This window comes from Parabacteroides sp. APC149_11_2_Y6, from assembly GCF_054506995.1.
Genome location: NZ_CP173709.1, coordinates 3,861,710 through 3,919,380 on the forward strand (window position 1 = coordinate 3,861,710; position 57,671 = coordinate 3,919,380).

The 57,671-nt window shown below is 41.6% G+C and carries 41 protein-coding genes and 1 pseudogene (2 of these 42 running past the window's edge); 29 read left to right on the forward strand and 13 right to left on the reverse strand.

From position 1 onward, the window contains the following. From ACGE0T_RS16080 to ACGE0T_RS16090, 3 genes are all read right to left on the reverse strand, one after another. Window positions 1-960, reverse strand: partial view of an ABC transporter permease gene (locus ACGE0T_RS16080; protein ID WP_459187617.1) — the 5' portion only. Its footprint begins 285 nt before the window's first position; 960 of the gene's 1,245 nt are visible here — the first part of the coding sequence; the start codon lies at window positions 958-960; the stop codon falls past the left edge of the window. Next, entirely contained in the window at window positions 957-2,159 is a 1,203-nt protein-coding gene (locus ACGE0T_RS16085) for a pyridoxal phosphate-dependent aminotransferase (protein WP_459187618.1), read from the reverse strand. Before ACGE0T_RS16085 ends, ACGE0T_RS16080 begins: the two co-directional genes overlap by 4 nt. Before the next feature lie 136 nt (window positions 2,160-2,295). Next, entirely contained in the window at window positions 2,296-3,195 is a 900-nt protein-coding gene (locus ACGE0T_RS16090) for a YitT family protein (protein WP_459187619.1), read from the reverse strand. A 556-nt stretch (window positions 3,196-3,751) separates the two neighbouring features. On the opposite strand from ACGE0T_RS16090, the gene ACGE0T_RS16095 reads away from it, so the two are divergent. The 4 genes from ACGE0T_RS16095 to ACGE0T_RS16110 all read left to right on the forward strand — a co-directional run bounded on the left by ACGE0T_RS16095 (window position 3,752) and on the right by ACGE0T_RS16110 (window position 10,856). Further along, window positions 3,752-4,738, forward strand: coding sequence for a FecR family protein (locus tag ACGE0T_RS16095; protein WP_459187620.1), 987 nt, complete (start codon window positions 3,752-3,754; stop codon window positions 4,736-4,738). A gap of 113 nt (window positions 4,739-4,851) precedes the next feature. Continuing rightward, window positions 4,852-8,319 carry a TonB-dependent receptor gene (locus ACGE0T_RS16100; RefSeq protein ID WP_459187621.1) on the forward strand — a complete coding sequence of 1,156 codons (3,468 nt, stop codon included), beginning with the start codon at window positions 4,852-4,854 and terminating at the stop codon, window positions 8,317-8,319. Window positions 8,320-8,325: 6 nt separating this feature from the next. Further along, on the forward strand, window positions 8,326-10,164 hold the full coding sequence (locus ACGE0T_RS16105; RefSeq protein ID WP_459187622.1) for a RagB/SusD family nutrient uptake outer membrane protein: 1,839 nt from the start codon (window positions 8,326-8,328) through the stop codon (window positions 10,162-10,164). 17 nt (window positions 10,165-10,181) lie between these two features. After that, window positions 10,182-10,856, forward strand: coding sequence for a DUF3823 domain-containing protein (locus ACGE0T_RS16110; protein ID WP_459187623.1), 675 nt, complete (start codon window positions 10,182-10,184; stop codon window positions 10,854-10,856). A 123-nt stretch (window positions 10,857-10,979) separates the two neighbouring features. Here ACGE0T_RS16110 and ACGE0T_RS16115 read toward each other — a convergent pair whose 3' ends face one another. The 6 genes and pseudogenes from ACGE0T_RS16115 to ACGE0T_RS16140 form a co-directional block, all read right to left on the reverse strand. Beyond that, a complete protein-coding gene (locus tag ACGE0T_RS16115; RefSeq protein ID WP_459187624.1) occupies window positions 10,980-12,152 on the reverse strand; it encodes an MFS transporter in 1,173 nt (390 codons plus the stop codon). Between the two features lie 826 nt (window positions 12,153-12,978). Further along, window positions 12,979-13,650: a basic secretory protein-like protein gene (locus tag ACGE0T_RS16120; RefSeq protein ID WP_459190493.1), complete on the reverse strand. Its 672-nt coding sequence runs from the start codon at window positions 13,648-13,650 to the stop codon at window positions 12,979-12,981. Between the two features lie 45 nt (window positions 13,651-13,695). After that, window positions 13,696-16,011, reverse strand: a pseudogene (locus tag ACGE0T_RS16125) (GH92 family glycosyl hydrolase); the annotation flags it as partial. A 13-nt stretch (window positions 16,012-16,024) separates the two neighbouring features. Beyond that, on the reverse strand, window positions 16,025-17,395 hold the full coding sequence (locus ACGE0T_RS16130) for a RagB/SusD family nutrient uptake outer membrane protein (protein WP_459187625.1): 1,371 nt from the start codon (window positions 17,393-17,395) through the stop codon (window positions 16,025-16,027). Between the two features lie 27 nt (window positions 17,396-17,422). Next, the gene (locus ACGE0T_RS16135) at window positions 17,423-20,689 is read right to left on the reverse strand and encodes a TonB-dependent receptor (protein WP_459187626.1); all 3,267 of its coding nucleotides are present in this window, start codon (window positions 20,687-20,689) and stop codon (window positions 17,423-17,425) included. A 92-nt stretch (window positions 20,690-20,781) separates the two neighbouring features. Further along, window positions 20,782-21,723, reverse strand: coding sequence for a FecR family protein (locus ACGE0T_RS16140; RefSeq protein ID WP_459187627.1), 942 nt, complete (start codon window positions 21,721-21,723; stop codon window positions 20,782-20,784). 140 nt (window positions 21,724-21,863) lie between these two features. Between ACGE0T_RS16140 and ACGE0T_RS16145 the strand changes: the two genes are divergently transcribed. Both ACGE0T_RS16145 and ACGE0T_RS16150 read left to right on the forward strand, forming a co-directional pair. Then, window positions 21,864-22,439, forward strand: a complete 576-nt coding sequence (locus ACGE0T_RS16145; RefSeq protein WP_459187628.1) for an RNA polymerase sigma-70 factor — start codon at window positions 21,864-21,866, stop codon at window positions 22,437-22,439. 183 nt (window positions 22,440-22,622) lie between these two features. Further along, window positions 22,623-24,929: a GH92 family glycosyl hydrolase gene (locus ACGE0T_RS16150; RefSeq protein ID WP_459190494.1), complete on the forward strand. Its 2,307-nt coding sequence runs from the start codon at window positions 22,623-22,625 to the stop codon at window positions 24,927-24,929. Between the two features lie 139 nt (window positions 24,930-25,068). On the opposite strand, the gene ACGE0T_RS16155 is transcribed toward ACGE0T_RS16150, so the two are convergent. Next, window positions 25,069-26,952, reverse strand: a complete 1,884-nt coding sequence (locus ACGE0T_RS16155) for an ABC-F family ATP-binding cassette domain-containing protein (protein ID WP_459187629.1) — start codon at window positions 26,950-26,952, stop codon at window positions 25,069-25,071. A 421-nt stretch (window positions 26,953-27,373) separates the two neighbouring features. On the opposite strand from ACGE0T_RS16155, the gene ACGE0T_RS16160 reads away from it, so the two are divergent. The 12 genes from ACGE0T_RS16160 to ACGE0T_RS16215 all read left to right on the forward strand — a co-directional run bounded on the left by ACGE0T_RS16160 (window position 27,374) and on the right by ACGE0T_RS16215 (window position 42,842). Next, entirely contained in the window at window positions 27,374-30,217 is a 2,844-nt protein-coding gene (locus tag ACGE0T_RS16160) for a SusC/RagA family TonB-linked outer membrane protein (protein ID WP_459187630.1), read from the forward strand. 33 nt (window positions 30,218-30,250) lie between these two features. Then, window positions 30,251-31,270, forward strand: coding sequence for a glycoside hydrolase family 18 (locus ACGE0T_RS16165; RefSeq protein WP_459187631.1), 1,020 nt, complete (start codon window positions 30,251-30,253; stop codon window positions 31,268-31,270). Window positions 31,271-31,276: 6 nt separating this feature from the next. Continuing rightward, window positions 31,277-32,449, forward strand: a complete 1,173-nt coding sequence (locus tag ACGE0T_RS16170; RefSeq protein ID WP_459187632.1) for a BT_3987 domain-containing protein — start codon at window positions 31,277-31,279, stop codon at window positions 32,447-32,449. A gap of 19 nt (window positions 32,450-32,468) precedes the next feature. Continuing rightward, window positions 32,469-33,887, forward strand: coding sequence for a BT_3987 domain-containing protein (locus tag ACGE0T_RS16175; RefSeq protein ID WP_459187633.1), 1,419 nt, complete (start codon window positions 32,469-32,471; stop codon window positions 33,885-33,887). 233 nt (window positions 33,888-34,120) lie between these two features. Further along, window positions 34,121-35,551 (forward strand): sodium:proton antiporter NhaD, encoded by a 1,431-nt coding sequence (nhaD, locus tag ACGE0T_RS16180; RefSeq protein ID WP_459187634.1) that lies wholly within the window; start codon window positions 34,121-34,123, stop codon window positions 35,549-35,551. Between the two features lie 85 nt (window positions 35,552-35,636). Continuing rightward, window positions 35,637-36,299 (forward strand): MgtC/SapB family protein, encoded by a 663-nt coding sequence (locus ACGE0T_RS16185; protein WP_459190495.1) that lies wholly within the window; start codon window positions 35,637-35,639, stop codon window positions 36,297-36,299. Between the two features lie 65 nt (window positions 36,300-36,364). Further along, the gene (locus tag ACGE0T_RS16190) at window positions 36,365-37,000 is read left to right on the forward strand and encodes a hypothetical protein (RefSeq protein WP_459187635.1); all 636 of its coding nucleotides are present in this window, start codon (window positions 36,365-36,367) and stop codon (window positions 36,998-37,000) included. A 9-nt stretch (window positions 37,001-37,009) separates the two neighbouring features. Beyond that, window positions 37,010-37,360 carry a DUF3795 domain-containing protein gene (locus ACGE0T_RS16195; protein ID WP_459187636.1) on the forward strand — a complete coding sequence of 117 codons (351 nt, stop codon included), beginning with the start codon at window positions 37,010-37,012 and terminating at the stop codon, window positions 37,358-37,360. A gap of 20 nt (window positions 37,361-37,380) precedes the next feature. After that, the gene (locus ACGE0T_RS16200) at window positions 37,381-37,965 is read left to right on the forward strand and encodes a uracil-DNA glycosylase family protein (protein ID WP_459187637.1); all 585 of its coding nucleotides are present in this window, start codon (window positions 37,381-37,383) and stop codon (window positions 37,963-37,965) included. A gap of 70 nt (window positions 37,966-38,035) precedes the next feature. Next, on the forward strand, window positions 38,036-40,270 hold the full coding sequence (locus tag ACGE0T_RS16205; protein WP_459187638.1) for a S9 family peptidase: 2,235 nt from the start codon (window positions 38,036-38,038) through the stop codon (window positions 40,268-40,270). Window positions 40,271-40,298: 28 nt separating this feature from the next. Next, window positions 40,299-42,161, forward strand: a complete 1,863-nt coding sequence (locus tag ACGE0T_RS16210; RefSeq protein ID WP_459187639.1) for a mechanosensitive ion channel family protein — start codon at window positions 40,299-40,301, stop codon at window positions 42,159-42,161. Window positions 42,162-42,272: 111 nt separating this feature from the next. Then, on the forward strand, window positions 42,273-42,842 hold the full coding sequence (locus tag ACGE0T_RS16215) for a copper resistance protein NlpE N-terminal domain-containing protein (protein WP_459187640.1): 570 nt from the start codon (window positions 42,273-42,275) through the stop codon (window positions 42,840-42,842). Window positions 42,843-42,936: 94 nt separating this feature from the next. Here ACGE0T_RS16215 and ACGE0T_RS16220 read toward each other — a convergent pair whose 3' ends face one another. Then, window positions 42,937-44,121, reverse strand: a complete 1,185-nt coding sequence (locus ACGE0T_RS16220) for a C1 family peptidase (protein ID WP_459187641.1) — start codon at window positions 44,119-44,121, stop codon at window positions 42,937-42,939. A 132-nt stretch (window positions 44,122-44,253) separates the two neighbouring features. On the opposite strand from ACGE0T_RS16220, the gene proC reads away from it, so the two are divergent. Together proC and ACGE0T_RS16230 are read left to right on the forward strand one after the other, a co-directional pair. Further along, window positions 44,254-45,060 (forward strand): pyrroline-5-carboxylate reductase, encoded by an 807-nt coding sequence (gene proC / locus ACGE0T_RS16225; RefSeq protein ID WP_459187642.1) that lies wholly within the window; start codon window positions 44,254-44,256, stop codon window positions 45,058-45,060. Window positions 45,061-45,150: 90 nt separating this feature from the next. Then, entirely contained in the window at window positions 45,151-46,164 is a 1,014-nt protein-coding gene (locus ACGE0T_RS16230) for an AI-2E family transporter (protein ID WP_459187643.1), read from the forward strand. Window positions 46,165-46,245: 81 nt separating this feature from the next. On the opposite strand, the gene ACGE0T_RS16235 is transcribed toward ACGE0T_RS16230, so the two are convergent. Together ACGE0T_RS16235 and mscL are read right to left on the reverse strand one after the other, a co-directional pair. After that, window positions 46,246-46,572, reverse strand: a complete 327-nt coding sequence (locus ACGE0T_RS16235) for a hypothetical protein (RefSeq protein ID WP_459187644.1) — start codon at window positions 46,570-46,572, stop codon at window positions 46,246-46,248. A gap of 102 nt (window positions 46,573-46,674) precedes the next feature. Then, a complete protein-coding gene (gene mscL, locus ACGE0T_RS16240) occupies window positions 46,675-47,097 on the reverse strand; it encodes a large-conductance mechanosensitive channel protein MscL (RefSeq protein ID WP_459187645.1) in 423 nt (140 codons plus the stop codon). 196 nt (window positions 47,098-47,293) lie between these two features. Here mscL and ACGE0T_RS16245 point away from each other — a divergent pair, with 196 nt between their 5' ends. The 9 genes from ACGE0T_RS16245 to ACGE0T_RS16285 form a co-directional block, all read left to right on the forward strand. Continuing rightward, the gene (locus tag ACGE0T_RS16245) at window positions 47,294-47,848 is read left to right on the forward strand and encodes a helix-turn-helix domain-containing protein (protein ID WP_459187646.1); all 555 of its coding nucleotides are present in this window, start codon (window positions 47,294-47,296) and stop codon (window positions 47,846-47,848) included. Window positions 47,849-47,858: 10 nt separating this feature from the next. Continuing rightward, the gene (locus tag ACGE0T_RS16250; RefSeq protein WP_459187647.1) at window positions 47,859-49,514 is read left to right on the forward strand and encodes an AMP-binding protein; all 1,656 of its coding nucleotides are present in this window, start codon (window positions 47,859-47,861) and stop codon (window positions 49,512-49,514) included. Window positions 49,515-49,840: 326 nt separating this feature from the next. Next, window positions 49,841-50,926: a glutamate 5-kinase gene (gene proB / locus ACGE0T_RS16255; RefSeq protein ID WP_459187648.1), complete on the forward strand. Its 1,086-nt coding sequence runs from the start codon at window positions 49,841-49,843 to the stop codon at window positions 50,924-50,926. 21 nt (window positions 50,927-50,947) lie between these two features. Then, window positions 50,948-51,367, forward strand: coding sequence for a hypothetical protein (locus ACGE0T_RS16260; RefSeq protein ID WP_459187649.1), 420 nt, complete (start codon window positions 50,948-50,950; stop codon window positions 51,365-51,367). 98 nt (window positions 51,368-51,465) lie between these two features. Further along, the gene (locus tag ACGE0T_RS16265; protein WP_459187650.1) at window positions 51,466-52,713 is read left to right on the forward strand and encodes a glutamate-5-semialdehyde dehydrogenase; all 1,248 of its coding nucleotides are present in this window, start codon (window positions 51,466-51,468) and stop codon (window positions 52,711-52,713) included. Window positions 52,714-52,769: 56 nt separating this feature from the next. After that, a complete protein-coding gene (locus ACGE0T_RS16270) occupies window positions 52,770-54,599 on the forward strand; it encodes a hypothetical protein (protein ID WP_459187651.1) in 1,830 nt (609 codons plus the stop codon). Window positions 54,600-54,717: 118 nt separating this feature from the next. Beyond that, window positions 54,718-55,671: an N-acetylornithine carbamoyltransferase gene (locus ACGE0T_RS16275; protein WP_459187652.1), complete on the forward strand. Its 954-nt coding sequence runs from the start codon at window positions 54,718-54,720 to the stop codon at window positions 55,669-55,671. 187 nt (window positions 55,672-55,858) lie between these two features. Then, complete coding sequence (locus tag ACGE0T_RS16280; RefSeq protein ID WP_459187653.1) at window positions 55,859-57,136, forward strand: NAD(P)/FAD-dependent oxidoreductase; 1,278 nt, start codon at window positions 55,859-55,861, stop codon at window positions 57,134-57,136. Window positions 57,137-57,261: 125 nt separating this feature from the next. Continuing rightward, window positions 57,262-57,671, forward strand: the start of a protein-coding gene (locus ACGE0T_RS16285; RefSeq protein WP_459187654.1) for a toxin-antitoxin system YwqK family antitoxin. Its footprint extends 1,477 nt past the window's final position; the window shows 410 of its 1,887 coding nt (coding positions 1-410); its start codon is at window positions 57,262-57,264; its stop codon lies off the right edge, out of view.

Consider the following 57,671-nt stretch of genomic DNA (forward strand, 5'->3'; position numbering starts at 1 on the left):
ATTGTTCTGCCCCAATGCTTTTAATATGCCGATCATATTGGTACGTTCCAGAATAATAATAAGCAAACCTGAAATCATAGTAAAACCGGCTACAGCCAAAATCAATACCAGAATAACAACGACATTTATGTCCTGCACTTCCAGCCAGTCGAATATCATCGGGTTCATTTCTTTAATGGAACGGGTATAATAAGTGTTTCCCTGCCGGTCTTTCTTTTCCGCCATATCGAAATAGAGGTCTTCTGCCGTCTGGTCGAGATGATTGTAATTATCGACCAACAGTTCCAGACCACTTACTTCGTCCTGCGCCCATCCGTTCAGACGACGGATTTGCCGGATATCGGTTATTACAAAAATCTTATCGTAGTCGAGAAAACCGGTTTCGTAAATACCAGAAATATGGAATTTACGGGCACGGACATCTTCCTGTACGAAATAGGTCAGGAAAGAATCCCCCACTTTCAGCCCCAGCAGGTCTGCAAGGTAACGGGAAATCACAACATCTGTCGATACCTTATCTGGACTCAATGACAGTACTTCTCCTTCTTTCAGGTTATTGCGGAAGAATGTCCAGTCATAATCCGTATCCACTCCTTTCAACACGATTCCCTGGAAATCCGTATCTGTTTTCAGAATGCCCGGTTTAGTGGCAAAAGCCTCCACATGGCGAATACCCGGAAATGATTTTAAATGTTGCAGGAGCGAATCGCTCACAGCTATCGGAGTCGATTCGTAAGAGGTATTGCTATCGAAATTCGTAATCTGGATATGGGAACCGAAACCGATGACTTTATTGCGTATTTCTTTCTTGAAACCAATGACTATCGCAACGGAAAGTATCATTACAGTCAGTCCCAACGCAATGCCGATAATGGCAATACGGACTACGGGAGGGGTAGCCTGATTGTTTCCCTCCTTACTAAAATGGATTCTTTTTGCAATGAATAATTCGAGGTTCATTCCATTACTCTTCCCGGATAAGCTTCCAAGGCTTTTTGAAGAACAATGAGCGCTTTTGCCAGGTCTTCTTTCTTTAACACATATGCGATACGGACTTCATTCCTGCCAAGTCCCGGAGTCGTATAGAAGCCGGAAGCCGGCGCCATCATAACGGTTTGTCCTTCATACTCGAACTCGCCCAGACACCATGCACAGAATTTATCGGCATCATCCACCGGCAGTTTTGCCACGGTATAGAAAGCACCCATAGGAATCGGAGAATAGCAACCGGGAATACGGTTCAAGCCGTCAATCAGGAATTTACGGCGTTCCACATATTCGTTATAGACATCCAGCATATACTCTTCCGGCGTATCCAATGAGGCTTCTGCCACAATCTGGCCGATCAATGGCGGACTCAGACGAGCCTGGCACCATTTCATTACGTTTTCCTTTACCAACTTATTTTTGGTAATCAGTGCGCCGATGCGGATACCGCATTCGCTGTAACGCTTGGAAACGGAATCGACCAATACCACATTGTTCTCGATACCTTTCAAATGGAATGCCGAAATATAAGGAGCACCGGTATAGCAGAACTCACGGTATACTTCGTCCGAAAACAGGAATAAATCGTATTTCTTTACCATATCACGAATCTGGTCCATCTCTTTTTGGGTATAGAGGTAACCTGTCGGATTATTCGGGTTACAAATCAGAATCGCTTTGGTACGTGGGGTAATCAGTTCTTCAAACTTTTCTACGGAAGGAAGGGCAAACCCTTCGTCAATGGTAGAAGCTACTGTTTTGATAACAGCACCGCATGAGATAGCAAAAGCCATATAGTTGGCATAAGCAGGTTCCGGCACAATTATCTCGTCACCCGGATCCAGACAAGCCATAAAAGAGAAAAATACGGCTTCCGAACCTCCTGTAGTAATAATAATATCGTCTACATCTACATTGATGTTGAATTTGGCATAATATTTCACCAATTTTTCCCTGAAACTACGGATACCTTCACTGGGAGAATATTCCAACACCTTACGGTCCACATGACGCATCGCTTCCATCGCGACTTCGGGTGTAGGTAAATCGGGCTGACCGATATTAAGATGATACACCTTGAGACCTTTGGCCTTAGCCTGGTTGGCTAACGGAACGAGCTTTCTGATAGGAGAAGCCGGCATGCTGACTCCCCGTTGTGAAATATTAGGCATTACTATTACTGTTAGTTTTTAATGCCGCAAAGATAGGAATTAATTGAGAATTGGAAATTGAAAATTGAAAATTAAATCCCCTTAAGAGTCACAGAGTGAAACTAATTTTCAATTTTCAATTCGCTTTTTAAACAAATCAGATACCCGGACGCGGAGCATCCTTACTGGCATGCATGGTTGAAATAAATGCCTGCGGGTCTATATCTTTCACTTCGTCTTTCAAACGGGGAAGGTCTTTACGTTCTGCAATTGTAAATATGATTTCTCTTTCTTTTCCTTCATACATGCCACGGCCATGCAGGAATGTTCCCCGCATCCCCATTTTACCGACTATTAAATCTTTGATTTCCTGAGTTTTCCTGGAGACTATAAATACGGCACGGTTGGGGTTTTCAGTCTGGAACATCTCGACAATCTTTCCATATACGAAAATCGCGAACCATGAATACAAAGGAACAGCCCAATCACGGAATACAATCAGACCCAGCATAACAACAGCGGAATCGAGCACTATAATCATATTACTGACTTTCAGGTTCGAGTTGTTTGCAATGACACGTGCCAATACGTCTGTTCCCGCACTGGTACTTTGAGCACGGAACACACAGGTCACCCCAATACCCAATATGGCACCTCCGTAAAAACAGGCAATAAAACTATCATTCTCTACCAGAGGCTGGCTTCCGCATAAATAGGATAAACTATCTGTAAAGATTGAAATCAACAGAAAAGTGACAATCGTTTTCGGACCGGACGATAAACCTATTTTCTTCATGGCAAGGATCATCAGCGGTATATTAAAGCAAAGCGCAGTAACCCCCATAGGCAATCCTTCCGGCATAAATGAAAATAAGCCTTTCGTCACATAATGTATCACAATAGAGATACCATATACTCCTCCGGGAACAATCTTATAAGGAGCAAGGAAAAGCACATAACTCAATGCTTGCAAAAATGCGCCGATGACTATTAAGGTATAATCTACGGCATTTCTTTTCAAGGTAGCATTAGATACCAGATTAAGCTGTTGTTTCATATTTGTGTTATTCATTATTTGTAAAATCGCCGCAAATATACAACATTATTTATCATTTATACCTTTGTTTTAAGGGTAAACAGGAGTTTTCGAGTCTTATATAAAAGATATTAAAATCTTACGCTTATCTTTGCACCATACATTGATTTGCAAAGCGTTGTTCCAATGTACATCATTTTAGTAAAAGCATAAGCGTTTAAGATATTATCCGACTTTGGAATCTGGACAATTTCACTACGACCGGATAAAGCAGCAAACGTTCATGCTCTTTTCTTGTTATATTCAGAATTATCATCTGTATATCAAGATAAAGGGCGTGGGCTGTTGTATATATGGTCGTAAGGCTGTCCAGAGCCTCAAAGTCAATATATCAACAGTTTCCACGCTTCTTTAGTTTATGATATCCGGTTTGGAAGCAGCCGGATAATATACAGGATGATTATGTTACTGATTTCTACTCCAAAAACAAGTTTTTTCAAAAAAAATACAAAAAAAACCACTTTTCATTTAAGGGGTACCTGTCCTTTTTGAGTCTCACTCTCTAGAAAATAAAAATATGGACAAACGTATACCCTGGGATATTATTATAAAAAAGTTCAAAGACGAGATCTCTTCGGATGAGCAGACCTTGTTAAACTTATGGCTTGCCGAAGAAAAGAACCGGAGTGTTTACAATGAACTGGAAACGCTCTGGATGTCTATTATACAAGATGGACTCAACTATAAATCGGATGCTGATGCCCTATGGGTAAAGATGGAGCGAAGAATGAAGAAGAGCCAGCCCAGGACAATCCAGTTCTCTTTAACGAATTTCCGCTGGCTATCCGGAGTGGCTTCCATATTACTTATTATCCTGCTGTCCACTACAGGTTATATGGCGAGCGAATATTTCCAAGCCAATACAATAGCCCAAACTTATAGTTCTCTAGGGGGCAAATCCAAAGTCATACTGCCCGATGGTACTTATGTCTGGCTGAATGCCGAATCCTCTTTAGAATATACGGCTACAGCATGGAGCAAAATCCGGAATGTCAAACTAAACGGAGAGGCTTATTTTGAAGTTAAAAAAGACCCGAAGCGCCCTTTTATCGTAAAAAGCGGAGGATTGGATGTCAAAGTCCATGGTACAGCCTTTAATGTTGAAGCCAGAAACAATAAACCGGATGTCAGCGTAAGCCTGCTATCCGGTTCCGTTTCCGTTAAAAGCGCCACCATGACAAAAGAAATAATACCCGGTGAAAAGGCTGTTTATTCCAAAAAAGACGGGAATATCAAAATCAGGAAAAGCGATGTGGCATTCGCCGCCATGTGGGCGAATGAAACCATTCATTTCGAACGAAAATCAATCAAAGAACTAACAAAGTTTTTATCAAAATGGTATGGTGTAAAGATCATATTGGACCCATCAATACCAGAGAATCAGGCATATACTTTTTCAGTTAAAAACGAACCGCTGGAAGAAATACTCCGTCTGATGGCACGAGCCAATCCGATACGATACAGTTTTGATGAAAAAAACATAGTTCGAATAAAACGAAAGTAAAATCATTTAAATCTAAGTTGCCTATGAGAATGTAAATATGAAAAAACACCTATTTAGTTTTTAGTTTCATTTAATTAATCATCTATTCAAAAACAAATCTTAAAACAGGAGTTATGAAGAAACGAATGTTCTATTATGTCAGTGGAAAGATATGGAGAATTCCACTGTTTATTAGCATTTTTTGCTTGTTAACCAGCGTCTATGGTTCGACCTATGCAAAAGGTCAGGCCCGTTCTATTTCTATTCAATTAGAAAATGTATTGTTGAGCGATGCACTCAACCAGATAGAGAAAGCGAGTGGATACTCTTTCTTCTATGATGAAAACAAAGTTGATTTATCCCACCGGGTGAGCTTAAATGCAAAAAATAAAACAGTCAGCGAAGTTTTGAATAACATTTTAAAATCCACGGGACTCACTTACGAAGTTTCCAACAACCAGATTATTCTGTTACCGGCAGAAAAAAAAGTATCTAAACTGGGTACTACTACGGGCCCCTCTGCAACAGCAGAAACACAACAGCAGAAAATAATAAAAGGCGTTGTTGTCGATAACTTAGGCGAACCGGTTATCGGAGCTAATGTTATTGAAAAAGGAACCACAAACGGAACCGTAACCGATGCAAACGGAGAATTCTCATTGGAAGTTCCGGCAAACGCTACTTTAGAAATTTCTTTTATCGGTTATATCACCCAGCAAGTAGCTGCTAAGGGAAGCCAGATAAAAGTCGCATTAAAAGAAGACTCACAAGCACTGGAAGAAGTGGTTGTAACAGGTTTCGGTTTGTCACAGAAAAAAGCGACTTTAACAGGTGCTATTACTGCCGTTGGAAGTGAGGATATCAGCCGTTCCGTCGCTTCTACCGCATCAGGTGCCTTGGTTGGTAAAATTGCAGGTTTGAACACACGCCAGACAGACGGACGCCCGGGTGCATCAACCAGCATGCAAATCCGTAACATGGGTACTCCGTTATACGTAATCGACGGTATCCAGTCTGACGAAGGCCAGTTCAACAACATTGACTTCAATGATATTGATAATATCACCATCCTGAAAGATGCCTCTGCCTCTATTTATGGTGTACGTGCTGCAAATGGTGTAGTTGTTGTAACAACCAAAAAAGGTAGAAAAAACACAAAGAATACAGTGTCTATCAATGGTTATTACGGTTGGCAAAGCATGTCCAGATTCCCGAAACCGGCAGATGCAACCACTTATATCACCAACTATATCCAGTCAGAAACCGTACAAGGCAAAACGGATTATACTTACAGTAAAACGGATTTGGAAAAATGGACTCAGGGTACTGAAAAAGGCTATGTGCCTTTCGACTGGTATGACTACATCTGGGAAACTGCTCCCCAATACTATGTTAATGCCAATATATCCGGTGGTTCAGACAAAATCAACTACTATGTATCTGTCGGCCACCTGAACCAGGATGCAATGATTGTAAACTATGGCGGATTCGAACGTACAAACGTACAGATGAACATCGATGCCCAAATCAACAGCCGTTTAAAAGTTGGAGCTACGATGAACGGCCGTATTGAAAAACGTGTAAACCCGGGTGTTCCCGGTGTGGATGACTATTGGTTGCCGCGCTTCGGTACTTACCGTAACTTGCCGACAAAACGTCCGTTTGCGAACGATAATCCGAAGTACCCGACACAAACTTCATCCAGTACAGAAACAAACTTCGCATGGCTGACATACGATTTGTCCGGTAAATTTGAAGAAACATGGCGCGTAGCACAGTTACAGGCAACAGCCGAATATGACATTATCGATGGTTTGAAAGCAAAGGCTTTGGTTGGTTATTATTTAGCTTATCAAAATAAAAACAATCAGGAATACACCTACAAACTATACAGTTATGATGAAGAAACCGACACTTACCCAGTCATGTTTGAAAATACAAACCCGTGGCGCGAACGTCAGGTCGGTCATACTGAAACCGTAAACTCCAGTGTTCAGTTATCATACAACAAAAAGTTCGGAGAACATACAGTAGGAGCCGTAGTCGGACTGGAAGCAATAAAGACAGACAAGCCCTATTCATGGTTACACTCCATACCTACAGCCAACTCATTGCATCTGATTGATTATGAAACAATGGATACTTACAATGACGACGGCGTACGTACGGAAGCCCGTTTAGGTTGGTTAGGCCGTTTCAACTATGACTATGCAAACAAATACCTGTTTGAATTTTCCGCCCGTTATGACGGTTCCTGGAAATTCCAGCCGGATCACCGTTGGGGTTTCTTCCCTTCCGGTTCTATCGGATGGAGAATCTCAGAAGAAGCATTCTGGAAAGAAAGTAAATTGAATAACATATTCAGTGACTTCAAGATTCGCGGTTCTTACGGTTTAGTTGGAGATGACGATTTGGGAACCTATGAAGATAACGGAACAAAAAATTACTATAATCCTTATGACTTCTTGCCAGGTTATAACTACAAAGACGGCGGTTCTGTGATCGATGGAAAATACACAATCGGTTCCCGTCCACGCGGACTACCCGTAACAACTCTATCATGGATTAAAGCAAAAATTCTGGATATAGGTTTCGATGTTGCTTTCTTAGACAACCGACTGACCGGTCAGTTCGACTATTTCCGTCGTAAACGCGATGGCCTGCCCGACAGACGTTATGACGTATTATTACCTTCCGAAGTGGGTTTCAACCTGCCTTGGGAAAATCTGAAGTCAGATGTCCATACCGGTGTCGATGCTGCTGTTCGCTGGCACGATCAAATTGAAGAGTTCACATATTCTATCGGAGCAAACATGACGTATGCCCGTTTCTACGACTGGGATCAATACAAACCACGTTTCAGTAACTCATGGGATGAATACCGTAACTCTATCAACCAACGTTTCGGTTATATCAACTGGGGACTGGAAGCTATCGGACAGTTCCAGAGTTGGGAGGAAATCGCTACATATCCTATCGATAACGACCGTCAGGGAAACAAGACACTTCGCCCCGGAGACATCATTTATAAAGACGTAAACGGTGACGGTGTAATCAATGGCATGGACGAACGTCCTATCGGTTACCGCCAGGATGCAACTCCTATCCTGAACTTCGGTTTCAACTTCGCTTTCGGTTGGAAAGGATTCGATTTATCATTTGACCTGACCGGCGGTGCTCTATCTTCATGGTATCAGGAATGGGAACAGCGTAATCCGTTCCATGACGGAGGTAACAACCCTCAATATTATATGGAAGATACATGGCGTCTGTCTGATATATGGGATGCAAACAGTGAACTGATTCCGGGTAAATATCCGATGTTATTGATCGGTAACAGCTCGCACAGTAACTATTGGAACAGTACATTCTGGAAGAAAAACGTAAGATACCTGAAATTACGTAACCTGGAAATCGGTTACACGATTCCTAAACATATCTTGCAAAAAGCTCTAATTTCAGATTTAAGAGTTTATGTAGCAGGCACAAACCTGTTCACATTGACAAATGCGAATGGTATCGACCCTGAAACAACAGAAGGAAACGGATTGGCATATCCTACCACACGTGTTGTTAATATTGGTCTAAATCTTAAATTTTAAACAGTTATGAAGAAAATATATTTTTTAGCTGCAGCAGCAGCATTCATGTTGTCCATGACTGCTTGCAACGGTTTTTTGGACCGGGAACCGGACAAAATTATGACTGACGATCAGATATTCAACGACCCGATCATGATCAAGTCTGTTTTGGCAAATTACTACGGTCGCGTAACATGGGGACAACATGTAGCAGATTGGGATGCTTATGCCGTAATAGACGAAGCCGCCATCTCAAGCGGTGGACCGGACCAGCGTTCTACTTTTGAAGACGATCGCTGGCGTGTATACGACTATACTTTTATTCGCGACGTCAATCAATTTTTGGACGGAGTACGTAATACCACAGCACTAACAGCAGAGGAAAAAGCTCCATTGGAAGGTGAAGCCCGCTTCCTTCGTGCATGGTGTTATTTTAATATGTGCCGCGGATTGGGTGGTATGCCTATCGTAGGAGATGAAATCTTCGATTATACTCCGGGCATGGATCTGGGAACATTACAGAAACCGAGAGCGACCGAAGCCGAGCTATACGATTATATCATCAGCGAATGTCAGGAAGTTGCTAAAATGTTACCGACTGGAAAACAGGTAAACGGAGCCCGGGCTAATGTATGGGCTGCTAAAATGCTGGCTGCACGTGCTGCCGTATATGCCGGTTCCATAGCAAAATACAACAATCTGATGACTAACCCCCTTAAAACAGAAGGTGGTGCTGTCGGCATTCCTGCAGACAAAGCCGAAGGATACTATAGAATCGCATTAGCTGCAGCAGACTCTGTAATACAGCACAGTCCTTATATCTTACAGGATAAACGGGAAGACGATAAAGGGCTAAACTTCTATGAAGCTGTTTGTGTAAAAGAAAACAATACCGAAGTTATCTGGGCACGCGATTACAAATACCCGGGACAAACCCACGGTTTCACAACAAACAATGCCCCCAAGTCTCATGCAGAAGATATCGATAACAGCCGTATTGCCGTTGTTTTGAACTTGGTTGAAGATTATGAAGAAATCAACACTTCCACTCCGGGACTAGGAAGCAAAATACAGACAACGAACCCCGATGGCACTTACAAGTTCTATGAAACAGCAGATGCTCCTTTCAAAGATCGTGACCCTCGTCTGTGGGGTACTGTTATTTATCCGGGTGCAAAACTGAAAGGTTCGGAAGTTATCCTGCAAACAGGACAATTAAAACAAAAAGCTGACGGTAAATGGGAAACTATTACCGGCGATTTAGATTCAAAAGACGCACAAGGTAATATTATTACCGCATACAATGGTCCTAAAGAATCCAATGAAGAGTTTATCAATAAAACCGGTTTTTATGTTCGCAAATTCATTGATGAAACTCCTTCTGCCGGTACCAGAGGCCGTGGTTCCGAAATGTGGATGCCTCGTTTCCGTATTGCCGAAGCTTATATGATTGCTGCCGAAGCTTCTTTCGAACTAAACAACGGACAAGCTGCCAATTATATCAACGAAATAAGAAGAAGAGCTGGTGTTAAGGATTTACAAACTGTTACATTCGAGAATATCGTTCATGAATACAGAGTTGAATTTGCGTTCGAAGATCACCGCTATTGGGATATGAAACGCTGGCGTCTTGCCGATAAAGTTTGGAACGGAAATAATAATGACCCACAGGCACGCCACCGCCGCTTATGGCCTTATTTGACAATAACAGATAATAACGATACGAATCTGAAATGGGTATTTATCGAAGATTTCTTATTCATGTCGCCTAATGCCCGTTATTTCAAACCGCAGAATTATTATAACTTCCTTGATTTAGGTTGGATTAACAACAACCCGAAACTGGAAAAGAACCCGTATCAATAATTTAAAACATTAAGAAGATGAAGATTATATCTAATATTTTTTCGTTGGTCTTATTGCTGATTTTATTCACCGGTTGCGGAAAAGATAATTATGATGCACCACAATCGATGTTGACCGGTAAAATCACATATAATGGGGAAGCCCTGAATTTACGCGGAACAGGAGAAGCTGTCCAGATTCAGCTTTACCAGGATGGATATGCCAAACACGACCCTATTTCTGTATATGTAGGACAAGATGGTGCATTCTCCGCCGAACTGTTTGACGGTATCTATAAAATGGTAACCCGCGACGGTAACGGTCCATGGGTGAATTCCCGTGATACAACTACCGTAACATTAAGCGGTAGTACCGAAGTGGAACTCAAAGTGACTCCGTTCTTTACCATTTCCAATGCGAACTTATCCGTATCCGGTTCGGTAATGAATGCGTCATTTACAATCAATCAGATTGTTCCTACCGCTTCCATCAACAAAGTGATGCTGATATTAAGCAAAACACAGTTTGCGGATGACGTAAACAATGTTTTCCGCAAGGATTTCGACAATATTGCACCGGGAGCTATAAACCTGAATGCCGATGTAAGCGATAATAAAGATGTTGCCAATGCGAAAGCGCTGTTTGCCCGCGTCGGAGTATTGGCTAATGGTGCAGACCAAGCTATTTATTCTCCCGTTATACGGTTAAAATAGGTTTTAAGTCTTTAATGGAGAGATGTTAAAAACATCTTGAAACTTTATCTTAGGCACGGATACTATGGTACCCGTGCCTAAATCATATTATCAAGTAGGACAAATATACTTCTAATTATCCCATCAAATCAATCTTTCCTTCTCATAAGAAGGTTTTACCATACGGAAATAAACGAATATGGAAAACAGGCAACAAGCGGCACCTGCCAAATATGCCATGGATAAATTGAAACGTGAAGCTATAAAACCGGCGGAAAGCATGCCTATACCGACACCGAAATCAAATGAGGTAAGATAAGTGGATGTAGCCGTACCCCGCATATTATGCGGAGCCACATTGACAAACAGACATTGATAGGCCGGAACCCCTACTCCAAACCCGATGCCTATAAACAGGGCGCAGGCAAAAAAGACAAAAACGGAATGGAAGGTTGCAAAAACAACAAATGTTACCAACAGACAAATCAAAGAACTTACAGCTACCAGATGTATCTTTCCGTGGTCTACCATACGCCCGGATATCAGACGCGCCGTTCCCACTCCTACCGCCATGAAGATAAAGAAGTATCCCGGGTCAGGGACATCAATTTCTTTCCCGTATAAAACGACAAATGAAATAATCATGCCATAAGGAATAGCAACCAGTATATAGGATAAAGCTGCAGGCAACGCTTTTACCAAAATAAAACGGTCTAAAGAAAAACGGGGCACAGGTACTTTCTCCCGCTTCGGATAACGAATCAGGCAAACCGAACCCACGCCTGCCCATGCCGCTATCAGCGCTATCAATACCAATATATGGAATCCAAACTCTTCATAAAGCCCTACTGCCACCAGAGGAGCCAACGACATGGCAAGATTGATTGTCAATCCATAAAAGCCCATCCCCTCTCCTCTCCGCCTGGAAGGTATTACATCTATGGTTATCGTATTGCCGGCAACAGAAGTAAGCCCCATAAACCCTCCTTGCAGAAAGCGCACAGCCATAATCGTCAGCATGGTCACGGCAAACAAATAACCGAGAAACATCGTTGCAAAAGCAATAAACGCAAACAAATAAAGCGGCTTGCGGGAGAAACAATCTACCAAATATCCGGAGAACGGGCGGACACACAACAGGCCTATCGTATAACTGGATAGTGCGATTCCCACATTCGAGGTAGTAATGCCTAATTCTTCCACTAAGTAAAGCGGCAAAACCGGCATCAACATATAAAAAGAAAAATTCATCAGGAAATAGGAAATGCAACATTGTACGAAATTCCTATTCCATAAAATCGGTTTCTGAGTTTCCATCACATTCGTATAAAAGTGGAGATGCAGCGTCAAAGTTAAACATTATGTCAAAAAAGTGTACTTCAAATAAAGACTAACATTTTGACAAAATGACAAAATACCCTATCTATGCTTTACTTATATGAGGTAATCTCCGGGACAGATTGAGAATATGGCACTCTCGCGAAGTTTAGCCTTACCGGTCTGTTGGTATAAAAGGATTTATGATTACGAAATGGCAGGGCACAGAATTGTTATTTTGACGCAAATAACGCGGAAAACACTGATTAATACAGACATTATATTTCTCAATCCGCGACATTCACACCAAATCATATTGTTGCATTTTATGGAATAAGGTAAGCTATTTAACATTTTCGTCAGGTTCGGTTCCGTAACCATTCCAGAGCTGCTGCCATGCTCGATAACATCTAAAAACGAAACATATATGCTTTGATTTCAAAACATATATGTTTTAAAGTTAAAATACAAGTGTTTTGCCGCGCAGATTATTGTTTTTTTATGCGCGGATAGTTGAAATTAGTACCGCTACTAATTGAAAATACCCTTGGAGGAAATGTAAAAAGGTACCGAATCGGATAGAATTTCGTCCTTTTTATTCTGAAAAAGAGCCAGATGCTTCCTAAAACAGCTTTTATAATCATTGCTCAAGTCAGCATAAAAGGGATTATACTATAATAGTGTTATTATTTGGAGTAAAATACCAACATTCTGAAATAATCAAAAAAAATAAATTCATTAGGCATTAATATATGAAGACCACAAAAAAGAGGTGTTGCAGGACAAAGCCGCCTGCAACACCCCTCTCTCTATTCAATTGGGAATCTTAAATATCCCCCATCGCTTTCTGATATTCTTTCCACAAATCTTCCACATGCTGGTCTTTTCCCAAAGCATATTGGATACCACCCTCAAACGACCAGGGTATTACTTCCAATGTGCTGCGGTTGAGCTTGCGCAGGAAATCCTTATCCTTATTATGTGTCAACCAGGCAAAGAAGAAACCGGTTGTACGGTATCCGTCGTTGTAGTTGCCACCTTTAGGGCGGTCTTCGTCCTTAAAGCAACCGTTCAGACAGCGGACAGCATCTGCCACACCTTCGATCATAGCCCAGAAAGTCTTGTTTGTACCATATGTTCCGATACCCTGGGGTTCCAGCTGGAAACCGTGAGTCAGTTCGTGGTATAATACACCGCGGGTTTCATAATCCACCTTTGCCGTATCACGCTGGCCGAAACTCTTTTCAATCCAACTCGTGCTATATACAATACTGATTGAAGGAGGTGCACCGTCTTTGGCTGAAACACCTTTATAGTCTTTCAATGTATAATGTATTTCACGAATGCCGGGAATACTGTCTTCCGGTGAAAAATAAAGCGTTTCCAATACCTTGCGGGCATGTTTCTGGATATAAGCTTCCGGATTAGGAATAATCTGTGCATAAATCCCGGAACCGCGTGTATCCGGTGATACATTCTTGAAAATCACTTTCCCCACATCATAAGAGTTCCAAGGTTCGGATGCATCAGCAACCGCCTTTCCATCCGTCAAAGAATACGGACGGTTTTCTCCGGTAAATACCCGTTTCTTATTCGGGGAAGAAGCCATATCGAATTCGAGAACGCCCCCGTCCATGATATCTTTCTGAGTGATATATCCTTTTGTATAAGGTTTACCGTTCAGCCGGACAGCTTTTACGTAACGGTTCTTATCGCTGACCTTGTCTGCCTTTACCTCGAAAGTCTTACCGTTTTCCAAACGCACTTTGATATACGGTAGATACGGAGCCCCTAATACATACTGGTCTGTTCCTGGACAAACCGGATAGAAACCCATTGCAGAGAAGATATACCATGCCGACATCTGTCCACAGTCGTCGTTACCGCACAGACCGTCGATGTTGTTCCGGTACATCTTATTCATAATCTCACGCTGCCAATACTGGGTTTTCCACGGTTGTGAAGTCCAGTTGTAAAGGAATGGAATATGATGGCTCGGTTCGTTTCCATGTACATATCCACCCAGCAAACCTTCTTCCGTCACATCTTCCGTATGCGCAAAGAACTCGGCAGGCAAGTGCATGGTAAACAAAGAGTCCAGACGGGAAACGAACTGTTTGTCGCCACCCATAAGACGTATCATTCCATTTACATCCTGAGGAACATAGAACGAATAGTTCAAGGCATTTCCTTCAATAAAACCCTGACCGTGTGTATCCAGCAGGCTGAAGTTTTTCTTCCAGCTTCCGTCGGAATGGCGGGGACGGGCATATTTGGTTTCCGGATCGAATATCTTCGCATAGTTTTCCGTACGTTTCAAATAACGGTCGGCAAGTTGCATTTTACCAGACAGCTTGGCTGCCTGATAAATCGCCCAGTCGTCATAACCATATTCCAGGCTCAATGAAGCCGCGCTACCGGAACGTTCCAGCGGAACATAGCCTAACTTAATCCAATCGGCCGTGCCGTCATAATAAGGAACGTTCGAGCTGCTTTCCATCGCTTTCAATGCAGCTTCCCTGTCGATCGGAAGTCCTTTAGCTATTGCATCCGACAATACGGAAACAGCATGGTAACCAATCATACACCAGTTTTCATTCCCCATATGGCTCCAGATAGGCAGTGCATGATGCACGCTCTGTTCGCAATGTTTCATCATCGACTTAACCATATCGGTATTCACACCCCGGTTGATAATATTAAACAACGGATGCAAAGCACGGTAGGTATCCCACAAAGAGAATACAGTATAATTGGTAAATCCGTCAGCCTGGTGGATGTTCAGGTCCACGCCACGGTATTGACCGTCTACATCACCGTATACAGACGGATTAATCATGGTATGGTACAAGGAGGTATAAAGCATCGTAATCTGGTCGTCGCTACCTTTGGCATCCAAAACAGATAAGGCCTCATTCCAGTTGTCCGCAGCCAACGCGGCCAGTTGTTCAAACGACTTGCCGGTAGTTTCGGCACGCAGGTTCTTCAATGCACCATCCGTGCTGACACCGGATATAGCCACCTTTACTTCCAGGTCGGAAGAAGCGGAGGGATCAAAATCAAAATAAGCAACAATTTTACGACCGCCTATGTCCGGAAAATTTTCCTTCATATTAAACTTACCATATCCGCCACGGTAATTAACCTTTGCCTTCTCGTCGCAACCGTAATTTACAATCGGTTTGGAGAATGACATGGCAAAATAAGTATAGTTTGTACGAGCCCAGCCATTTGTGATACGGTAACCTGTTACCAAAGTATCGTTTTCCACCCGGATATTTGTCCAGAGCACCTTACCGTCATAATTATAAATACCATGAATCATATCCAGAATAACCCGTTGATTGGCTCCCTGGGGATAGGTATATTTATGAATACCTGCACGCTTTGTTGCAGTCAGTTGTGCTTTGACACCATAGTCTGCCAGCATTACTTCATAGTAGCCCGGACGGGAAACTTCGGTATCATGTGAAAAACGGGAACGGTAACCGCTATCGGGATTTACAGCTGTACCCGGATTCAATTTGAGGGCGCCGGTTGTAGGCATCAGCAGAATATCGCCCAGATCGGAATGCCCGGTACCGCTGAAATGGGTATGGCTGAAACCGACAATCGAGCTGTCTTTATGTTGATACCCGGCACAATATTCATATGCCCTCGGTTGATAGACACCTCCCACGTTATGTGGGATGGTGTCTGTATCCGGACTTACTTGTACTGCCCCAAAGGGAACACATGCTCCGGGAAAAGTATGCCCCATGCCGTTCGTACCGATAATGGTATTTACTTTGTCGACAAACTGTCCATGAGCGGGAACCGCTGCAAACAGGGCACAATACAGGAAAATTTTCTTTATCATATGAGTCTAAAAATTAATAACCAGGGTTCTGTTGTCCGGCTATTACCGGATTACCTTGCATTTCTGCCAGAGGTATCGGCATAATCCAACGATGGTTTCCGACTTCCAGTGTCTTTTTAATGGACACCTTGGTTATTGGTTGCTGGTAACGTCTCATATCGAAGAAACGGTGTCCTTCGAAACACAACTCTCTACGACGTTCCAGTAATAATTGCTTGGTAAATTCATCTTTAGTCGTATACTCCGTGTCCACCCATCCTTCGATACGTTGTGCACGCAGCGTATTCAATAAATCACTCGCATCTTTCAGGTTTGTCTGAGCTTTCGCCTCAGCCATAATCAACAGCATTTCAGAAGAACGAAGCATTTTTCCATCTGCCAGCCCTACATTAGCCGTTGTACCTTTATACTTATTCACCCGTTTTACAGGAACACCATCACGGTCTACACCATCGCCGATAAAAGTATTTAAACGGATATCCTTTGCATCGAAACTGTTAATCAGGGCTTCAGACGGTTCAAAAGCGCTACTATTATCCGCACTCCAGTAAATAGTACCGATTGTTTCATCCCCCACCAGTCTTTTTAGTTTCCAGATAACGTCATCATTACTTTTATCGCTCCAAATTTCGGTATATTTATCCATTCCTGCAAGAGGCTTTTCTTTCAAGGCTTCAGATGCATAGTTATAAGCCTTCGTATAATCTTTCATATACAGATAGATACGTGCCAACAGTGCTTTAACGGCAGTCTGGGAAACATATACGGGATCTTCCGGAGTAGTTTGCTGCAACAACGGCAATGCTTCTTCCAGGTCTTTAATCATATAACCGAAACATTCCTTTACCGTATTACGCCCCGGAGTTTCCAGAACAACCGGTTTGAATGTATAAGGAATACCATAAGAATCACCTTTCTCTATATCAGAGAAAAACAACAGGAGTTCCAGATTATTATATGCACGCAGGAACTTGGCCGTACCGATACTGTTATTCAGGCTTGCTTTATCAGCATCCGTAGTAGCCTGCAGGTTTTCAGCGCCTTCGAGGATACGGTTCACCAGGTTGATTACCACGTATTCTTTAGACCAAAGGTCATTATGGTCACCTGTAGAAGCGGTATAAGTCCACTGGAACGTATCGTCGCTGGCTCCACCGTTCTGGCCGCCTTTCAATACATCATCAGATAAAATAGACGACATACGAATCATCTGTGTCACGGATATTTTAGCATATGCACCGTTTACGACCTGTTCCAAAGAAGAGATGGAACTGAACACTGCATCATCGTCCACCTGGTCAGTCGGATTTAAATCTGTATAGTTACAAGATGTCGACATTGCAGCTATACCAGCTATTATAAAGCTTTTATATATTGATTTCATTTTTATTCTCATTAATGATATTAGCGATTAAAAATTAACATTAATACCGAATGTTACAGCAACAGGTGTCGGATAAGACATGTAGTCGGTGTCGCCACTTACTTCCGGGTCCATACCTGTATATTTTGTAACTGTAAACAAGTTTTCTCCCTGGCAGAAGATGTTTGCAGAACTAAATATTTTCATCTTATCCAGTAATTTACGAGACGGAGTATAAGAAACACGCAAAGTCTTCAAACGCAGATATGACGCATTTTCAAGGAACTGTGATGCCCACGGGCTCGGATTGTTCTGAGCGTCGAAACGGGGAACATTGGTGATATCGCCCTCCTGTCTCCACATTGTCAACATATAAGCCGGTTTGTTTCCGTTGAAATTATGGTTATCCACATACCAACGGGTAGCATTCATGATGTAATAATTCAATGCATACGTAAAGTTTGCAGCCAAAGCAATGCCTTTATAATTGAAGTTTGTTTCGAAACCACCGAAGATTGGCACTTCAGAAGATTTGAACTTGTCTACAAAAGGAGCTTCCGAAATATTTTCAGTCTTGCCGCCTTTCTGGTCATAGAACCAAACTTCACCGGTTGCCGGGTTTACACCAGCCCATTCAACCATGTACCAAGTACCCAATGATTTGCCTACTTCATACAAATAGTCGCCATTGATAAATTTGTTATCGGCATTTGCCCAGGTACCCAGGTCGGTAATCTGGTTTTTGTTGAATGTGATATTCGCGCCAATATTCCATTCGAAATCTTTTGTACGGACAGGAGTACCGTTGATAGCCAATTCGACACCGGTATTGCGGATAGAACCTGCATTTGTTTTGATTTCGCTGAAGCCTGAAGTTTGTGAAATCTTCTTATCCATCAACAAGTCTTTTGTATTCTTCACATAGAAGTCAACAGAAGCGCTCAAACGGTTGTCGAACATACGCAAATCGGCACCTAAGTCAAACTGGGCAGATGTTTCCCACATCAAATCCGCATTACCCAAAATACTATGGTAGTAGCCCGGGCTCTGGTTATAAGCTGTTTTCGAATAACCGTTGCGTGTTCCGAAGTCACTGATACCATCCTGGTTTCCTGTCGTACCATAGCTGACACGAAGCTTCAACTGGTCCAGGTTATTAAACTGGCTCATGAAATCTTCACGGCTCATATCCCATGCTGCACCTGCCGACCAGAAAGCTGCACCTTTGTTACTGCCCATGAATTTGGATGATTCATCATAACGTACACTTGCCGACAAGTTGTATCTGTTATTATATGTATAGTTCCACTGTGTGAAGAAAGACATCAGGTTACTGTGCGTCTTGCTACCACCGATAGAAGGAGGATTGCTGGAAGAACCTGTTTTATCGCCGATACCGGCAGGAGAATCCATCATGAACGGGTCCAAATCATAACCGGTCTGGTTGAATGCGGAATAAATTCCATCATACAATTCAAAACCGGCAACACCTGATACAGAATGAATATCATTAAATGTCTTCATGAAATTCAATGTATTGGTCCATGTATAACGGCGCATATCGGATGTTGCCTGAGACATATAACCTTTGTTGCTTACAGCTTTCGGATGTTCACGATCCAACGTAGTGGTAGTCTTGCGTCCGTAGTAGTCGATACCGAAGTTCGTTTTAAAACGCAACCAGTCTGTGAAATGGATGTTTAAGTAAGCAGAGCCGACCAAACGCAGCAGCCCTTTATTTCTATGGAAATATTTTGTAATCAATGTCGGGTTATCTCCATTGAACCAATCGTCCGGAGTTTCATACGGATACGCCAGCAGAGCTGTGAACCAAGGGTTCTGCCAACTAATACGGTTACCACTCTGGTCATAATCCGGGTCAGAGAATTTAGAATCCGTATAACCGACATTACCACTTACACCAAAATCGAAGATGTTATTGATTTTATGGTCTAAATTGATACGTCCGGAATAACGGGTCATACCTGACTCTTTCAGAATACCATCCTGTTTCAGGAAAGAACCGGAAGCGAAGAACTTCGTTTTTTCCGAGCCACCTGCTACAGATACATTATGTTCCATAGTGAAACCGTTGTGAGTCATCTCATCAATCCAGTCGGTATTCGTACTACGGGCTGTAGACAAACGGCCTCTTCCGGCATTCAGTTCATCCAATTCGCTTCCTGAAATCGTACCTGATTTTTCTTTATTTTCCAGGCTAAGCAAATGCATCAACGGAAATTGTTTTGAATTAGGACTCTGTTCCGCACAATAAGTCTGGTACAAGATATTTTCCTCACCCGTCATCATACGGCTTTTCGGGTCACGCAGGATAGAAGTTCCCAACTTCAGGTTATAGCTTACCTGTGTTTTTCCTTCTTTACCACGTTTGCTGGTAATTACGATTACACCATTTGAACCGCGTGAACCGTAAATAGCAGTAGCAGAAGCATCCTTCAATACCTGTATATCTGCAATATCATCATTATTCAATGAAGCGAACTGTGCCGGTTCAATCATCACGCCATCCAAAATATACAGAGGCGTGTTAGAACCGTTGATAGAACCTGTACCACGGATACGGATTTTAACATCACTACTTCCCGGTTGTCCTGAACCGGTAGAAATCATCAAACCGGGAACTTTACCTTGCAGGCGGTCTTCCAATGCGGCAGATGTTTCATTGGCAATCTTTTCATTTTTAATCATTTCAACCGCACCGGTTATCTGGCCACGTTTCACTGTGTTATAACCGATAACCACAACTTCCTGCATATTAACCGTTTCTTCAAACAAAGTCACGTTAATAACAGACTGGTCATTAATATCGATATTTGCTTTCGCATAACCGATATAGGAGAAAGACAAACGGTTTTTCCCTGCCGGAACAGTGATAGAATACTTACCATCGATGTCTGTCACAACACCCGTAGTCGTACCATCCACCATTACTGTAGCCCCGATTACAGGAACATGGCTCTTATCCTGAACCAAACCTGTAACAGTTCGTTTTTCCTGGTTTACACCATCTGATGAATTAGATTTGTAGATAACAAGGTTCTTTTCTTTAACAGTATAAGACAATCCTGTATTTGCCAACAATTGATCCATTACCTGGTCGATAGTGGCATTATCAACCCGTACATTCACTTTCCGGTTATTGTTCAATACCGAATTGTTGTAGACAAAAGAAAGTCCGCTCTGTTGTTCGATTTTCTTTACAACTTCGTGAATCGGTGTTCCTTGTTCTTGCAGCGTAATTCCCTGAGCTGCAGACAGCGCTGTAAAACTACTTAGTAGTAATGTCGCTGCCAATGATTTGCATCGTGAGTTCTTAAAAAAACACGATAAAAATGGCACTTTTTTCATTTTCAATCGATTAGACATTAAATTAATAAATGATATCTCTATTTTTTCAGTTCCAATATCCACTTGTCTTTTATCACATTCCCATTTTTGTCAATCTTTCCATGGTGATAAGTAGAAGATAGATTAGATGACAGTTCCAATATATCGATAACCTGGTTCAACCTCAGGTCTTCAAAGTGAGCCGTAAAACGCATATTGGCAATTTCTTTGTCTTTCAGAATAATCTCCACGCCATACCAATGGGATATATTCTCTATTACATCACTCATCAGGTCGTTGTCAAATAGCATATAGTTGTCTTTCCATCCTATTTGTTTCCGGACATCTATTTCCTGTACCTTAAACGAATTTTTCTGCGTATTGTAATTAAAATATTGCCCTGGAGTTAATGACGCCAGAACGTTTTTTCCATTTTTCAAACGCTGCTGCATCTCGACATGTCCTTCCGTTAAAGTCACTCGCAAAGCATCCTGATAGTCGGTGCTACAATTAAATTCCGTACCGGTTACCCTTACATCCAGATTTTTCAGACCGACATAAAAAGGTTTCTCCGGATTCTTGTAAACATCAAAATAAGCCTCTCCTTCGATCTGGACTCTGCGTTCCTTTGCCTCCAGCATGTTTTTATCATAAGTCAGCCGTGTTCCGCTACGCAGCCAGACAGTCGAGCTATCCGGTAATGTGTAGAACACTTTTGTACCATTCATAGCCACCACTTCCACAGGTTCATACACATGCTTTAAAAGAGGATTATCCAAAGGCCTTTTCGATAGCTCCAAGCCAATATTAGCAAGCAACAGAACAGGTATCAATACGGCAGCCACCCAACGGACACGCATCCATAGTTGTTGCTGTTTCGATTTCCGGTTACGGGAAATGTATGCCATAAAACGTTCATGCCCCTTTTCCTTATCCACTGCCTTCATTTCATTCAGCAGAGTTATCGCTTCCTGTAAACTGTCTTTATCCTTTAAATCCATCCTATCTATTTTGTCCTTTTATATACCAAAACAGGTATGTTTGCCGAAGTACGTACTCCAAATCCTGTTTTTTTTTGTTTTTTCTCAAGAATATTTTCAAATCTCATATCTTTGCAGTTGTAAATAATTTTAAATCAAGCATGGAGATAGCTGATCGGGATTTTATGAAAAGTATTAGAAGAGGGGATGTGTCAAGCTTTTCTCTCCTCTTCAATCAATATTATTCCGGGCTGGTAGTATATGCAAATCAATTTCTAAGTTCAATAGAAAACTCCGAAGACATCGTCGACGATGTCTTCGCTTCTCTCTGGGAGAAGCGCGAAACGCTCGACCCCGAGCTTTATCTCAAAGGCTACTTATTCACATCGGTTCGAAACCGTTGCCTCAACCATATAGAACATCTTCGTGTACATTCCGAATATCAAAAGAAGATATTAAAAAAAGGAGATACGGGTTGTTCACTGACATGGGAATATTTTGTCGAATCGGAGCTAAACGAAATGATTGAAAAAGCTTTGGAAAAACTGCCTCCACAGCAAAAAAAAGTATTTATGATGAGCCGTTTCGAAAATAAAACAGCCGCACAAATTGCAGAAGAGCTCGAAATTTCCCCCCGAACAGTGGAGAAACACATTGAAAAAGCACTCCAATCCCTTCGGGCTGATTTGAAAGATTATTTACCGGTGGCGTTATTAATCTGGCTTTTGAACTATTGATTATAAAAAATTATCAGTAAGTTTGCAGCGTCCTTATCTGAAAAATCCATTTTATCCGTTTACCTCCTTTAATATAATCCTTCTAAAAAAGGAGATACATTTTTTATGGTAGAAGTTAAATTTATCAATTCATTATAACCTATGTCACTATCTAAAATTTCAAGAACATTTTTATGTGCCGGGATGGTTTTGTGTGCAAGTCAGGTTAGCTGCTTTGCCGACAATCAGGCAGATGCACCTCTCACCCGTTATGTCAAACCGCTGGTAGGAACTTCCGGTTTCGGGAATGTGTATCCGGGAGCCCAACTGCCTTTCGGCGGTATCCAGATCAGTCCGGATACGGATTTCGATTACTACGATGCTGCCGCCGGCTATAAGTATGACCACAAGACCTTGTTAGGATTTAGCCTGACCCATCTTAGCGGAACAGGTATACCCGACTTGGGCGACTTCTTATTTATGCCGGGTACGGGAACTGTCCACCTGAATCCCGGAACACACGAAAATCCGGATAACGGATACCGTTCCCGCTACAGTCATGAACAGGAATGGGCCGAACCCAACTACTATGCCGTAAACTTATTGGATTACGGAGTAAAAGCAGAAATGACTTCCGGGGTTCGCAGCGGCATGTTACGTTTCACCTATCCGGCATCCGAAGATGCTTTTATCTTATTGGATTTAAAGCATACTTTATGGCAAAAATGCAAGTGGGCAAATATCCGGTTAGAAAACGACTCTACACTGACAGGATACAAGTTAGTAAAAGGTTGGGGACCGGAACGCCACATCTATTTTACAGCCGTATTTTCCAAACCTATTAAAGATTTCTGTTTCTACCAGGACAGCGTTCCGGTAAAATACAACACCAGCCGTTTTCGCAGTACAATGGAAACCTGGGGAGAAGATATCAAATGCTGCATCCGCTTCGCAACAAAGGCAAACGAACAGATAACCGTCAAAACCGCAATCTCGGGGGTTAGTACCAACGGTGCCAAGCTGAACCTGAAAGAGTTGGATGGAAAAAGCTTCGACCAACTGAAAGCAGAAGGTCAAAAACTCTGGAATAAAGAACTCGCACGCTTTGAGGCAAAAGGAGATCAAAAACAAAAAGAGACATTCTATACATCCGTATACCATTGTTTCCTGCACCCCTTTATTTTTCAGGATGCAGACGGACAATTCCGCGGCTTGGACAAGAATATCCAGAAAGCAGACGGATTCACCAATTATACTACCTTCTCTTTATGGGATACCTATCGCGCCTTCCATCCGTTATTAAACCTGGTACATCCCGATATTAATGCGGATATTGCCAAATCCATGCTCGCCCACTATGACAAGAGTGTGGAACATATGCTTCCTATCTGGTCATTCTATGGAAACGAAACCTGGTGTATGATTGGTTATCACGCTGTTTCCGTGCTTGCCGACATGATTGTAAAAGAAATTCCGGGATTCGATTATGAACGGGCTTACGAAGCAATGAAAACTACTGCCATGAACCCGAATTATGATTGCCTGCCGGAATATTGCCAACTGGGTTGGGTTCCGTTCGACAAAGAAAAAGAATCTGTATCCAAAACACTGGAATATGCTTATGATGATTATTGTATCGCTCAAGCAGCAAAAAAATTAGGAAAAATGGAAGACTATGCCTATTTCCTGAACCGTTCTCTTTCTTATCAGAACCTGATTGACCCGGAGACAAAATATATGCGTGGGCGTGACAGCCAGGGAAACTGGCGGACACCGTTTGCACCGATTGCCTATCAAGGGCCGGGTTCCGTTAACGGCTGGGGCGATATTACGGAAGGGTTCACCATGCAATATACCTGGTATGTTCCCCAGGATGTACAAGGCTATATTAATGCCATGGGACAAAAGTTATTTACGACCCGCCTGGATTCCATGTTTACGATTGAACTTCCGGACGACATTCCGGGTGCTCACGACATCCAGGGACGTATTGGTGCATACTGGCATGGGAACGAACCTTGCCATCAAATAATTTATCTGTATAACTACATCCAGCAACCCTGGAAATGCCAGAAATGGATTCGCACAGTATCTGATTCTTTCTATGGTAATGAACCGGGATCCCTTAGCGGTAACGACGATTGCGGACAAATGTCGGCGTGGTATCTGTTCAATACTATGGGCTTCTATCCTACTGCTCCTTCCAGCAATATTTACAACATAGGTTCGCCTACATTGCCGGAAGTCACATTACATATGTTGAACGGAAAAGATATTCAAGTTACTACAGAAAACTGGTCGACAGAAAATGTCTATATAAAGAAGATGTTGCTGAACGGAAAAGAGTATGACAAATCATACTTCACCTACGATGACATAAAGAATGGAGCAACTATCCATTATGTCATGAGCAATAAACCGAATAAAGGCAGAGCCGTTTCAAAAAGCAGTACACCTCCTTCTTTGTCGCAAGCTAAAAAAACACTGATGTACCAACAACCGGTGAAATAAATTAACGCACCTACCGGTACAAAATAGAAATGCAGTGCTGTATCCAGTCTTCGCATACGAGCGAGACTGTTTTGCAGCACTGCATTTTATCTTCGAATGTCTCTGACGGGATAAATCGAAATCAAATGACCTCAAAAGTTCAAATCAATTCGCTTAATTCGAGCCAACGCATTGTTTTCTCATCTATTTCGTCTATCACCTTGGCTATTCGTTCCGATTTAGCCAGTAACTCATCATTACTTAATGTTCCGCTGCTCATCGCAGCTTCCAATTCTGCTTTTTCGGATTCAAGTACCGGTATCTCAGATTCAAGCGCTTCAAATTCTTTCCGTTCTTTAAAAGTTAATTTCTTCTTTTGTTCCTTTTCAGGACGGGATGTTTTATCTACAACCGGAGCGATTTTTACCTGACGGGCAACTTCCGCTTCCCTTTCCAGTTGGTCCTGAACCTCTTTCCAATCCCGGTACTGAGTGTAGTTTCCGGGGAAATCCTTAATATCGGCATTACCTCGAAAAACCAACAGATGATCCACTACTTTATCCATAAAATAACGGTCATGGGAAACAACAATCACACAACCTTTAAAACTACGGAGATATTCCTCCAATACATTCAGTGTGATAATATCCAAGTCATTAGTAGGTTCGTCCAATACCAGGAAATTAGGATTACGCATCAACACCGTACATAAATACAGGCGGCGCTTTTCACCTCCACTCAATTTATATACATAACTATGCTGTTTTTCCGGAGCAAAAAGGAAGTAATTCAAAAACTGTGATACCCCCATCTTCCGACCGTCACCCAAATCCACATATTCGGCAATATCCTGAACCACATCTATCACTTTCATTTGCTCGTCAAATTGAAGACCGTCCTGGCTATAATATCCGAAGCGTATGGTTTCACCAATATCGAAATGTCCGCTATCCGGCTCCACTTCACCCATCAACATTTTAATAAAGGTTGATTTACCGGTCCCATTATTCCCGACAATTCCCATTTTCTCGTAACGGGCAAAAATATAATTGAAGTCTTCAACAATTTTCAAATCGCCAAAACGCTTACAGACATGTTCTGCCTCAAATATTTTGGAACCGATATAAGAAGCTTTCACATCCAGGTTCACGTTTCCGTTTTCCTGCCGCTGTTTGGCTTTTTTCTCCAACTCATAAAATGCGTCTATACGGTATTTAGCCTTTGTCCCACGCGCCTGTGGTTGGCGGCGCATCCAGTCCAGTTCTTTTCTTAGCAGGTTATTGGCACGGTCTATTTCCGCATTCTGAGTCTCAACCCGTTCCTCCCGTTTTTCCAGATAATAACTATAATTCCCTTTATATTGGAATATTTGTTTCCGGTCTATCTCGATAATCTCGCTACATACACGATCCAAAAAGTAACGGTCGTGCGTAACCATCAAAATACTGATATTGGCACGACCCAGATATCCTTCCAACCATTCTGTCATTTCCAGGTCCAGATGGTTGGTCGGTTCATCCAAAATAATCAGTTCCGGGTCGGTTATCAACACATTCGCCAAAGCAACGCGTTTCAACTGTCCTCCTGATAAAGTTTCTACTTTTTGGTCAAAATCCTGGATTTTAAGTTGGCCCAGGATTTGTTTGGCTTTTTGCTCGTAGTCCCAAGCCTTCACATTATCCATACGAAGCAAGATATTTTCCAGATTGGCATGGTCGCCACTCGACATTGCCTGCTCGTATTCAGCTATCAAACGAACCGTTTCATTCGGCGAATAGAAACAAGCTTGCAATACAGTCAAACCATCCGGGTAATGAGGAGTTTGCTCCAAATATCCGACCCGTAAGTCATTGCGGAATACAACTGTTCCACTGTCATAATCTTCTTTGCCTGCTATGATATTTAATAAGGTTGTTTTACCGGTTCCATTTTTTGCAATCAAGCCGACTTTCTGCCCCTGCGCGATCCCAAATGTTATATCCTCAAAAAGGACCAAATCGCCGAAACTCTTGGTCAGTTTATCTATTTGTAAGTAGCTGATCATACTTTCTGTTTTTTTATAATCCGGACAAAGATAAAGATAATCCGGGACATATGCCTTGTGCGTCCCAGACCAAACAGTTATCCTGAAATAAAAGACTACTTTAAAATTAACAGAGTTTTATTCCATATTAAAAGAACATATCGTAGATTTGCGAATCCTTAAAAATACACTTAACCAATAATACCGGATTTCAGATATCCTTTTACAATATATCAGGAATCCTTTTGAAAAAAGTCTAATAACGGAAAATGAAGAGCAATAAATACCACACAAGGAACTGGGCATCTTTGCCCGAATCGTTTTTATGTTCAATAGTCAACCCGCCATAGAAATGATTTTCCTGAAAGATATTGTACAATATCCATCTTTTACCAATACAATTTATTTTCTAATCTTTCTATATTAACCCTTAAATTCAATTATGAACCTAAAGTTATTTCTATCATTGGTTGTTACCTTGGGCTTTTCTTACACAGCAAACGGACAACAAGAAAACAACTGTAAAGCCACCTTCAAACTGAAAGGAAAATCTGTTTCCGGGGCATTAGGCATCCAAACTACGGATTCCTCTCTCAGTTATCCCGTACAACAATTCAATCAAGAAGATTTCCTGAAAGTAAAAGATGTCAATTTCATCAACGCATTAAGTGGGAAAGCAGCAGGAGTTGTAATTAATCCGAGTTCCTCAGGCGTTGGAGCTGCCAGCCAAGTCACCATCCGCGGGACAAAAGGATTTTCCCAAACTTCAAATGTACTGTATGTCGTGGATGGCATACCTATGTTCAACCTGATGAGCGGAGGCAGTAGCGGCATCCATTCCAATGGTTCAACCGAACCTATTGCCGACTTGAATCCGGAAGACATCGAGTCACTTACCGTACTTACCGGAGCCACAGCAGCAGCTCTTTATGGCAGCCATGCCTCCAATGGCGCCATTATAATCAACACGAAAAAAGGAAAGGCGGGAAAGACATCGATTACGATATCCAGCCAGACAGTGATGATCAACCCACTCGTAATGCCTCGCTTTCAGAATACTTATGGTTCTGGAAATATAGAGGCAGGTATTTATTCAGGTAGTCAAAGTTGGGGCGATCGTTTCAATGCCGGAACATCCTGGAATTATTCACCGCAAGACAATTATTTCCGTACCGGAATTGCAGCAATGGAATCAGCATCCCTGTCTACAGGAACCCAACAGAACCAAACCTATTTATCCGCTGCCGCAACCAATTCAAGAGGTATAATTCCGAACAACGGATATGACCGGTATAACCTGACTTTCCGCAATACGACCCGTCTTTTCGATGATAAACTCCGTATCGACCTGGGAGCTGAATATATCTACCAAAAAGACCGGAACCGGATCAATCAGGGACTTTATTCCAACCCGCTCATTTATTCTTATTTGCTTCCACGTGGTAGTGACTGGACCAATGTCCAAATGTATGAACGTTACGATCCGGAGCGGCAAATTATGGTTCAAAACCTCCCTCAAACAATGGATGGGCTAATGGCACAAAACCCCTATTGGGCGAACTACCGTAACCTGCTCGATATGCAACGTGACCGCTATGCTCTTACCGCTGCCGCTTCTTATCTGGCGACAAACTGGCTTACTGTTTCAGCCCGCCTGCGAATGGATAATACAGGAACAAACTTCTCGGAAAAATATTATGCTTCATCCGATAAAAATATAACCAACAATTCAGAAAACGGATTCTATGGTGTACTGACCGGTAAAGAAAAGCAAACCTACGGCGACCTTATCTTGAAAGCCAATCACTCTTTTGCTTCCAACTGGACTATACAGGCGGCACTCGGAGGCTCGTTTTCCCATCTTTCACAAAACTACCTCCGCACTTCGGGAGGGATTGCGAACTATAATACCCCCAACAGTTTTGAACTGGGAATGCTCGACCCTTCTTTAATGTCCGGTGAAGAATACCGTTGGAAACAACAATACCAGAGTGTATTTGCAAGTGCGGACTTAGGATTCAAAAATACGTATTTCCTGCATATTACCGGCCGAAATGACTGGCAATCACAAACTATCAACGGACATACTCTTAATGCGACCTACCTCTACCCTTCTGTCGGAGCTTCTGTTATTTTATCCGAGATCATACCCTTTCCCCAACAAATTTCATTCTTGAAATTGCGGGCATCCTATGCTTCTGTTGGTATGGCAACCCCTTACCAGCTTACAAACCGGGCATATACGCATGATAATCCTCTATCCGTTTATTCCGAAGCAGAAAAATTGGTAACCAAACTGAATCCAGAACGAACCAATTCTTTCGAAGCCGGAATTTCAGCACGTTTCCTCCGCTATTTCAATGTTGATTTCACTTACTATAATGCATTAACCTCCGACCAGTTGCTTATGTCGCCTTACTCGAGCGAAATATACGCATACCGACTGACTGGTAGCGTAAGAAACAGCGGATTCGAGCTTGCTTTGGGTTTTGAAAACCAATGGGGTAAATTAAACTGGCGTTCCGACTATGTCTTAAATACGAACTGCAATACAATCTCTAAAATCCAGATAACTGATTCTTACGGACATTCACTGAAAACTGATGCAGGATGGGATGCCGGAGGACTTAACAACGCTCGCTTTCTATTGAAAGAAGGAGGAAGCCTGGGAGACCTTTATTCTTTAACTGATCTTAGAAAAGATAGTAAAGGATACATTTACATCAATGAAAACGGTTCCCCGGAAGCTACGAAGGACATTGCACCAATCCATATGGGAAGTGTATTGCCTAAAGCCAATATGGGTTGGCGCAATAATTTCACCTATGCAAACTTTAACCTGGACTTCCTTTTTACAGCACGGATTGGCGGCATCGTTTATTCCGCAACCCAAGCGATAATGGATGAATACGGGGTTTCAGAAACGACTGCGGATGCACGGCTGGCAGGAGGAATCGTACTTAATGGAGATAACGACCGAATCTCTGCTCAAAAGTGGTACACGGCTATTGGTTCCGATGGAGGTGTTCCACAATACAACACTTATGATGCGACTAATATCCGTTTACAAGAACTGAGTATCGGATATACAATTCCCCGTAAATATCTTGGTAACATACTTGATATGACAATCTCACTGGTTGGACGCAACTTATGGATGATCTACTGCAAAGCTCCGTTTGATCCGGAAATGACAGCCACTACAGGAAACTTTTACCGCGGAATCGACTATTTTATGATGCCTTCTACCCGTAATGTAGGGCTAAATCTTCGATTCAAATTCTGATTTTACCTATATAAACCCTAAAAGAATAAGAATATGAAAATAAAAACCTTACCGCTTTTGTTATTAACCCTGCTTATTGCAACAGGTTGCAGTAAATGGACCGAACCGAAAGCCATCGAAGTAGAGCATTCGACCATTGACAAACAAAATCCGGAACTTTATGCCGAATACTTAAAGAATCTCCGTACTTATAAGGCTACAGACCATAAAATCGTATTGGCATGGTTTGATAACCTGAATTATGACACATACTCTTCACGCGGACAACATCTTAGCGAGATCCCCGATAGTGTCGACATGGTAATTCTAAAAAATCCCCGTGAACTAAACGAACAATTACTGAAAGAAAAGGAACTCCTTCTAAAAGACAAAGCAACAAAAACACTTTCTTTTACAGGATACGATCAAATTATCCGGTCTTATACATCCACAGGTGAAGTATCAGGCGCAGGATTAACTGATTATATCAACCAACAAACAAAGATGTCTCTGATATTGGCCGACGAATATTCATTTGACGGTATGATTGTTAAGTATGAAGGAAAATCAATGGAAGCGATGGAACCGGAAGAACTGGAAGAATATATCCGCACACAGGAAGCTTTTCTCGAACCTGTAAAAGACTGGTCGAAAAGCAATCCGGACAAAATTCTTATTCTTGAAGGAAATCCTTCTTATATATATGATAAAAGTTTCCTTTCGGACTGTAGCTTTATTCTTATTTCTACCAACACTGCAAAATCACAAGGTGAATTTACCACATTTGTAAGAAAAACAATAGAAACCGGGGTCCCGACCGATCGTTTTCTAATAAGTGCCGAAACACAGACTTCTAACCCTTATGATCTTACCACCGGATATATATCCGATAATAACGGTAACAAAATGAATGCCATTATCGGAGCTGCCTATTGGACAGTAATGCCCGACTCATGGTTTACAAAAGCAGGTATCGCAATCCTGGAACTTCAACGGGATTATTACAGCTTGGGTAAAGAATACCATTTTACACGGGAAGCTATCAGTATTATGAATCCTAACTCTCAAAAATAGAATGCAATGAAACAACTATATTTTCAACTTCTGTTACTTTTTCCAGTAATCATACTATTAAATGCATGTACCAATAACGATTCTTTTCATAAAGATTTCGATAATCGTGTTTATATTGATGTATCTTCTATTGAAGATATAAACCCGGTACGTGGATATGTAGATAGTGTAATGACAAAAAGCCTCCGTTGTGCTGTTGCCAAGCCCACAGACAAAGAGATCGAAATAACCTATAACATAGTCCCTTCACTGGTTGATATTTACAACGAAAAAAATAAGACGGTAGCTAATTTACTTCCGGAAGAATATTATACATTTGAAAATGAACAAGCTATAATTTCTGTAGACAGTGCCCGTTCTACTGAGACAAAATTGTTTTTCCATGACCTGGAAAAACTAAATCCTGATGAAGACTATGTATTGCCCCTCCAAATCAGCAACGCGACTAATATCGATATACTTGAATCGGGACGTACTATTTATTATGTATTTAGGCTTCGTTCTGTGATTGAAGTTGTTGCAGATGGAGAAGAAAATGCTTTTTTTGTCACATGGACAAAGCCGGAAGTTGTACAACATCTCACAGCCTTTACCTGGGAAGCACTTTTTTATTGCCGGGATTTTAATTATGATGTAATCAGCACAGTTATGGGTATCGAAGGATATTTCCTAATTCGTATAGGTGATGCCGGCATACCTAAGAATACACTTCAAATTTCATCAATGAATGGTAATTGTAACATAAATTCCCAACTTTTACCAACTCATCAATGGATACATGTAGCAGTAACCTTCTATGCTCCAACCAATCATTTGTGTGTCTATTTGGATGGAGAATTAGTAGCAGATAGGGAACACTGGATCAATGGCCCTGAGGAATATGACTTTACGACGAAGCTTTTAACCGGAGGGTTTGCCATAGGTTACTCCTGTAATGAAGAAAGATCATTACATGGATTATTTTCAGAATGCCGAATGTGGAATATATTAAGAACACCCCAGGAAATAAAAGAAAACGTCTACTATGTCGATCCGCATAGCGAAGGGCTGATTGCCTATTGGAAATTTAATGACGGTTTCGGAAATACAATTACCGACCATAGCGGAAACAGGAATCATGCCCATGCCCAAAAAGAAATTATTTGGCATAAAGTCTCTCTTCCTGAAACACAAGAATAACATTTTATAATTTAAAACTATGCGATATACAATCCGACATATTAGCCCTGTGGCTATTTTATTAACAATAGGTACTATCCTATTCGCTTCGTGTGAAAAATCCATTCACACCGGACCGGTAAATGAAGATCCTTACGATGCAAGCCGACATGTTTATATGTATGCTCGTAACTATAATAACCCGCAAAGTAATCATGTGGTAGAACTAAGTGATTCGCTTACATCCGTACAGATGGAGATCGGATTAACGAAATCCCATTCAAAAGATATGAATATACAGTTCTCTATCGATCCGACTGTGTTGGAACGTTATAATGAACTACATAGCACTTCATTTGGGATGTATCCGGCAGACCACATTTTTCCTAAAGGGACAAACGGAGTATTCATCCCGGCAGGGGAAACTCATATAGATCCGGTAACCATACAAATACAAAAGGATACAACGCTCCAAAAAGGGAAAACCTATGCAATCCCCATTGCTCTGAAAAGTTCAGAAGACTCCGTATTTGTTTCCGGGAAAACCGGAGGAATGATTTGGTTGGTACAGGTACTCGATTCCATACAAAGTGCAGAAAAATCGACCGGAATTAAAACTATCTGCTACTTTGAAATACGTGGAGGAGGGAATCCGCTCAATGCCGGAATCTGGCGGCTAAAAAATAGTGGAAAACCTCTAATCGACATTGTTCACCTTTTCTCTGTCGGATTATGTTATGATTCTCTTGAAAGAAAAGCATATCTTAAACCCTATGCCGCAGTCGGACATATACTTAACAACCATGAGAAATATATCAAACCTCTGCAAAAACTCGGAATTAAAGTATGCATGGATATTATACCAATGAAAGGGGCAGATGGAGTTGGAGTTGCAAACTTACCTGATGATGTGGCTTTAAACATCGCTCGAGAAGTCAGAGCATATGTCGATGCCTACGGACTTGACGGAGTTGATTTCGATGACGAATATGTAACATACGCAAACAGACCAAAAGGATACCCGGCAGCTTCTTCCGAACGTTATTCCCGCCTGGTTTATGAATGCTGGAAAATTATGCCGGACAAAATTGTTACAGTATATGATATAGGATACACAGGCAAAAATTATGGAAATAACTTCTCCTCTCATGACGGGATTGATCCTGGAGAATATATTAGTTACTCCTATCAAGCATATTATGGTCAATGGGATAATTCCGGTTATTCAAGATTCAAGGGAATGAGCAAAAAGCAATGGGGTCCGTATGCGATAAATATTGATGAAAACAGTAGTCCGAGTTCCTATCATCTAAAGCTGCTAAGAAGTGAAGGATTTGGAGTATTGAATATTTACAATATGATGCCGAAAGATTATACCGACAAATTAAATATTGTTGCCAGAGAATTATATGATGACGAAATCTATATGTTCCATCCTCCTTACGAACGTGATTGGTAAAAAGATGCACACACTATAAAAATACATTCATAGTTATGGTTTTTCCAAATGATAGTTATGATTTTGGAAAACCATAACTATGAATGTCCAATAGGATATAGAAATCCGTATGTTCAAAAACAGGGTTGATAAACTTCATTTATAATAAAGATACATGTTAACTATACACAAAAGAGTACAACCCAAGATAAAATGCCTAATTTTGTACTACTAAATAATTAAATATAGTTATTATGTTAACTGGAATGATCATTATTTTCCTTGTGGGATATCTGCTTATCGCCTTGGAACATCCTCTCAAAATGAACAAAGCAGGGACAGCCCTTCTCACAGGGACTCTCTTATGGGTTATGTATACTGCTGGAGCACCTCAGTTTATTCCTTCTGCCTCTGCCGAAAGTTTCAAATTGTTTTTAGAAGCATTCCCTGCTATGGCTGAACTGCCTTATGCCGAGCAATGCATCCGTTTTGTTGTAGAACATCAGGTACTTGAAAGTATCGGAGAAATTGCAGAAACCCTGATTTTCCTGATAGGTGCCATGATTACAGTCGAACTGATAGACTCGCACGGAGGTTTCTTATTCATTACAAACAGGATTACCACTAATAATAAACGGAAATTATTAATTGCCATAGCTGCCATTACATTTTTCATGTCCGCAATACTGGACAACCTTACAACTTCCATTGTAATGGTTATGCTTATCCGGAAACTGATCGGAGATTATAAAGAACGATGGATATTCGGCAGTATTATTATTATTGCAGCAAATAGCGGAGGCGCCTGGTCACCCATTGGAGACGTCACCACTATTATGCTTTGGGTAAAAGGTAATATTTCGACTTCATCGACTATACCCCATTTATTTTTACCCAGTTTAGTCTCGGCACTTATTCCTGTTCTTCTTGTTTTCAGATCTTTACATGGAAATGTCACACCTCCAAATGTTTTTAATGAAAGCGGAGATAGCGAATTACTTCGTATTTTAAAAGAAAATGAAAAACTGGCAATCTTTTGTATCGGTGTGTTCTGTCTTCTCTTCGTTCCTGTATTTAAAACAATTACCCACCTGCCACCTTTTATGGGCATATTGATGGGAGTTGGTATTCTATGGATATTTACAGAGCTTATGTACCGTCGGACTCCGATGAATGAAGATTTGAAATTACGCTTGTCGAAAGTAGTAAACCGTATAGATGGGGCAACCTTAATGTTTTTCTTAGGGATTTTACTTGCTGTAGATGCCTTACGTTGCAGCGGAGTTTTAAATAGTTTTTCCGTATGGTTGGACGATACGCTTGGTAATGTTTATGCAGTAAACCTGATTATCGGGACTTTATCTGCCGTAGTAGACAATGTGCCTCTTGTTGCCGGAGCCATCGGCATGTATCCGGTAGCCACAGATGCAATGCTCGCTACAGCCGCAGACCCGACTTACCTTGCCAATTTCGTACAGGATGGAGTATTCTGGCAGTTCCTTGCTTACTGTGCCGGCGTTGGTGGCAGTATGCTGATTATAGGTTCTGCCGCCGGTGTAGTGGTAATGGGGTTGGAACGTATCAACTTTATCTGGTATTTAAAAAACATATCGCTCCTTGCCTTGGCCGGGTATCTTTCAGGAGCCGGAGTATATGTGTTGCAAAACGTATTATTAGGTATTTAAAACCACTTTAACGCATAGGGAATCCCATATCACTATAAAATATTGTTATATTTAAGCGTTTAAAAATCAATAACAATACTTTATGATGATATGGGATTTTATTTTAAGATTGTTTGTTGCAGGCGTACTCGGAGCTATCATCGGATTAGACCGGGAGTACAGGGCTAAAGAAGCCGGATACAGGACACATTTTTTAGTATCACTCGGCAGTGCATTAATTATGATCGTATCCCAATACGGTTTTCAGGATATCATACAAGAGAACAATGTGGCATTAGACCCCAGCCGTGTAGCTGCACAAGTTGTCAGTGGCATCGGTTTTATCGGAGCCGGAACCATCATTATTCAAAAACAATTTGTACGGGGATTAACTACGGCTGCAGGAATTTGGGCTACGGCCGGCATCGGTTTGGCATGTGGTGCTGGAATGTATGGCATAAGTATCGCAGCAACAGCCCTGACTCTTGTAGGATTGGAAGTTCTCAGTATTATTTTCAAAAGCATAGGGATGAAAAGTTCATTAGTTGTCTTTTCCACTACAGATAAAAACATCATAAAAAAATTAATCCCGGCATTCGGCCAACATGGGTATTTGCTGGGTTCTTATGAGCTAAAAAAGTTAAGCCATACGGATACAGACACTTATCTTGTATCTTTAGTCATCAAAGCTAAAAAATCGACCGATGAGAATCCGCTGGTTATATTTTCTGATATTTCTCCTGATATTACAATTGAACGAATCGAGTAGCAAGTAGGCGGTTGGAGGGACAAGTTTTACTATATTTGTCCTCTAAATTAATATAAAGAATACCCATGAGTATAATTTCTAAACTATTTAAAAAGAAAAACGAAGAAGCTGAAGCTGCGCAAACCGGCTCTGTAGAAGAATTTGTCACATTAATACGTGTTTATTACCAATCAGTTATGGCTGTTCAGTTAGGTATCACTAATCTGAATATGTTGCCGGATATGGCTCTATTCAAACGAATGCTGAAAGTACCTACCCAGAACAATAAATTAGGCGTCGCTGAAAAGTCCCGTGTACGCAAAGTATTAATGCAGGATTACGGTTTGAGTGAAACATTTTTTAAAGAAATCGATTCTTCGGTAAAAAAGAACTGTAAAACACAAAACGATATAAAATCTTACTTTTTCCTTTTCCAGGGTTTTTGCAACGACTTGTTTTCATTGCTCGATAACCTGATGAGCTGGAAGTTCCGTTTTTCTATCCTGGTAAAAAAATTATTATATAACCAGACAGCAAAAACCATTCACGAAATCGTTACCCGTTCGGAATGGAAAGACATTAACGTACAAAAAACAGCCTGGAGCATACGTAAGTATAAAGAGACATTGGGATATTCGGAAGAATGGATGACAGATTTCGTTTATAACGTTGTATTACAAGCGAAAGACGATGCTAAAAAACAACGGAAAACGAATAAATAACATTTTATAATGGAGAATCCAACCTATCAACCCAATGCAGATTATGTGGCCGCATGCGGATTATATTGTGGAGCTTGCCGCAGTTTCATAAAAAAGCAATGTCCGGGATGCCGGGCTAATGTAAAAGCCAAATGGTGTAAAATACGCCAATGTAATCAGGAACATGGCTACAAAAGTTGTGCTGATTGTACGGTTTGTTCAATTGATACCTGCAAGATATTCAATAATTTCATAGGGAAAATATTCTCCGTTTTATTCCGTTCCGACCGTTCGGCATGTATTCGCAGGATACAAGCCGTTGGCTACGATACTTTTGCCGGTGAAATGCACGGGAAAGGACAACAGACAATCAAAAGGTAATCTATTTTTCACTTATCCGAATGGAAAATAAAGAAACAGAACAACACCCTTTAGGATTTTTTCTTCCGGAAAACACCCAATTATTAATGCTCGGAAGTTTCCCGCCTCCCAAGGCACGATGGTCTATGAATTTCTATTATCCGAATATCCAAAATGATATGTGGAGGATTCTCGGCACTATCTTTTATCAGGATAAAGAATATTTCCTGGAAACGAAAAAGGCATTCAGTGAAGAAAAAGCCAAACAATTCTGCCGGGAAAAAGGAATCGGTATAGGCGACACCGGAATGGAAGTAATCCGGTTAAAAAATAATGCCTCCGATAACTTCCTTCAAATTGTCACACCGCTTAATCCGGAAGATATTTTATCCCAAATACCGGAATGCAAAGCGATAGTTGTGACCGGACAAAAGGCGATGGATACATTAATGGCTGTACTTCCTCCCTTAGAAGAGCCCAAGGTAGGCTCATTCTCCCGTTTTACTTTATTGGGACGTATTTTCAGGCTATACCGTATGCCCTCGTCATCCCGGGCATATCCCAAACCTCTGGAAGAAAAAGCGGCAGTCTACAAACAGATGTTTGAAGAACTGGAAATGCTTTGACAAATATTTTGCCGTCTCGGGAAACATTGCGTTATTTGTGTCATCATAACAAATAAATGCTATTACTGTAATGAAATTGAAAAAACTCATTATTGCCACTGCCTCCCTGTTCCTTTGGGGAGGTTTATGCGTTGCACAGCAAACGCTGGATCTTGAAAAAGTTGTATACGGCCAACTTATCCAAACAAAAGGTATGGGAGCCATGACCTGGCTGAAAGACGGAGAACGCTACAGCCGCATGGAGCGTAACGAACAAACCGGAGGAATCGATATTGTTGCCTACCACGCTAAAGACAACAAGCGGGAAGTCATTATCCCCTCCTCCATGTTTATAAATAAAGAAACAGGCAAGCCTATTTCCATCCGCAGCATTTCATGGAGCGCTGACAACGGAAAAGTACTGGTTTACAATAACACCCGCCGTGTATGGAGATACGACACGAAAGGTGACTATTGGGTGCTTACTTTAAAAGACGGCACACTCCGTCAATTGGGGAAAAGCCTGCCGGAAGCCAGCCTGATGTTTGCCAAATTCTCACCGGACGGTACACGTGTTGCCTATGTTTCCAATAATAACATCTACGTTGAAGATATTCAATCCGGTAAAATCACACAGCTTACTCACGATGGCAGTGAGACGATTGTAAACGGTACATTCGACTGGGTTTATGAAGAAGAATTTAATTGCCGCGACGGTTTCCGCTGGAGTCCCGACGGAAATTATATCGCCTATTGGCAAAGTGACACAAAAGGAACAGGAGTTTTCGATATTATCAATAATGTAGATTCCATCTATCCTACTATTCTACATTTTCCATATCCGAAAGCCGGAACAACCAACTCTGCCGTAAAAGTAGGGTATCTCCCTGCTGCAGGAGGAACAACTACATGGATTCATATTCCGGGAGATACGCGAAACAACTACATCCCCCGTATGGAGTTTATTCCGGAAAGCAACGAACTATTCATCCAGCAACTAAACCGTCCTCAAAATACGAATAAGGTATGGATTGCCACAATCGGAAGCGCTACCCCTGTAAATATTTTTACAGATAAGGATGCAGCCTGGCTTGAAACAAACGACCATATCACCTGGCTGAAAAACAATCAATATTTCACTTGGGAAAGCGAACGGAGTGGATGGAGGCACCTGTATCGTGTCAGTCGTGACGGAAAAGATATCCAACCGATCACCAAAGGCGATTTCGATTACATTGAACCGGTAGGAACTGATTTGCAGAAAGGATTAGCTTACTTTATCGCCTCTCCCGATAATTTCACACAACGCTATCTTTACAGTGCCAAACTGTTTGGAAAAGGAGAAGTACAACGCCTAAGTCCGGCTGAAGAACCGGGCCAACACCGCTATAACATGTCTCCCACCGGAAAATGGGCGGTACATACTTACAGCAACGCCGGTACTCCTTCTGTTATAGACATGGTTTCATTTCCGAAACACCAGTCTGTACGCATGATTGAAGAAAATACCCGGGCAAAAGAGCAATATGCCGCTTTGGGACTGAATCCGAAAGAATTTGTAAAAGTGACTTCCGGTGATTTGGAACTGGATGCCTGGATGATTAAACCGGCAAACTTCGATGCCTCTAAAAAATATCCGGTAATTGTGGAAGTATACGGAGAGCCGGGTAGTGCAACCGTACAAGACGTATGGGGGGGCGGTGATTTATGGAACCAGTATATTGCCAATTTGGGATATATCGTTGTCAGCATAGAAAACCGTGGAGCAAAAGCGCCACGCGGACGCGAATGGAGAAAATGTATTTACGGTGAAGTTGGGACATTTGCATCCGAAGACCAGGCTCGTGGCGTTTTAGATATGGCACGGCGGTATCCGTTTATCGACCCGACCCGAATCGGTATTACCGGATGGAGTGGTGGCGGTAGCCAGACATTGAACTCCATGTTCCGTTATCCGGATGTATTTTGTACCGGAATTGCAATTGCTTTTGTTGCCGACCAACGTACTTACGATACGATTTACCAGGAACGTTATATGAATACTCCCCAGAATAACCCGGATGGTTACCGGAAAGGTTCTCCTATCACTTATGCACAGGGATTAAAAGGAAACCTGCTATTAATTCACGGTACGGGAGACGATAACGTGCATTACCAGAATTGTGAACTATTGGTTAACGAGCTGGTTAAGTATGGAAAGATGTTTTCTCAAATCAGTTATCCAATGCGCAGCCATGGTATTTATGAAGGTCAGGGAACCACTTTACACCTTCGTAAAACGATGGCTAAATACTGGATGGAGCATCTTCCTGCCGGAGGCAAATAGATACAATTACAATTAATTTCATACAGACATGAGACACCTAACCGCGTACATCCTGATTTTGTCGGGAATTTTCTTTACCCATATTCAATCGAATGCACAACTGATTGATAAAGCTGAAAAAATAATTCACACAGCTATTAATGAAACGACAAAGGATACGCTTCAGTCTCCTGTCTCTGAAAATATCTTGCCGGAGGATAAACTCCGGCAAGATTCTATCCATATGGAAGAGTTGGCTTTGCAAATTCAGGAAATGAAACTGAATGAAATTGTTTTACGAGCAGAATTGGACAACGCCAAAAACCTTAATGCCACCGCCGATTCATTAAAAAGAGAAGAGCAACGCCACCGCATAGACTCCTTGAGAAGCCTTACCTCCGGAGTCCCTGTTATTGTAGATAACGATACGCTTTTCACTTTATATGCCAAACGAGGAGGGCATTCCCCTCACGACCGGGCTGAAAGTATCAACAATATTGTTCTTAAAATAGGTAAAAGTAAAAGTTTGAGTACAGACTCAGTCTATGCATTCGAAAGTGAATACTATGTTGATGTCATGTACGGAGACAAAGTAATTGTGAGTATTACAGACCAGGATGCATTATGGCAGAACACGACACGTTTCGATTTAGCCAACCAGTACGTCCCTATTCTCCAAAATAAAATCAATGAATTAAAAAAAGAAAACAGCCTACAGGAAATCGCCAAACGGGCTGCATTGTTTATTTTGGTTCTTGTCATCCAATACCTGTTATTTCGCCTGACCAATTATCTGTTCCGCAAATTACGCCGGCAAATTATCTGGTTAAAGCAGAATAAGCTCAAATCGATTATTGTCCGCGATTATGAGTTCCTGAATACACACAGGCAAGGGCGTGTATTGATATTCCTCAGTAATATCCTTCGTTATATTGTCTTGTTGATACAGCTTACATTCAGCGTCCCCATGCTATTCGCTATTTTTCCACAGACGGAAAAACTTGCACTTAAAATTTTCCTGTATATAATCGACCCTGTTAAAATGGTTCTCAAATCCATTGCGGAGTATATCCCGAACCTGTTTATTATCCTCGTCATTTATTACTGTATCAAATATATTATAAAAGGAATACAATATATTGCCAATGAAATTGAAAACGAGAAACTGAAAATAACCGGATTTTATCCGGACTGGGCACAACCGACATTTAATATCATACGCTTTTTACTATACGCTTTTATGATTGCGATGATTTACCCCTATTTACCGGGATCTGATTCCGGAGTTTTTCAGGGAATTTCCGTATTTGTCGGATTGATTATTTCATTGGGATCAAGTACTGTGATCGGGAATATTATTGCAGGTTTAGTTATAACCTATATGCGCCCGTTTAAATTGGGCGACCATATCAAACTAAATGAAACAACAGGAAATGTGGTTGAAAAAACCCCGTTTGTAACCAGACTGCGCACGCCTAAAAATGAAGTCGTTACAATTCCAAATTCCTTTATTATGTCTTCACATACGGTTAATTACAGCGCTTCTGCCCGCCAATACGGATTAATTATCCATACGACTGTCTCTATCGGTTACGATATTCCCTGGCGGCAGGTACATCAATTACTTATTAATGCAGCCCGTATCACCCCGGATGTTTTAGCAGACCCGAAACCTTTTGTATTGGAAACGGAATTGCAGGATTATTATCCCTGCTATCAATTAAATGCATATGTAAAGAATGCCGACCAGTTAGGAAAAATTTATTCGGATTTACATCAAAGCATACAAGATGTCTTTAACGAAGCCGGGATTGAGATTATGTCTCCTCATTATTTTGCCAAACGCAATGGAGAAGCCTCAACCATTCCTGCTGATTATTTGTTTAATACGACTGACACTGCCGGTCAATAACAGAATATATCTATTCGATTTGTTAAAAGAGTCCCTCTGCAAAACAAAATGCAGGGGGACTCTTGTTATATCTCCAAAGTTTCAAAAATAACTAAACAAAAAGCAGAAATAATGAAAAAGTATCTTATTGCAGTAGCCGCATTGGGATTTTTGGCTGCATGTAGCGGGAAAGCCAACAAGCAAGTCCCCGTAGAGGTAGAAGAAGAAAGTGTGGAAGTCGCAGCTATACCTGTTCAGGTTGAAGCTCCTGTTTTACCGGAAGTGAAAGAGAAACCTGCAAAACCTGTCAATATGCGCGACTCACTGAAAACCGATCCGAAAAAAGGTGCCATTATACAAAAGAAATATAAAGGTACTATTCCGGCAGCAGACGGTCCCGGCATCGTTTATGATTTGACTCTTTATTATCAGCAGGACGGACCGGACGGTGGTGTATATGAATTAGACGCTACTTATCTGGAAGCCGAAAATGGAAAAGATAAAACTTTTTCATCAACCGGTAAAAGAGCTATCAAAAAGGGAACTCCTCAAAACGCCGAAGCGATCGTTTATGAAATGATACCGAGTGATGGAAGTACTGTTTTTTACTTCCTGGCAGAAGGAGATAACCTTACCTTATTAAATCAAGATTTGCAACAAGCCGCCTCCGACCTTAATTATACGCTAAAATTAGTTCAGTAACCAAACCTCTTAAACACATCTTTGTATAAACTCAAAGAGGCTCCCTCAATCTATTCAGGGGAGCCTCTTCTTTATTTCGTTTTGTTCTTATTTCTTACTTAATACCTAATTTAGCTTTAATTGCTTTAGGCAGCGCATCTTTATGAACAACGATATTCATAGTCTTATAAGCCACAAATGCTTCTGAAGCATACCATGTTCCTTTGTATTTATTATCTGTACCCCAAGAATTCTTTACCATATAGAATTTCTTACCGGTCTGATCTTTTGCAATACCATAAATATGCATACCATGGTCGTCAGTAGTCTGATAGTTGTCATAATCTTTCTGACGCATTTCCTGAGTGATTGTTAATTCTTTGCAAGGTTTTTCGAGCATCTTTCTGATTTCCGCATCTTTTTCCGCACGGCTTAATCCTACCCATCTGTCCTGATCCGAACCCGCTGTTTCCATCGTTTTAATATCCGGGACCACAGCTACACCGTTACGTGTAAAACCTTTTTCGCTGACATCCGAACCCCATGCAATAGAATAGCCATTGTTGATCGCATTATCAAATACTTCCATGAATTCATTCAACGGCAAATTGTAAGAGTCTGCCCAACGCCAGTTATCTTCTACTTCAATTGCGAATTTAGAATAGAACGGATGATGGGTATATGAAGTCAAAGAAACATAATCGTCCGCATTAACACCTAATTCCTTTGCAAAACTCATCGGAGTATATTCCTTTCCATTATATGTAAATGTTTCAGGAAGTTCTCCCAGATAAGCATCGATAATGCCGTCAAAACCTTTTTTCCAGACAGGAGAAAGTTTACCGTTCGAATTTTTAATGATTGCATTTACATAAGCCGTTGCAGCACCTTCCATTTCACTGTGTGCATGCTGTTCTTCGCCATACTGCAAACCGGTCATTACACTTTCCGGAACAATCCCGTAATGTTTCCAGGCATATAATACATCTTCAAAAGAACCTCCCTGTGCAAAGTTCAATTTACCATGTAAACGAACAAACTTATCAGCTTTATCTTTATAAGAATGACTTACAATAAACATTTCGGACAAATCGTATTCGCCTTTTCCCTGGCGTAACAATTCAGATTCCAAAAAACTCATTGTTGAAAAACACCAGCAAGTACCAGTACGGCTTTGATTTTTCACTGGGGTAATCTTTAATTCTTTAACAGGAGTAAATACATACTCTCCGTTATCCTGTGCACCAACTGTAGTGAGTGTGCAAGCCAGCATTAAAACAGGCAGTAAAAGTTTCTTCATCTCGTTTTATTTTTAGTTTAGCAATCTGACAGCAAAGATACAAAAGCAATCCAGAGATACGATTATTTTATTTACATTTGTTGCCTATTAGGACGAAATAATTTAATAAATGATATATTAAAAAGCGTTTTTATGAAAATTACAATTATAGGAACAGGTAATATAGGTGGAGCAATTGCCCGCGGATTAGCAAAAGGACATATTTTTAAAGCCTCTGATATCACATGTACATTCCACACTCAGGAGAGTTTGGATAAAGTAAAAGCCGTTAATCCCGACTTTATCACATCTCTGGATAATGTAGAGGCTGTTAAAAACGCTGATATCATTATTATAGCAGTTAAGCCCTGGCGTGTGGAAGAAGTTATCGACCAAATCAAAGGGGAACTGAACTACGACAAACAGATTATTGTATCTGTGGCTGCAGGCATTACATTCGACACATTGGAAACCTACCTGACTAAAAATATGGGATTCGACGACTGCTTCGTTACCCCTACTATTTTCCGTATCATGCCTAATACAGCTATTGAAGTATTAAGCAGCATGACTTTTGTTGCCGCCCGGAATGCCTCGCCGGAACAAATTGACTTAGTTATACGGATATTTAATGAACTGGGTAATGCCATGCTGGTGGAAGAACGGTTAATGGCAGCCGGTACAGCATTAGCTTCCAGCGGTATTGCTTTCGCTCTACGCTATATTCGTGCAGCCATTGAAGGAGGGGTTGAATTAGGTTTTTATCCTAAACAGGCACAGGAAATAGTAGTACACACAGTAAAAGGAGCCGTAGACCTGCTATTGGAAAATAAAAGCAATCCTGAAATGGAAATCGACAAAGTAACAACTCCGGGAGGTATCACCATTAAAGGGTTGAATGAAATGGAACTTTCCGGTTTTACTTCTTCTGTAATACGGGGGTTGAAAGCCAGCAAATAAAGTTGTAGAAAACAGGATTGTGAGATAAACAAGCATCTGTTCTTTTTGTTATTATTATACAAGAACAATTAAAAACATCAGAAGAACAACATGGGCGAAAAAGAAAAATACTGGAAATACTCTCTTGTCACAATCCTTATCATGCTGGGTATTACCTTATTCATAGAATCCGCTCCTTTTTTAGGGGGCATATTGGGTGCTTTTACTATTTATGTATTAGTCAGAAAGCAAATGTTTTATCTGACAGAGCAGAAGAATTGGCGGCCAAGCCTGGTCGCACTTCTCCTGTTACTTGAAACAATATTATGCTTTCTTATTCCATTGACATTAGCTATTTGGCTACTGATTAATAAATTGCAAAACATCAACCTCAATCCTACGGAACTGATAAAATCAGCCGAGCACATCGCTTCATTAGTGAAAGCACATACAGGTTTCGATGTGTTAGATACATCCAATATAATGTCTGCCGTATCGACTTTACCCAAAATCGGACAAACACTGATGGGCGGTATCAGCGGTTTTGCCTTTAATGTGGCAGTCTTAATTTTAATTTTATACTTTATGCTGATAGGCGGAAGAAAAATGGAACAATACTTCTACAGCATTCTTCCTTTCAGCGAAGCGAATAAAAACCATGTCCTGAGAGAAATTAATCTGATCGTAACCTCCAACGCCATAGGTATTCCGTTGTTGGCTGTTATCCAGGGATTAATTGCATTACTCGGATATTGGATATTCAATGTCCCCAGTCCCTTCCTATTCGGTTTCCTTACCTGTTTGGCGACTATTATTCCAATTGTCGGAACGGCATTAATATGGGCACCTTTGGCACTCTATATGGCCTTGACAGGAGACTGGATTAACGCGTTAGGATTAACTGTTTATGCACTTGTCATCATAACCAATATCGATAATCTGGTTCGTTTTGTCCTGCAAAAAAAGATGGCGGATATTCATCCTCTTATCACAATCTTCGGGGTTATTATCGGACTGTCCCTATTCGGTTTTATGGGGATTATATTCGGGCCGTTACTGATTTCTATCTTCATTTTATGTTTCAACATATTCAAAGAGCAATATCTGGATCGTAAACCTACCTGATAGCCGGTTATTTAATGATTTTGAATAGTTACGGAACATTCCTGATGACAGAAAACGACTTGGAAATCCGGGCATACTAAATTAGTCTTTTGTACCATTATCCTTGTACCGGTGGGCCGGGGGAAGGATGTAATCCCATTCTGTCAGTTTTTCATTTATAAGTCGAAGCCGGTAAATACCCTCCTGGGCATCTACATAGCCAAGCACTTCTATGTACTCGTCTGGAGTTTCCCGTGCTTCCATAACTTTATATGTCTGCCCCATATGGGAAATTATTTCATCTTTCGTCATGCCTATTTTTACCTTTTGCATGTTTTTATCTGCATTCCACTCATTCATCAACCTGGTCGAACCGCAGGACACAAACATACATATCGAAATAAGAGGGAGTAATAAAGTCTTTATCATATCGGTAAGTATTACATAGGTTTTTTGATAGTTGCAAATATAAACAAATAGTCATCCCATATAAAAAAGGATGCCATTTTATGACATCCTTTTTACTATGGATTATTCTTTCTCTTTCAGCAAATCCCGAATCTCGGTAAGCAATTGTACATCCGCTGGAGGCGGAGCCGGAGCTGCCGGAGCCTCTTCTTTCTTACGATTCAACGAATTGATAGCTTTCACCAGCATAAAAATAGCAAATGCTACAATGATAAAATCAAAAGTCACTTGCAAAAAATTACCATAATTAATAGAAACGGCAGGAGTTACTACTTTATCCCCTTCCATAACAGCCTGTTTCAGTACAATTTTTAAGTCAGTAAAGTTAACACCGCCTACCAGTAAACCGACAGCCGGCATTATCAAATCACCTACTACAGAAGAAACAATCTTCCCAAAAGCACCACCGATGATGATACCCACAGCCATGTCGATTACATTACCGCGCATGGCAAACTGCTTAAACTCTTGCAATATATTCCCCATAACTATTACTTTTTACAATATAACTGCAAATATATACATTTAGTTTATTTAAAAACTTCACACTTAGGAATTTCATCCAGATATTTGCGGCATTTATCCCCTCAAAAGTTTCATTCTAACATTCCTTTTCTCTTTTCTTAGTCATTTTGCTTTTTATTTTTATCTTTGGCGCATCTTAAATATAATAATCAAGAAGATGAACGAACAGATAAAACAAATAGCGGAGCGTTTGGCCGGTCTTCGAGACGCGTTGGAAATAACGCCGGAAGAAATAGCCCAGGTGTGTAACCTGACTCCCGAACAGTATCTGAAGCTGGAAAGTGGTACTGTAGATATTTCAGTAAGCGTGCTACATCAGATTTCACAGGCTTATGGAGTAGAATTAACCACGTTGATGTTCGGAGACGAACCCAAAATGAGCAGTTATTTTATCACCCGCAAAGGCAAAGGCATTGCCGTTGAACGGACAAAAGCATATAAATACCAGTCATTGGCCGCCGGCTTTGCCAGTCGTAAGGCCGACCCATTCATGGTAACCGTTCATCCTAATGATGAAAATGCCCCTATCTATTTGAATTCCCATCCCGGACAGGAATATAATCTCGTACTGAAAGGCAGGATGCTCATACAGATAAATAATAAAGAACTTATATTGGAAGAAGGAGACAGTATCTATTTCAACTCCGAATTGCCCCACGGCATGAAAGCCCTGGATGGAGAAAAAGTGAGTTTCCTGGCTATAATTTTATAATACAAGAAAAATGTTAGAACGATTTATAGAACAAACGACTTTTACGTCGCAGGAAGATTTCATAAAGAATTTCAAAATCAAAGTACCGGAGAACTTCAACTTCGGATATGATGTGGTAGACGCCTGGGCTGCCGAAGAACCGGACAAAAAAGCACTCTGCTGGACCAATGACCAGGGAGAACATATCGACTTTACATTTGCCGATTTAAAAAAATATACAGACCAGACCGCCTCTTATTTCCAATCACTTGGTATCGGGCACGGCGATATGGTAATGCTTATATTGAAACGCCGGTACGAGTTCTGGTTCTCTATCATAGCGCTCCATAAATTAGGGGCTGTAGTAATCCCCGCAACCCACCTGCTCACGAAGAAAGATATTGTATACCGTGCCAATGCGGCAGATATAAAGATGATTGTTTGTGCAGGCGAAGAAGTGATAGACAAACACATTACCGACGCATTACCGGATTCTCCATCAATTAAGACTGTCGTTTCGGTCGGACCGCAATATCCCGAAGGATTTGAAGATTTTCATAAAGGAATTGAAAATGCTGCTCCTTTTGTACGCCCTTCGCATCCAAACAGCAATGATGATATTTCATTAATGTACTTCACATCAGGGACTACAGGGAATCCCAAAATGGTGGCTCACGACTTCACCTATCCTTTAGGACATATCGTAACCGGAAGTTTCTGGCATAACCTGCATAAAGACAGCCTGCACCTTACAATTGCCGATACCGGATGGGGAAAAGCCGTATGGGGAAAACTATATGGACAATGGATTGCCGGCGCTACTGTTTTCGTATACGACCACGAGAAGTTTACGCCTGCCGATATGCTACAAATGATACAGGATTACCGGATTACGTCTTTATGCGCACCTCCAACCATTTTCCGTTTCCTCATCAAAGAAGACATCAGCAAATACGACCTTTCATCTTTACAATACTGTACAATTGCAGGAGAAGCATTGAACCCTGCTGTATTCGATACGTTTTATAAACTGACCGGCATCAAACTGATGGAAGGGTTCGGGCAGACAGAAACGACTCTGACCGTAGCGACTTTCCCTTGGATGGAACCGAAACCGGGTTCCATGGGGGTTCCCAATCCTCAATATGATGTCGACTTGTTACGTCCGGACGGCTCCCGTGCTGAAGACGGGGAACAAGGTCAAATCGTTATCCATACAACCGGCGGCAAACCGATTGGTTTATTCAAAGAATATTATCGTGATGCCGAACGTACCCACGAAGCATGGCATGACGGATTATATTATACCGGCGACGTTGCATGGCGTGATGAAGACGGTTACCTGTGGTTCGTAGGCCGTGCGGATGATGTTATCAAAAGTTCAGGCTACCGTATCGGACCATTTGAAGTGGAAAGTGCCTTGATGACTCACCCGGCTGTTGTTGAATGCGCCATCACCGGTGTTCCGGATGAAATACGCGGGCAGGTCGTAAAAGCGACAATCGTACTTGCCAAAGATTATAAAGACAAAGCAGGAAACGAACTGGTTAAGGAACTCCAGGACCATGTGAAACGGGTTACTGCTCCTTACAAATATCCCCGCGTAGTCGAATTTGTAGACGAATTGCCAAAGACAATCAGCGGGAAAATCCGCCGTGTGGAAATTCGGGATAAAGACAATAAATAAGAATTACAAGCAATTGTTTATTTAACGGAGCCGTGTCAGAGCCAAGTCTGACACGGCTTCAGTGTATAATCTGACATCGTTTCAAGGCCTCGTCTGACACAACGTCAACTGAGTGATTGAAGTAACGTTAGCCAGATGATTGACACGCCGTCAAGCGAGAGGTTGACGCAACTCCCACAAGAATCATTCTCTATAATGAACTTATGATGGTTTTCAACCTGCTTATTAAAAACATGCAGGATGTTTTTCCCTTTATTAAGACATTCTTTATATTGGCTGACATTTCGATTTAAATAATTATATTTGTGAATTAAAGTATCACAAATATGGCTTATCAGTTTACAAAAATAGCAGTAAAAATAGGGAGTAACGTACTTACCCGAAAAGACGGCACACTGGATATTACCCGGATGTCGGCTTTGGTCGACCAGGTTGCAGAGCTTCACAGACATGGTGTAGAAGTAATCTTAATATCATCCGGAGCAGTAGCATCCGGGCGCAGCGAAGTAAAACCAAACAGAAAATTAGACCCAGTTTCCGCACGCCAACTTTATTCTGCCGTTGGACAAGCTAAATTGATAAACCGTTACTTTGAATTATTCCGCGAACATAAAATCGCTTGCGGACAGGTTCTTACTACGAAAGAAAATTTCGGCAGCCGTACCCATTATCTCAACCAGAAACACTGTATGGAGGTGATGCTTGAAAATAAAGTCATTCCTATCGTGAACGAAAACGACACGATTTCGGTTACAGAATTAATGTTCACCGACAATGACGAGTTATCCGGGTTAATTGCAACTATGATGGGAATGGATGCACTGATTATATTGAGCAATATAGACGGAATATATAATGGCAATCCTGCTGACCCCTCATCTGCTGTTATACGCGAAATAGACGGGGGAAAAGAAGATTTGTCCGAATATGTACAAACCGGCAAATCTTCATTCGGAAGAGGTGGTATGCTGACAAAATGTAATATTGCACAAAAAGTGGCGGACGAAGGAATTGCTGTTATTATCGCAAACGGTAAAAAAGAAAATATTCTACCGGAACTTCTTGTAAAAGACAGCAAAACAGTCTGTACACGTTTTCGCCATTCGGCTAAACCGGTCAGCAGTGTCAAAAAATGGATTGCACATTCCGAAGGTTTTGCCAAAGGAGAAATACATATCAACAAAGGGGCTGAAGAAGCCTTGCTGGGACCAAAAGCAACCAGTATCCTGTTGGTTGGTGTTACCCGTATAGCCGGCGACTTTGAAAAAGATGATATTGTAAAGATTATCAACGAAGACGGTACACAGATTGGCGTCGGTTGTGCCGGATACGACAGCCGCGAAGCTACCGGATTAATCGGAAAACGCGACATAAAGCCGTTGATACATTACGATTATCTGTATATCGATTAATAACCTAAAAACGTAAAGAGTATGAAAAAGTATTGGTTGACATTCGCTTCAGTCCTTATGATTGTAATAGGGCTGCTCAGAGGGATGGGAGGTCTTACACTCCTGACAAGCAGTGAGAAACCGGAACTGGACATTCCTATAACGGGTTCGCCTGCTGAGGTAAAAATGGCTGCTTACAGTTTGCTCATAGTTTGTTTCCTGCTTATCATCTCTGCTGTCAGTATTACCATCCGCAGGTCGGTACGTAATTATGCTTTCTGTTGGGTCAGTCTGCTCCTTTTCCTTGCCGGAGGTATGTTGAACGGATTCCTACTCTTCGGCCATCTGCAAGGAAGCGGGCAACTTATCAACTGGGGGCTTAGCATCCTGATTGGCATTTTCCTTGTACTGGGCAAGGATACGGTAAAGTCAAAATATATCCAGTCCTACGAATATAAATGACCGGCAAGCAGGGGTTGAAAGTGTGTCCGAAAGAGCAAGAGCTTTCTGCCGCACTTTCAACCCCAATAAAACAGTTCATCTACAAAATAAAACCATATATGATAAACGAACTATTAAAGCAAGCCCAACTTGCCTCACGCACTGTTATTACTTTAAGTGACGAGAAAATAAATCATATCCTTCGCGATACAGCAGCCGAACTGATACGGCAACAAGCATATATCTTACAAGAAAATCAAAAAGACCTGGACCGCATGGACCCGGCAAATCCCAAATACGACCGGTTGAAGCTGACGGAAAGCCGTTTGCAAGGTATTGCCGAAGATATGGAATGTGTAACAGCCCTTCCCTCCCCTCTCGGAAAGACATTAAGTGAAGTTACCCGTCCGAACGGTATGACTATCAGGAAAGTCACAGTTCCTTTCGGAGTAATCGGCGTAATCTACGAAGCTCGTCCCAATGTGACATTCGATGTATTCTCTTTATGCCTGAAAAGCGGGAATGTCTGTGTATTGAAAGGAGGTTCGGATGCAGATAGTTCCAACCGGGCTTTAGTAAAAATCATCCATGGTATATTAGACCGGCATGGAGTCGAGCCGGCTGTTTGCACTTTGCTACCGCCAGACCGGGAAGCGACTACCGAACTACTGAATGCCGTCGGATTAGTAGACCTTATCATTCCCCGTGGAAGCAGTTCGCTGATAAATTATGTCCGCAACAATGCCCGGGTTCCGGTGATTGAAACAGGAGCCGGCATATGCCATACCTATTTCGATAAAGAAGGGGACAAAGAAAAAGGACAGGCAATCGTGAACAATGCAAAAACGCGCCGTGTAAGTGTATGCAACGCTCTGGACTGTTTGATTATCCACAAAAACAGACTTGCCGATTTACCCTATATATGCAGTGAATTACAAAAAAGCCATGTCATTCTTTATGCAGACCAGACAGCCTTTAATGTTTTATCCGGCAAGTATCCGGCAGACTTGCTGCTGCCTGCAACCGAGGATAGCTTCGGTACGGAATTTCTCGATTACAAGATGAGCATACGAACTGTGGCTTCCATAGACGAAGCCTTGGAACATATTGCCCGGTTCAGTTCAAAACACAGCGAAAGTATTGTGAGTGAAGATAAAGACGCGATTCTGCTTTTCCAACAAATGGTAGATGCAGCCTGTGTTTATTCAAATGTTTCAACCGCATTTACAGACGGGGCACAATTCGGCTTTGGAGCAGAAATAGGTATTAGCACCCAGAAGTTACATGCAAGAGGCCCTATGGCTTTGCCCGAGCTGACTACCTACAAATATATAATAGAAGGCAACGGACAGATAAGAAACGGATAAAAATTTTATCTTTGCTCTCTACAATAACGAATTTTACAACTAATAAACTCTACAACATGAAGCCCTCTATTCAAACGTATTTACGTCGTGGCTCCTTATTGCTCGGAAGTGTGGCCATCTCTTTATACACTTTAGCCTGGGACTATGCAGAACACCGTAAAATAGGAGACCGTGCCATGTCGCTGATGCCTGAATATTTAGTACGAAACGGCATCTATCCGGATGCCGCAACAGCAGACAGTGCCATGCTTTCCATCCTCAACATGGCACATATGGAAGGTTCCAATGCATATGTGATGAAGGAACTGACCCAACTCCCCAATATCGTCACTTACGGAACATTGTGCGGCCTGGCCGGCGACCATGTGGAAAATCCGCTATTACTGGAAACAGGATTACAGACGCATTTCTCAAAAACAAACCGGACGCTCGCTCTTGAAACCAAAGCAATGAATGAATTCCTGACTGGGGCTTCCAGCAAAGAATTATTAGATATAAATCTCGCCTACGGCCTGTTGGCCATTAAAGACCTTTCCCATTTTTATGCATACGGGAAAGGCCTTAAAGAACATTTGGAGATGATAGACATTGAACTGATCCGGCGCCTGAAACAGCCTTCCGAAGTGAATGCCGTCTTCTCAAAACTAAATAAACTGCCTTCCATGAGCAAATATTTCTGTATTCATATTTTTGCCGTTTATCTGGCTCAGGAAGCAGGGAAAGAATTACGGAACGGAAATAAGGAAGCATCGGATAACCTGATGTTTTATGCAAGCCTCTATGAAGCTTTCGCCGAACACTTCCTGCAAGATTCATTTGCATCCGGGCATCAAATGGTGCAACGTGGATTCAGTGCGTCTGCGGTAATGAATAACAAGGCATTACACGACTTCTACAATACGATACCTGTGGAAACAGCGAATATGAAAGGGGAGGTCTGGAAATCTTTCGGGGATAAACGACTCAATCAAAACATGCAGGAATATAAAGCGGCTGATGATTACCGCAATATCCGGGTAACAAAGACAGGCCCCTATACCTTAGACAAGGGGGATAGCTATGAACGTGAAACCCAAGTCTTTTACCAGGTGGTTAAAGCAACCTGCCAGTCCATCACCGAAATATGGCAAGCCTACCACAAGGCATCGCTGGGGGATGAAGATGATATTATCAACGATTTGCCGGAGCAAAAAGAAGAACTTCCAGATTTCGTATACAGCCATTTTCCTGTTATAAAAGAATTCCCTATGCCTTTCGGTACCCAATTGGACGAACTGCCGCTTTCCGAAGATGTTGCAGCCCGCCAAGATGAGCTACAGCTCATTGTCCAAAAACCGTTTACCCGCAATTTTATCCGTTCCCGCGTAGCCAACTCATTTTCTATTCTACTAAGTGATGTCCTCACCAGTGATGAAGAAGTCGCCATCGGAGCGCGTCTGAATCTGAGTATGTTCAACTGGCATAAATTTGGCAACGGAACAGGGATGAACATGAAAGCCGGCGACATAGCCCATTGGATTTCCCCTACTATCTCCGGATATTATATGTTTACAACCCTGGATTCCTATACAACCGACAACTGGCATATAAAAGGCGGGGTAAACTATAGCATGGATATATTTGTTGCCCCGAAGCGTTTTCTCGGTCTCTATTCATACATGGAAATGGGGTTGGACCGCAGGGACAACAAAAGCCGGTTCCTTGTAGCCCCCTCGTTAGGCATACAAATCGGTTCGCTTATCGGGCTGCATAATTTCAATATGCCGGGTTGGTTACGTATTCCTTTAAGCATGATTTTACCCCTCAAGTTTTCCGTTACCTGCAACAAGGTAGCAGGACTTCCGGTTGAATGGGTGGAAAGCCTTGAGGTAGATATTGTCTTCTAAAAACAGTATCGGCACTGTAATAATACGTCTATATGTAGTTATCACACTTTAAAATACGTAATGGAATATTTACGGTAAAAATAATTACATTTGCACTTCACTAAAAAAGCACTATAGGATGAGAAACTTCACTTGCGTACAGGATTTAGGCGACTTGAAACAAGCGCTTAACGAAGCATTCGAGATTAAGAAAGACCGCTTTCAGTTTACAGAGCTGGGCAAGAATAAAACCTTGTTAATGATATTCTTCAACTCCAGCCTCCGTACCCGCCTCAGCACACAAAAAGCTGCCATGAATCTTGGTATGAACACGATGGTTCTGGATGTAAACCAGGGTGCCTGGAAGCTGGAAAGCGAACGCGGTGTCATCATGGACGGAGACAAGCCGGAGCATCTTCTGGAAGCCGTTCCGGTAATGGGATGCTATTGCGACGTTATCGGAGTACGCTCTTTTGCCCGTTTCGAAAGCAAGGAAGACGATTATAACGAAAAAATACTGAATCAGTTTATTCAATATTCCGGACGTCCGGTATTCAGTATGGAAGCGGCAACACGCCACCCGTTACAGAGTTTTGCCGATCTTATTACAATTGAAGAATACAAAAAAACAGCCCGCCCGAAAGTTGTAATGACTTGGGCTCCGCATCCTAAATCCCTGCCGCAGGCTGTTCCCAACAGCTTTGCAGAATGGATGAATGCAACAGACTATGAATTTGTCATCACGCATCCGGAAGGATATGAACTGGACCCCAAATTCGTAGGCAATGCCCGCGTTGAATACGACCAGAAAAAGGCATTCGAAGGGGCTGACTTTATCTATGCTAAGAACTGGTCGGCATATGCAGACCCCAATTACGGTAAAGTAATCAGCACAGACCGTAGCTGGACTGTCGATGCTGAAAAAATGGCACTGACTAATAATGCTTATTTCATGCACTGTCTGCCGGTACGCCGTAACATGATCGTAACTGATGATGTAATTGAAAGTCCTCAAAGCATTGTGATCCCAGAAGCTGCAAACCGGGAAATCTCGGCACAGACCGTACTTAAAATGATATTACAAGGATTATAATCCGGATATTTTCAAAAAACTACCACAAGGGCTGCCTCCAATTTGAAGTGGAGACAGCCCTTTTTATATGTTTTTAGAGGAAGCCTTCATCCGGACGCATTGTTTTTGCTCTTCACTTTCGATTGGATACAAACTTATTTTTCCGTCAATTGTTTCATATATACATAGAACAATTAAAACAAACAATATGAGTTTCAACATAGCCGGCACAGGCAAAAAGAGAGTTGTTATTGTAGGCGGAGGCTTCGGGGGATTAAAATTAGCCAACAGACTCAAAAACCATAATTTTCAGGTTGTATTAATCGACAAGAATAATTATCACCAGTTCCCTCCCCTGCTTTATCAGGTTGCATCTTCCGGATTAGAGTCAGGTTCCATATCTTTCCCCTTCCGCAAAATATTCCAGAAAAGAAAAGACGTTTACTTCAGGCTGGCAGAAGTAAAGACTGTGGTTAAAGAACAAAACATAATCCAGACATCTATCGGAGATTTGAAATATGATTACCTGATTCTCGCTACCGGAACCACGACTAATTTCTTTGGTAACGAAAACATACAAAAACATGCGTTGCCTATGAAAACAATCGAGGAAGCATTGGTTTTACGTAATGCTATCCTGTGTAACTTAGAGAAAGCTACAGTTACCACCGACCCGGCAAAAAGGCAGGCTCTGATGAATATCGTTATCGTAGGAGGCGGTGCTACCGGTGTTGAAATATCCGGAGTACTGTCGGAAATGAAACGGTTTGTCCTACCGAAAGATTATCCGGACTTGAAGCAATCTTCAATGAATATTTACCTCATAGAAGGTTCCCCCCGGCTTTTATCCGTCATGTCGGAAGAAGCGTCCGAACATGCCGAGAAGTTTCTTGAAGAAATGGGTGTCACAATTATGCTCAATAAAAAGGTAACCGACTATCAGGAAGGAAAAGTATTACTGGATGACGGTTCTGCTATCGAAAGCCAAACGCTTATCTGGGTAAGCGGCGTAACCGCCACGCATTTTGAGCAGATAGGAAAAGAGATGACCGGACGGGGAGGTAGAATCCTGGTGAATGAATTTAACCAGTTGCCTGAAAGTCAAAATATATTCGCTATCGGAGATGTTTGCCTGCAAACAGAACCTGATTTTCCGAACGGGCATCCACAGGTTGCCCAAGTTGCCATTCAACAAGGAAATTTATTAGCCGACAATCTTATAAACATAGCAAACGGGATGCCGCTCAAACCTTTCCATTATAAAGACCTTGGTACACTTGCCACAGTAGGAAGAAACAAAGCTGTTGCAGATATTAAAAACATTAAATTCCAAGGATTCTTTGCCTGGCTAATCTGGTTGTTCATACACCTGCGTTCCATATTGGGCATCAAAAATAAATTAGTAATCCTGATTGAATGGATATGGAGTTATTTTACCTACGACCAATCCATACGCTTAATACTGCATATACCGAAAAAGAAATAAAAACAATCTTTTCCGCATATATATGCCCGACCAGAAGAACACACGTATTGTTTTAACTAATATGTATAAAACGATCTAAAAATCGCCTATATTTGTAGCATCTACAACTAATAAAAAATGCCAAAATGAAAAAGGCTTTGATATATGGTTCTGCATTACTGTTTTCATCGTGTGGCGGAAAAAGCGGAGGAGTTTCGCAGCCTTCTCCCGTAAAACAAGAGACACAAGAAAAGATTCCGGACAGACTTTCGTCTGTTACTTCGGAACCTTTTTTTATTGACTATTACAAAGGGAGTGATTGGATTACTCCCGATACGCTTTCCGCTGTATTGCAAAAAGAACCGGAAGCATCTTCTTTAAAAAACTATATACCCGATAGTATTTGTAGGAAACAAGTTGACGGGGTGGAACGCTGTTTCTACGAAGATACATTGATGAACGGTGCTTATAGCCACTTGTATTTCCTGCCAACCGATGCTTTCGTATCCGAACCCTGTTATTCGGTAGCTGTTTACAAAGACGGGATTAAAAATGA

Excerpts from the sequence above, each read along its gene's own strand:
- ACGE0T_RS16140 (WP_459187627.1), bottom strand. The coding sequence starts at position 21,723 with ATGGATTTAAAGGATAAAGACAGTTTACAGGAAGCGATAACTCTGCTG.
- ACGE0T_RS16235 (WP_459187644.1), bottom strand. The coding sequence starts at position 46,572 with ATGATAAAGACTTTATTACTCCCTCTTATTTCGATATGTATGTTTGTG.
- ACGE0T_RS16220 (WP_459187641.1), bottom strand. The coding sequence starts at position 44,121 with ATGAAGAAACTTTTACTGCCTGTTTTAATGCTGGCTTGCACACTCACT.
- proC (WP_459187642.1), top strand. The coding sequence starts at position 44,254 with ATGAAAATTACAATTATAGGAACAGGTAATATAGGTGGAGCAATTGCC.
- ACGE0T_RS16085 (WP_459187618.1), bottom strand. The coding sequence starts at position 2,159 with ATGCCTAATATTTCACAACGGGGAGTCAGCATGCCGGCTTCTCCTATC.
- ACGE0T_RS16205 (WP_459187638.1), top strand. The coding sequence starts at position 38,036 with ATGAAATTGAAAAAACTCATTATTGCCACTGCCTCCCTGTTCCTTTGG.
- nhaD (WP_459187634.1), top strand. The coding sequence starts at position 34,121 with ATGTTAACTGGAATGATCATTATTTTCCTTGTGGGATATCTGCTTATC.
- ACGE0T_RS16260 (WP_459187649.1), top strand. The coding sequence starts at position 50,948 with ATGAAAAAGTATTGGTTGACATTCGCTTCAGTCCTTATGATTGTAATA.
- ACGE0T_RS16275 (WP_459187652.1), top strand. The coding sequence starts at position 54,718 with ATGAGAAACTTCACTTGCGTACAGGATTTAGGCGACTTGAAACAAGCG.
- ACGE0T_RS16115 (WP_459187624.1), bottom strand. The coding sequence starts at position 12,152 with ATGGAAACTCAGAAACCGATTTTATGGAATAGGAATTTCGTACAATGT.
- ACGE0T_RS16210 (WP_459187639.1), top strand. The coding sequence starts at position 40,299 with ATGAGACACCTAACCGCGTACATCCTGATTTTGTCGGGAATTTTCTTT.
- ACGE0T_RS16245 (WP_459187646.1), top strand. The coding sequence starts at position 47,294 with ATGAACGAACAGATAAAACAAATAGCGGAGCGTTTGGCCGGTCTTCGA.
- ACGE0T_RS16100 (WP_459187621.1), top strand. The coding sequence starts at position 4,852 with ATGAAGAAACGAATGTTCTATTATGTCAGTGGAAAGATATGGAGAATT.
- ACGE0T_RS16250 (WP_459187647.1), top strand. The coding sequence starts at position 47,859 with ATGTTAGAACGATTTATAGAACAAACGACTTTTACGTCGCAGGAAGAT.
- ACGE0T_RS16215 (WP_459187640.1), top strand. The coding sequence starts at position 42,273 with ATGAAAAAGTATCTTATTGCAGTAGCCGCATTGGGATTTTTGGCTGCA.
- ACGE0T_RS16270 (WP_459187651.1), top strand. The coding sequence starts at position 52,770 with ATGAAGCCCTCTATTCAAACGTATTTACGTCGTGGCTCCTTATTGCTC.
- ACGE0T_RS16130 (WP_459187625.1), bottom strand. The coding sequence starts at position 17,395 with ATGAAATCAATATATAAAAGCTTTATAATAGCTGGTATAGCTGCAATG.
- ACGE0T_RS16280 (WP_459187653.1), top strand. The coding sequence starts at position 55,859 with ATGAGTTTCAACATAGCCGGCACAGGCAAAAAGAGAGTTGTTATTGTA.
- ACGE0T_RS16200 (WP_459187637.1), top strand. The coding sequence starts at position 37,381 with ATGGAAAATAAAGAAACAGAACAACACCCTTTAGGATTTTTTCTTCCG.
- ACGE0T_RS16160 (WP_459187630.1), top strand. The coding sequence starts at position 27,374 with ATGAACCTAAAGTTATTTCTATCATTGGTTGTTACCTTGGGCTTTTCT.
- ACGE0T_RS16150 (WP_459190494.1), top strand. The coding sequence starts at position 22,623 with ATGGTTTTGTGTGCAAGTCAGGTTAGCTGCTTTGCCGACAATCAGGCA.
- mscL (WP_459187645.1), bottom strand. The coding sequence starts at position 47,097 with ATGGGGAATATATTGCAAGAGTTTAAGCAGTTTGCCATGCGCGGTAAT.
- ACGE0T_RS16175 (WP_459187633.1), top strand. The coding sequence starts at position 32,469 with ATGCGATATACAATCCGACATATTAGCCCTGTGGCTATTTTATTAACA.
- ACGE0T_RS16185 (WP_459190495.1), top strand. The coding sequence starts at position 35,637 with ATGATATGGGATTTTATTTTAAGATTGTTTGTTGCAGGCGTACTCGGA.
- proB (WP_459187648.1), top strand. The coding sequence starts at position 49,841 with ATGGCTTATCAGTTTACAAAAATAGCAGTAAAAATAGGGAGTAACGTA.
- ACGE0T_RS16145 (WP_459187628.1), top strand. The coding sequence starts at position 21,864 with ATGGAGATAGCTGATCGGGATTTTATGAAAAGTATTAGAAGAGGGGAT.
- ACGE0T_RS16110 (WP_459187623.1), top strand. The coding sequence starts at position 10,182 with ATGAAGATTATATCTAATATTTTTTCGTTGGTCTTATTGCTGATTTTA.
- ACGE0T_RS16265 (WP_459187650.1), top strand. The coding sequence starts at position 51,466 with ATGATAAACGAACTATTAAAGCAAGCCCAACTTGCCTCACGCACTGTT.
- ACGE0T_RS16095 (WP_459187620.1), top strand. The coding sequence starts at position 3,752 with ATGGACAAACGTATACCCTGGGATATTATTATAAAAAAGTTCAAAGAC.
- ACGE0T_RS16230 (WP_459187643.1), top strand. The coding sequence starts at position 45,151 with ATGGGCGAAAAAGAAAAATACTGGAAATACTCTCTTGTCACAATCCTT.
- ACGE0T_RS16165 (WP_459187631.1), top strand. The coding sequence starts at position 30,251 with ATGAAAATAAAAACCTTACCGCTTTTGTTATTAACCCTGCTTATTGCA.
- ACGE0T_RS16155 (WP_459187629.1), bottom strand. The coding sequence starts at position 26,952 with ATGATCAGCTACTTACAAATAGATAAACTGACCAAGAGTTTCGGCGAT.
- ACGE0T_RS16170 (WP_459187632.1), top strand. The coding sequence starts at position 31,277 with ATGAAACAACTATATTTTCAACTTCTGTTACTTTTTCCAGTAATCATA.
- ACGE0T_RS16090 (WP_459187619.1), bottom strand. The coding sequence starts at position 3,195 with ATGAAACAACAGCTTAATCTGGTATCTAATGCTACCTTGAAAAGAAAT.
- ACGE0T_RS16195 (WP_459187636.1), top strand. The coding sequence starts at position 37,010 with ATGGAGAATCCAACCTATCAACCCAATGCAGATTATGTGGCCGCATGC.
- ACGE0T_RS16105 (WP_459187622.1), top strand. The coding sequence starts at position 8,326 with ATGAAGAAAATATATTTTTTAGCTGCAGCAGCAGCATTCATGTTGTCC.
- ACGE0T_RS16190 (WP_459187635.1), top strand. The coding sequence starts at position 36,365 with ATGAGTATAATTTCTAAACTATTTAAAAAGAAAAACGAAGAAGCTGAA.